Source organism: Tardiphaga robiniae, assembly GCF_001618955.1.
In the GTDB taxonomy this organism is placed as follows: domain Bacteria; phylum Pseudomonadota; class Alphaproteobacteria; order Rhizobiales; family Xanthobacteraceae; genus Tardiphaga; species Tardiphaga robiniae_A.
Genome location: NZ_LVYV01000010.1, coordinates 1 through 56,827, shown reverse-complemented (window position 1 = coordinate 56,827; position 56,827 = coordinate 1). Strand labels below are relative to the sequence as shown.

Here is a 56,827-nt window from a genome sequence, read left to right as displayed (position 1 = left end):
AGTCGCCATTCCGATCTTCGGCGATGTCGGCGAGAACGGCGATCCGGAAGCTGTGCTCGGCCTTGCCGAGCTCGCGCAACAGAACAAGGATGCCCGCGGTACGTTGCTGGTCGGCAAGGCGGCGCTTAATCGCGGCCTGCCCTTCGATCACTATGCCTATCCGACAACAGGAATTCCGAGCTACCGCCCGATCGGGCCCGAAGTCGAATCTGCCGTGGTCTATGCGATCGCACGGCAGGAAAGCGCCTTCAATCCGGCCGTCGTGTCGCCGGCCCAGGCCTATGGTCTGATGCAGGTGACGCCGAGCGCGGCGCAATACGTCACCAAGCGACACGGCGGCACCTATGACCTCGCGCGCCTCAAGGGCGATTCGGTCTACAATGCTACGCTGGGCGCCGCCGAACTCGGTGGCCTGCTCGAGGACTATCGCGGGTCCTACATCATGACCTTCGCCGGTTACAACGCGGGACGCGGTAGCGTCCGCAAATGGATCGAACGCTACGGCGATCCGCGTGACCCCAAGGTCGATCCAGTCGACTGGGTCGAGTCGATTCCGTTCTCGGAAACGCGCAACTACGTCCAGCGCATCATGGAGAACCTGCAGGTCTATCGCGCCCGCTTCGGCGGCGGCTCGCGGCTGCAGATCGAGGCCGACCTGCATCGCGGTGCCAGCAGCAGCGTCGAATAGCATCAACCAGGACAGTGCGAATACGTCGGATGGGTAGACCGCAGACGCGTAAGCGTCGAAGCGAAACCCATCCTACGCCTCGGCACAGCGATCGATCACGCAAGCAAAAACCCCCGGCAGTTTCCTGCCGGGGGTCTTTGTTTCAGATAGCGATTGCCGTGAGGCAGTCGATATTAGAACGAGCGCAGGATCTGAACCGAACCGTTGTAGAGGTTCTGGTCGCGCGTGTTCAGGACCGTACCAGCCGGCTTGCCGGACATGCTCGTCACGGTGTAGGTGCCGTTGAGGTTCTGCTCGAGGCGGCTGTAAGTGAATTCAGCCGACAGGGTCAGGTTCTTGACGGGGGTCCAGGCAGTACGGGTACCGATCTGGGCCACAGCGAAGTCGAAGTTGCCCGTGCCGGCGAAGGTGCCAGCGCGAGATGCTGCAGCCGACGAGCTGCTCGTGCCCGGGCCACCCGTGGTGAGGCCCTGGAATGCGGCGAGCATCAGAGCATTGCCGTCACCGTACGAGATGCTGCTGTAGCTGCCGAACAGCGACGTGCGCCATGCCGGGTTCCAGTAGTGCTCGTAGAAGCCAGCGACCGACCAGGCCTCGCTCTGGATGATCTGGCCACCGGTGGTGTAGACGCCATCGAGAACGTAACCGAAGCCGATGGTGTTGCCGTCGACCTTCGCGAAACGACCGCCGCCCGAGGTGTCGGTGGTGCCGCCAGCGATCGCGTACTTCGCTGCGCCCTTGGCGTAGGTTGCTTCGAGCTTCAGAGTGTCGCCAGCGCCGGTGGGCAGGTTCTTGAATTCAACCGCACCGTTGACTGCGAAACCGTACTTGTCGTCAGCGTGACCGGTAGCTTCGTTCGCGCCGTAGAAGCCCGGGGTAGCAGTGTGCATCGCAGCGCCGAAGTGCAGCGTGCCCCAAGCCTGGTCGAGGCGGATGTTGCCGACGACGTCAGGAATGTGGTTGCCCCCGTAGGCGTTGCCCAGGAAGGTGTTCGACGACGTGCCGTAGAACGCACCCGTGAACGTGCTCGCGCCCGGTCCGGTGATGAAGCCGTTGGTATTCCAGAGGCCGGCGTTGCGGTAGGCCGAAGCGTTTTCGAGCGAGATCGTCGCCGACACGCCGTTACCGAACGAAGCGGTGTAGGCGATCTGCGGGATACCGGTCGTGTTGTTCGAACCAGCCATGAAGCCCGACGAGATGTAAGGCTTGTTGAGGGCCCACTGCGGATCGAACTGCGAGACAGCCTTACCGAAGGTGAAGCCGGCGAACTGGATGAAGGCGTAGTCGACTTCGGTGAAGCCGCCAGCGATCGATTCACGGTTCTGCGAGAAGTCGAACTGCATGTTCGCGTAGGTACGCAGGACACCGTATTCGGTGGCAGTGCGGGTATCGGTGGTCAGGTTGATACGCTCGCGGGTGATGAAATAATCCTTGGTCCAAAGATTATTGCCACCAGCGCCACCCTGCCAGAACGGGGTGTCGTAAGCTGCGGCGTTGAACGAGGTGTCCAAACGGATCGCGCCGCCGATCTTGATGCAGGTGTCGGTGCCCGGGATGTAGTAGAAACCCGCGCCATAGAGGGAGCAGATCTTCACGTATTCGACCGCTTTGGCCTTGACGGGAAGATCGGCTGCCTGAGCTCCGCCAACGGCGAGCAGAGCTGCCGTCGAGCCGAGAATAAGGCCCTTAATCGTCTTCATGTAAACCTCCAAGTTGCTTTAGGGAAGGTTCTGCAACGGGGTGGAGGCCACCCTGAAGACAAGTCCCCTTAATCCCTGACAACCCGCAAACGCTCCGAATCTCAAAACCCGTCGCACAAAACGTGCCGACGAGGTTCAGGACGAACCACCTTACGGGACGACCTCGGGATGCCCCCCTCCGTCGCACCGAGACCATCTCCTAAGGTTTCTCGCTTCGCAACAATGGAACGCCTCAAAGCGGCCTCCATTCGGCCGTTTCCTAGGCTGTGTTGCCTAAATCACACGGACTCGTGAATGCGCATTCTTGGCAAGCAATTGTTTCAACATAAGAATTTCTAGCGCCGCATTTCAGGGCACCGACCCGTCCCGTAACGAGCAGAAACACATTCACACTCGCATTCGATGTATCTGACCGGCTTTCCTGCTCCATCAGCCGAATCGTCTCGTATCTGCCGGAGCGATAAATTCCGGCAAGTGCGGAACGGCGGATGGCAATCGATAAACGGCCTCGGGGCCCATTTTCTCCGCGGCAGATGCACCACAAGCGGCTCGGCACCTGGAGATTATAAAGTCACATCCACATCGGATGCGTCCGATTTTTGCGAACATACGCTGCAGACTGCGATCTGGCGCTTGCGGCTCGCGACGGTGTCGGGCATATGCAGCAATGATGGAGCTGTGGCCGAGTGGCTGAAGGCACCGCTTTGCTAAAGCGGCATACCTCTCAAGGGTATCGAGGGTTCGAATCCCTCCGGCTCCGCCATCTCCCCTCTAAAGCATTGCTACATCTACATTTTTTCTGACGATTCCTTCCTGCGCCCACTTCAACGCACACCCCGTCGTCATCAGCTACTTTGTGAAGCTCGCGGCGTATCAGCGAAGCTGCGCTCCAAGGTATTGAAGTGAGAATCCAACATGACGGTAAAGAAGCGCTGCTTCGTGGTCTCCCAGATCGGAGACGATGACAGCCAGGAACGAATTCACGCTGATTGGTTTCTTCAAAGGCATCGTGGAGCCCGCCTTTGACGCTCGAAGTGATTTCATCGTTGATCGCGCCGACAAGATTGCACACCCAGGCCTTATCGACGCTCAGGTAATCGAACGACTTCTATCGGCAGAGATCGTTGTCGCCGATCTCACAGGCTCAATCCGAACGTCTTTTATGAAATCGCATCAGACACATGGTGCAGAAGCCAATTATTCACATGCACGAGGTGGGGCAGAGAATTCCATTCGACGTGAGCCTTTATCGCTCGATTGCGTTCTCTAGAACTCACCCGCGTGACTTAGTTGCTGCGCGAGAGAAGCTGCAGCATGCAGTGGACGTCGTTCTGTCCCCAAATTATCAAGTCGAGAATCCGGTGACAAACGCTCGCGGACGGTTGCGATTGGAGCATGCAGCCACGCCCGAACAAAAGGTGGTCATCGATCAACTGCGAGCAATCGAAGATCGGCTAGCGGGGTTGGAGAGTCCATCTCGCCCCCAAGCGCGTGGCCGGTCGCTCCCCAGTTCGAGTCCGTATATCAACGACAACTACATTTCACCGTATATGGTTGGTGAGATCGTCGAGCACGCTAAATTCGGAATAGGCGAGATTGTTGAGATCGAAGGATCAAAACTGACAATTCAGTTTTCGGCTTCCTTTGGACTAAAGCGCGTGGTGGACGCATTCGTGTATTACCCTGCAAAATAACTCACTACCTTGTTACGCGGGTTACGACGCCATAGATCGGCGCAAGTAACAAAGAAAAACCCGCCGGGTCGCTCCGGCGGGTCTCTACCTGCTAGCGGTACTCAAACTCTCCGCTTAAGCGAATGATGCCCGGCAATCCTTAAAGAAGGATTCCCGATGCCCTCTCCGCCATCACCTTCCACGACAGCCATGCACACCCTCCCCGGACGACGCTTATGGTCGCGGCCGAGTCGTCACGTCCTGGATGACGGACCTACCAGGTCTGATTCCGCGAATTGTCTCCGACGCCATAGCCGTAGCCGGGATAGGACTGCGATACCCCGCCGGGCGCCCCAACATAGCTGCCCCCGCCAACATAGCTGCCATAGGCATCACGCGGAGATGTGCGCCTCACCTGCCGGTTCTTGCGTGCCGCACTGATATCGGTGGATGTGACAGCAGCGGACGCGCTGATCCATTGCGGATATGCGGGCGCCGATGCAGCAACTGCAGGCTGGGCCGCGCCGATGGCAATACCCACCAGCGTCGCAAGGCCGCTGGCGCGGATGATGGATGGGAGCGTGAGTTTCTTCGTCGACATGGCATTATCCTTTTTGTTGCGCGGCCTCCCGGCCTCGCTGTGCAAGCGACGAGACAGACATTGGGGCGCACATGCCAGTTACAACCGCGACGCTCGTAACAAGGCCGTGACGTGGCTACGGTACATTTGAACGTATGCGAGGGAGTGCGCGATATGAAATGGGCTGCCGTGATGGCCGTCGCAATGGCGATCTCATCTGCCGCATCTGGGCAAACCCTCAAGCTGATGGATCTTGTCGATCCGGCGATGCTCAAGGATATTTACGGAGCCTGGGAGCTCCAGGACGCCAAGGGCAGGAAACGCTGCCGCGTCGTTTTGAAGAGCGAAAGCACCATCGGCGGTTCACAGATCGACGTGGCCAAGGACTGCGCCAGGACTTTCCCCGTCATGGACGAGATCGCAGCGTGGCGGCTCTATGAGGGGTGGACGATCGGCTTTGCCGACGCGACCCGCAAACTGCGCATCCGGTTCTCGACGCCGGACAACCGCTATGTGGCGGAGCCGGAGACCGACGGCATCTTCACCATCGTCAAGAAGTAGCGGCTCATCACCCTGCCCCGGCGGGCATCGCGCCTGCCGAACCACCGCGAAAACACGCAGTCGGATTAGTGAACCGTCGACAACCAGGCGCGGGCATCGCGCTGCGCGGCGGCGATCTCGACATCCGACATCATCTCGGCGACTTCGCGGCGCATCGGGATGGCATCGACCCGGCCCTTGAGGGCCGCGAGGTTGAACCACTTGTGCGCGGCGACGAGGTCAACGATCCCCGAACGGCCCGACGCCCAATACAGACCGCGCTCGAACAGCACGTCCTGGATGGCGGTCTCTGCGATCGGCATCGCAGCTTCAAAATCGATCTGCCCCTGAAACATCGGTCATTCCTTTTTTTAGTTTTGCCGCCCCCAACCGAGCGCGGCTCCTGTCCGTTATTTGATGCAATCCCAACCGCCGTTTGCCGGCTTGTTGGGATCAATATGACCGATCAAATTTGAAGAGCAGTTTAAGTATCGCGATGAACGAAATCTGAAGAGCCGAAGCCTGAATCGGCCCGTACGCGGCCAAAAAACCAGCATTTATGCGGGTTTTCTGCATTTTCGCGGAATTCGGTTTACCCTGCTGTTTGGGGATGCCGTAACCATCTCGGTAGCGTTGGCGACCAGGGATATTAAAAGAGCCTGCTCCGCGCATGCGACGACGCCAATGCGAGATGCGTCACAGCGAGCAGATCAAAAGCTATTCGGGATCAGGAAATTCAAAGCGCCGGGGATGAACCGCACCGGCAAAAACGAGGGCGTCGGCAACACGTCAGGATCATATCTCATGTGGCCGGAGCCACCGATGAAACTGCGGACCAATGATCCGCACCGAATAAAGAACGCCAATCACGGAATGACCGGCTTCTTTGCCGGACCGGTTCGCGGGAAGAGCAAGCCCTGCCCGGAGTGACGGTCCAGCCGTTTGACCTGATGTCTCGCCGACACCCTCTTTCGTCGACCAGAGCTGCGATCAATATCCGCTTCGAGAAGCAAATCGTCGTCGTGGCTCTCGTGACGTCGCCGGCGTTGCCACCGGCGTCGATCGTGGCAGAAGAAGTTACTTCTTCTTGGCGACCTTCTTGGTCTTCTTCGCGGTCTTCTTCACAGCGCTCTTCGCTGCCTTCTTGACGGTCTTCTTGACTGCCTTCTTCGTAGCTTTCTTGGCCATGTTGCCCTCCAATAAAGAGATGACTTGATCGCTGCGTGCACTCGGGAATCGAAATGCACTTCATCCCGAATACACCAACGATTTCAAAAGAACAGTCTCTCGCTTAAGGAAGTGTTGATGAGCGCAACGCGCCACTTCCCCCACGGGCTCAGTCACAACTTGAAATCCGGCATACGGAGCGGCGCGAGAAACGCCCGGAAACGCGGCGTCCACAAATGTCAAGATTGCAGAAAGTGCTTATTTTTTCCGTGCGCCCGCAATTCGTACTATCAAACAACTACACAAACTTCTGCCGTCTCCAAGCGTGAGTCGGGTACTGAAAGCAGGTGCCGCGGACTCTGAGTCGGGATTTTTGGCAATGAAAATATTTTTCAAGAAAACGCGATCGCGACTTATCAGTGCTGGCTACAACCGCACTTTTTGTCGGCTGACGGCCCGCCGATTCGCGATCTGATTCCGCGCGCGCGACCGTTCATCGCGTAGATTACGACGCGCCAGCGAGGTCCGCCAAAACGAAAACGGCGCCGCTCGAGGCGGCGCCGCGGTCATCGCAAGGCGATCGTCAGATACCGAGCTTGCTCTTGAGGAGGTCGTTGACGACCTGCGGATTAGCCTTGCCGCCCGAGGACTTCATCACCTGCCCGACGAACCAACCCATCAGAGCCGGCTTGGCCTGCGCCTGCGCGACCTTGTCGGGATTGGCTGCGATGATGTCGTCGACCACCTTCTCGATGGCGCCGGTGTCCGTCACCTGCTTCATGCCGCGCTCTTCGACGAGCGCGCGCGGATCACCGCCTTCCGTCCAGACGATCTCGAACAGGTCCTTGGCGATCTTGCCGGAGATCAGCCCCTCCCCGATCAGATCGACAATGGCGGCCATCTGCGCCGCCGACACCGGTGATGAAGAGATGTCCTGGCCTTCCTTGTTGAGGCGCCCGAACAGTTCATTGATCACCCAGTTGGCGGCGAGCTTGCCGTCGCGTGCTTTGTCGGCAAGTCCCGCAAGCGTCGTCTCGAAGAACTCGGCACTCTCGCGCTCGACCACCAGCACGGCGGCGTCATAGGCCGACAGGCCGAACGCGCTGATGAACCGCGCCTTCTTCTCGTCCGGCAGTTCCGGCAGCCCGGCCTTCAGCTCAGAAACGTACTCCTCGCTGAATTCCAGCGGCAACAGGTCGGGATCCGGGAAATAGCGGTAGTCATGCGCCTCTTCCTTGGAGCGCATCGACCGGGTCTCGCCCTTGTTGGGATCGTAGAGCCGCGTCTCCTGATCGATCACCCCGCCATCCTCGAGGATTCCGATCTGGCGCCGGGCTTCATAATCGATGGCCTGGCCGATGAAGCGGATCGAGTTGACGTTCTTGATCTCGCAGCGGGTTCCATAGGGATCGCCCGGCTTGCGGACCGAGACGTTGCAATCGGCGCGCAGGTTGCCCTTCTCCATGTCGCCATCGCAGGTGCCGAGATAGCGCAGGATGGTGCGCAGCTTCGACACATAGGCCTGGGCCTGCTCGGCCGAGCGCATATCGGGCTTGGAGACGATCTCCATCAGCGCCACGCCGGACCGGTTGAGATCGACGAAAGTCTGCGTCGGGCTCTGGTCATGCACCAGCTTGCCGGCATCCTGTTCGAGATGCAGGCGCTCGATGCCGACGGTGATGGTCTCGCCATCGGACAGTTCAACCGTGACCTCCCCCTCACCCACGATCGGCGACTTGTACTGGCTGATCTGGTAGCCCTGCGGCAGGTCCGGATAGAAGTAATTCTTGCGGTCGAAGGTCGAGCGCCGGTTGATCTGTGCCTTCAGACCGAGCCCGGTACGGACCGCCTGCTTCACGCATTCCTCGTTGATGACCGGCAGCATGCCCGGCATGGCCGCATCGACCAGCGAGACATGGCTGTTCGGCGAACCACCGAACTCCGTGGACGAGCCGGAGAACAGCTTGGCGTGGGAATTGACCTGGGCGTGGATTTCCAGACCGATGACCATTTCCCAGTCGCCGGTGGCGCCCTTGATGAGCTTCGAAGGTTTGACAGGTGCGTTCATGGAGCGGTTTCTACCGCGACCGCGGGCGCGGGAAAACCCCCTGCGGCATGTTCAAGCCATGCCTAAGCCCGATCACAGAGCGCGGGCGCCGCCGCGCCTACATGCCCGCGGCAAAGGCCCGGAAGGTCGGATTGGCGCGAAGCGCGTCGCGGCCGGCGGCGATAACCTCATCGACCTGCGCCTGCGGCAGCGAGAAACGCGTCGGGACCGTCTCAAGAACAGCCGCGCGAGTCGGCTCGAGCTGATCGAATCCTAACCGTCCAATGGAGATTTTGAGGTCGCGGCAATTCCAGCCAGGGCGCGCGCCATAGCGCGCCCGCTCCGCTGCCGACAGGCCGCAGCGCCAGCGCACCAGCGAGTTCTGCCACTCCGTCATGGTGCGATCGAAGGCGGTGTAGCTGGCGCCGACGCTGGCATCCATGGTGGTATCGACGGCAGCCTTGATTAGATCGACGCCACTCGGTCCTTCCACTGTCTGTACCCAGTTGCCGGAAATGCCGGCCTTGGCATCGACCACCAGAAACAGCGCGCGCCGCAGTTTCACCGCCTGCTGCGGCGAAATCGGCCCATAGGGCGTCTCCGATGACTCGCGCGCGATGGTGAGGCCGGAAACGCCGTAATTGTCGACCAGCCCGCCATCGAGCAGCTTAATGTAGGGCACCGCGCCGTCGCGGTAGCGGACGATCGCCTTCGCATACGAACTCAACATCGGCGAAGCGGTACGATCGGCGGCGACACGCTTGATCCAGGGTGGCAACGGATCGTTGCAAGTGCCGGGGAATGCCTGAACCACCGCCGGCGCAAACGCAATCGGCACCGCAGCCGACGCGGCTACGGCGTTGGAGATCGGATAGGTGGTGAGGTCGCTGCAGATCGCGCTGAACGCCGTCGCATCAAAGATAAACGGAACCCGGTTGTAGATATCCGAGGCATTGATCCAGACCCGCGGCCGGCCTGCGCGGAGCTGGCTGAACGTCGCCCCCTCAAACAGATTGGCATCGAGCCATTTGGTGAAGCCAACGGAGTCATTGACCCCACCAGAGAAGGCACGGCCGATGGTGCCGAGCGACAGGCTGGTTTGAAGCCCCTCCTCCGCGTTACGGATCAGGAAGCGCTCGCGAAAATCCGACAACGCCGCACGCTTTTTCAACCCGTAATAGGCTGCCAGCACCGAGCCGCCGGACACACCGGACACGAAATCAACGTGATCGAGCACTGAACTCGCTGCGCCGCGAACCGGGATCCGCTCCATTTCCGAGAGCACGCCAAAAGAGAATGCCGCCGCCCGCGTGCCGCCTCCAGAAAATGCGAGACCGACGAGAACATCGTCCGTGACCGTGGAGCTATCGAAACCGGCGTTGAGTCTTGCCAGCCCGCTATCGGTCGCCGGCGTATTGACCGGAACATTGTGAACCGACGCACAGCCAATCAGCAGGGTGCAGATCGTGACGACAACACCGATAGAGCGTACCCAAGTCATAAGTCTACCGTTCGCACACTTTCAGTCGAAACCTGTCCCCGGATCTGACCGAAGGGTGGAGCCGATCCCCGCAACGCCGCGCATTCTGAAAGCTCAAACAAACCATAATCCAAATCATTACGCATTTATGCAAAGCGGCGCGGATGGAAGCATCCGCGCCCGTATCATGGTTAATACAAGGCAAGCCGCCTGCGTCAGGTAGCGCGATCCGGTTGGGCAGCGGATGTCAGACGGAGCTATCGAGAGAGCCGCAGGTAGGACGCCGGCGAGAATCGCGTGGACATGCCGATCAGGAGCAATGCGCCGGCCGCCATCACCATCCAGGCTTGCGACAGGTCGGAAAATTGATCGCGCAGAATGCCCGCCAGCAGAGCATGACGCTGGCGATGATGTAGCCCAGCCTAATTCGGCTGACTGCCCGGTGCGGCATCGAATACCAGCGTGAACCAGCTGCCCTGCCCGCGAATGCTCTCGGCATTGAACTTCACGTTCGGCGCATTCTCTTTGAGCGTCTGCAGGATCAGCGCGCCGAGCTTGCGCGGCGACGGCCACTCCTGGCCTTCGCCAAGGCCGATGCCGTCATCGGCGACAACCACCGTGACGTGGCCGCCTTCCAGCTTGCAGATCAGTTTGATCTGACCGCCGGCACGGCCGATGAAGGCGTATTTCAGCGCGTTGGTGAGCATCTCGTTGACCAACAGTCCCGCCGGCATCGCGATATTGATCGACATCGGGCAATAGCCGACCTGCACATCGAGCGTGATATCCGCCGTCGCGCTGGCAGCCATCACCGCATTGGCGATATCGGCGAGATACTGTCCGAGATCGATATCGGCTGCGGCGTTCTCGTCGGACAGCGTCCGGTACAAAACCGTCAGCGCATCGATCCGGCTGGCGAGCCGCGCGAGCGCCACCGCCTCGCCTTCTGCCGCCGAGCGGGCTTCGAGCCGCACCAGCGCCGTGATGAGCTGCAGGTTGTTCTTCACCCGGTGCTGCAGCTCGCGCATCAGCATGTCGCGGTCGCGGATCTGGTTTTCGAACTGCTCGATCTGCGCGCGCTCGCGGCCGCCGACATCGACAAGGGCAGCTATCCGGAAATTTTCAACGCCGTCGTCGCTTTCGATCACCGAGGCATAGGCTTGCACGATCACCAGCCGTTCCAGCGGTAGCGACGGCCGGAACACGCCGATGAAATCCTCGCCGTCGCGGATTGCCTCGCCGAGTGTCTGGCTCTGATTATCTTCGTTGAGAAAGCCGTCGAGGCAGGTCCAGCTCTGGCCTTCGACATCGGCCGGCGCCATTGCCATCAGTTGCTCGAAGGCCCTGTTGATGTAGACAACCTGCTGTTCGCTGCCCAATCCGCGCGAGATGGCGAGAGCAACGGGAACATGATCCAGCAGATGCTTGTAGCGATCGTTCTCGATCGCCTTTGCAAGCTTCGGGGAACCCAGAATCTGGTCGACCTGTTGGGAAGGCGGAAGCCCGTCGTCGGTGCTCATGCACGGTCCATGCTCATGGAAAAACCATGACCAAGTGCACCGCAAAACGCAATGTCAAACGCGCAACAGGTGTGATTGAAGTAGCCCGCATGAGCGTAGCGACATGCGGGACCGTCGAGCCTGCGGAAACACTGGCCCCCGGATGTCGCTTCGCTCATCCGGGCTACCGACGCTAGCCGGATGATGTCAGGCCCACCACTTGGGCGGCGTGAAACGTCCCGATGCCTGCTCGATGGTTTCGCCGAGCGAGAACAACGTCTCCTCGTCGAATGGGCGACCGATCAGCTGCAATCCGAGCGGCAATCCCTGCACATCCTTGCCGGCGGGAACCGCGATACCCGGCAGGCCGGCCATGTTGACCGTCACCGTGAAGATGTCGTTGAGATACATCTCGATCGGATCGGCGCCGCCCTTCTCACCGATGCCGAACGCGGCCGACGGTGTCGCCGGCGTCAGGATGGCGTGGATACCCCCAGCGAAACACTCCTCGAAGTCGCGCTTGATCAGCGTGCGGACTTTTTGCGCGCGCAGATAATAGGCGTCGTAATAGCCGGCCGAGAGGACATAGGTTCCGATCATCACACGGCGGCGGACTTCCGCACCAAAACCTTCGGCGCGGGTATTCTCATACATGTCACTGATGCTGCGGCCGGGCACGCGCAGGCCGTAGCGCACGCCATCATAGCGCGCGAGGTTCGACGACGCTTCCGCCGGCGCCACGATGTAATAGGCCGGCAGCGCGTATTTGGTGTGCGGCAGGGAGACATCGACGAGTTCGGCACCGGCGGCCTTGAGCTGCGCAGCGCCTTCCGACCAAAGCTTTTCGATCTCGGCCGGCATGCCGTCGATGCGATATTCCTTGGGGATGCCGATCTTCATGCCCTTCACGGACTTGCCGATCGCCGCCTCATAGTCGGGCACCGCGCGATCGACCGAGGTAGAGTCCTTCGGATCGTAACCGGCCATCGAGCGCATCAGGATCGCGGTATCGCGCACGGTGCGCGCGATCGGCCCGGCCTGATCGAGCGACGACGCGAAAGCGACGGTGCCCCAGCGCGAGCAGCGGCCATAGGTCGGCTTCATGCCGACGATGCCGGCGAACGCCGCGGGCTGGCGGATCGAACCGCCGGTGTCGGTCGCGGTCGCGCCGAGACAGAGCCCTGCGGCAACGGCCGAAGCCGAACCACCGGACGAGCCGCCGGGCACCAGATTGACGTCGGAGCCCTCGCGCCGCCACGGATTGACCACCGGGCCGAAGAACGAGGTCTCGTTCGCCGAGCCCATGGCGAATTCGTCGTTGTTGAGCTTGCCGAGCATCACGGCCCCGTCACGCCACAGTTGTGCGGTCACGGTCGACTCATAAGGCGGCACGAAATTGCCGAGAATCTTCGAACATGCGGTTGTGCGCACGCCCTTGGTGGCGAACAGATCCTTGATGCCGAGCGGAACGCCGCCAAGCCAGCCGCCCTCGCCCTTGGCGAGCTTCGCGTCGGCCGCCTGCGCCATGACGCGCGCCTGATCCGGTGTCTCCAGCACATAGGCGTTCAGCACGCGTGCGGCTTCCATCGCCTTGAGATGCGCGTCAGTCAGTTCGACTGACGTGAAGGATTTGGTCGCAAGGCCGTCACGCGCCTCGGCGAGTGTCAGCGACGTCAGATCTGTCATCTATTTATTGACCGGGCTGCAAAAGAAGGGAGAGAGCGTCTTGTCGTTTTCAGGTGCATCTTTTTTGAAAGAGCTGCGGCGGAGCTTGTCGTCAGCCTCCTGTGCGGCCTGAACCTTGTCGAGGATGGCATCCATGGCCGCGTCGACGTCCTTGACCTTCCCCTGACGCTCCATCTCGTCGAGGTAGTCCATATAGAGCTGATAGGACTTTTCATCGTCGCAAAGCAGGCACATGGCGGTTTCCGTCCGAACGGTTCTTGCTCGATTACTCGACGACTTTCGGCACCAGGAAGAAATGATCTTCGGACTCCGGCGCATTTGCCGTCACCGCGTCGACGATCTCGCCGTCAGTGACGACATCGGCGCGCTTCTTCATTTCCATCGGCATCACCGAGGTCATCGGCTCGACGCCGTCGACATTCACTTCCTGCAACTGCTCGACAAAGGCCAGCATCGCGTTCAGCTCGCCCTGCAGATGGGGAACTTCAGCGTCTGTGACCGCGATCCGCGCGAGATGCGCGATACGGCGAACGGTGGCAGCATCGACGGACATTATATAGGGCCTCAAGGCGAAATCTGCCCGCCGTATAGCAGACGGAGGTTTCGCGCCGCAACCGGCGACGCCTCCGCCTTGTTTGACGCCCTAGCCCCGCAACTCAGCCATCCGCGCCAATGCGGCCGCCGCCAGTGACCGGGTCAGCTCTGCCGCAGGCCGTTCGCTGCCCATTCCGACCGACTGGCCGGCCCAGAGATTGGTAAAATCGGTCCTTCCGAGCTTCTCGGCGGCGGCTTTCAGCGGCCCCAGCGCGGTCGCCGAATGCGGGAATGCCGGCGCATCGGGCGAGACCGGCCCGACCTCGCGCATCACGCGATTGATGACGCCCCGGGCTGGACGCCCGGTCATGACATTGGTGATGACGGTGGAGGCATCCGACGCCCCGGCCAGGGCCGCACGACCCGGCCCGCTCACCTTGGATTCCGGCGTACGCAGATAGGCGGTGCCGATCTGCACACCGGCCGCGCCGAGCGCAAAGGCTGCCGCAATGCCGCGCCCATCGGCGATACCGCCCGCCGCGATCACCGGCACCTTCACCGCATCCACCACCTGCGGCAGCAGCGCGAACAGGCCGGGCTGCGTGGCGATATCCTCGGTCAGGAACATGCCGCGATGACCGCCGGCCTCCGCCCCCTGCGCAATGACCGCGTCGACGCCGCGCTCTTCGAGCCAGACGGCTTCCTTGACGATGGTCGCCGAGGCGATGACCCGACAGCCGGCTGCCTTGATGCGCTTCAACAGCGCCGGGTCCGGCAGGCCGAAGTGAAAGCTGACCACTTCGGGCTTCAGCTCTTCCACCAGCGCGCACATCGCCTCGTCGAACGGCGCGCGGTTGGCCGCATTGATGTCTGCATTCGGATCGAGCCCGAGTTCGGTGTAATAGGACGACAGCCGCTTGCGCCAGTTGGCCTCGCGTGCCGGATCAGCGTCTACCGTTGTGTGGCAGAAGTAATTCATGTTGACCGGCGCGGAGACGCGCTGGCGCACGATATTGATCTGCTCACGGGCTTTCTCCGGCGAGATCATTGCGCACGGCAACGAGGCGAGCGCGCCGCCCTCCGCTGCGCCGATCATGATGTCGGCATCCTGCACGCCAGCCATCGGCGCCTGCACGATGGGAAATTCGATGCCGAAAAGGTCGATCAGTCGGCGGTCAGGCCACATGGGGGATCTCCGGATTCTTGCGACAATCTTGCGGCAATGCCCCTGAATCCAGCGGCAAAGCAGTGACGATCTTGAGACAAACTTGAGGAAATGGCACGCGCATCATTGCCGAGCCATGTTCAGGCTAACACGGCCGCACCCGCGCGAGCTATGCGGTTGCGCGGGGTATGAGCATCCACTTGCGCAGCGCAACGCCAGCCCAGATCGCCTCCACCAGCCCGAACGGCCAGGCGCCCTGCAGAAATCCGTAAAGCGATCCAAGCCCGCAGGCGCCGGCGAAGGCCAGCGTGAACCACGGACTGCGCGCCTCCAGCGCGTAGCAGACTAGCATGGCGCTGACGGCGAACAATCCAAACAGGCTGAGAGCGTCCATAGATCGGGCTCGTGACGTAAGACGCAGAAACGCGGGAACGATGCTACTACCTTGTACCTTGCCGCAAATCACCACCGATGTGAAACGCGACCGATGACCGCTGCCATTCCCGAGCTGACCACGCCGCGCTTGATCCTGCGCCCGCTCGTCCTCGACGATGCCGATGCGGTCCAGCGGCTTTTCCCGCAAATCGAGGTGGTGCGCTTTCTCGCCAGCCGCGTGCCATGGCCCTACCCGGCTGATGGCGCCTTCACTTTCCTGCGCGATGTCGTGCTGCCAGGCATGGAGCGTGGCACCGAATGGCACTGGTCGATCCGCCTGAAGACCGCACCGGAGCAACTGATCGGCATGATCAATGTCAGGGACAGCAGTGACGAAAACCGCGGCTTCTGGCTCGATCCCGCCTGGCACGGACAAGGCCTGATGACCGAGGCCAGCGACGCCGTGACCGATTACTGGTTCGATACCCTGCAGCGGCCTGTGTTGCGCGTCATCAAGGCCATCGCCAACACCGCATCGCGCCGGCTTTCGGAAACGTCCGGCATGCGCGTGATCGCCACCGAGGATCGCGATTACGTCTCCGGCCGTTGGCCCTCGGAAATCTGGGAAATGACCGCCGAGGAATGGCGCAGCCGCCGTCATCCCCGATAATTGCGGCGCAACGTTTGACCTGATGGCCGCGCGTGTTATGCGGAGTCATGCCCGCTGTGATCCTCCCCCTGGTTGAAGCCGCCGCACATCTGCCCGCCCGTGGCGCGCTGATCGGTCTCGATCTCGGCACCAAGACCATCGGCGTCGCGGTGTCCGATCCCGACCGCCGTCTCGCCACCGGCATTGAGACTGTTGAGCGCACTGCCTTCAAGGCGGATGCCGCGCGCCTGATCAAGCTGGCCGGCGAGCGCAACATCTGTGGCTTCGTGCTTGGCCTGCCCATCAACATGGACGGCAGCGAAGGCCCGCGGGCACAATCGACCCGTGCCTTCGCGCGCAACTTCTCGAAACTGACTGAATTGCCAATCGCCTTCTGGGACGAGCGGCTCTCCACATCGGCGGTCGAGCGCGAACTAATTGCCAACGATGTCAGCCGCGCCAAACGCGCCAAGGTCATCGACGAACATGCCGCGATCTTCATTCTTCAGGGCGCGCTAGATCGCCTCGCCGCCTTGCTGCGCACGCCGGATATTCGCTGACCCCATGCTGACGGTATTTACCGCTCTCGTCCCGGTCTTCCTGCTCATCGTGCTCGGCTACGCGCTGCGGCGCCTGCTGCTGAAACAGAACATCGAATGGGTCGGGCTGGAACAGCTCGTCTATTACGTGCTGTTCCCCGCCCTGCTCATCGACACGCTGGCGCGCGCCAATCTGGCGTCGGTGCCCATCGCAGGTGTCGGCGGTGCCTTGTTGCTCTCCGTCATCCTGATGTCCGCACTGTGTCTGGCGCTGCGCCCGTTGCTGGCACGGACCATCGGCCTCGATGGGCCGGCATTTACGTCGCTGTTTCAGGGCGCCACGCGTTGGCAGACCTTCGTGGCACTATCGGTCGCTGGCAATCTGTGGGGCGACCTCGGCATCACGCTGGCCTCCGTCGCCATGGTGGCGATGATCCCACTGCTGAATATTCTGGCGGTCTGGGTGCTGGCGCATTACGCCTCACCGCAACGGATGGCCTGGCCGGCGCTGCTGCTGACCATCGCCAGGAACCCGCTGATCTGGGCCTGCGTGATCGGCCTCGCGATCAACCTGGCCGGATTGCCCGTTCCAAAACCGGCACACGAATTCCTCGATGCGCTCGGACGCTGCTCGCTGGCGATGGGTCTGCTCATTGTCGGCGCCGGTCTTCAACTCGAAGGCCTGCACAAGCCCGGCATGGCTGCAGCACTGACAGTCGTCTTGAAACTCGCCGTGATGCCGCTGATCGCCATGGGCCTCGGTATCGCCTTCGGCCTGTCCGGCACCAACCTCGCGGTGGTCGTCTGCTGCGCGTCGGTGCCGTCGGCATCGAACGGCTATATTCTGGCGCGGCAGATGGGCGGCGACGCGCCCCTCCTGGCGCAGATCCTGACCATTCAGACCACGCTGGCGGTCCTGACCATGCCCGTCTTCATTGCGCTGGCGGAATAGCTACGGCGATATCACACCGTTCGCGATGAGCAGCGTCTGAACAGTCGCCGCCAGATTGTTGAGGCCATGCAGAAAGATCGTCAGCCATGTCGAGTGGCTGCGATAGCGCATATAGCCGAACAGCAGCCCGATAGTGAAAATCTCGACGAAGAAGAACCAATCGTATTGCAGATGCATTGCCGTCCAGACCAGCGATGATGCCACGATGGCGCCAAACGGCCGCAAAAACGATTCCGACCAGCCGCGATAGAGGAAGCCTCGCGCGAAGAATTCTTCAGTCATCGGCGCGCCGACGCAGAACGCGATCACGAGCAGCCATAGCGCGCCGTCGGCACGGGCCGACTTCAGCACTTCCAGCATGAAAGTCGGTGCGGAGTCGCGCCCCATGCCTTTTGCGACCAGCTCCCAGGCGCCGACCAGCACGATCAGCGCCACCGTGCCAATGACATAGTTTTTCCAGGACGTGCCGCGTAGCCCCAGATAGTCCGCAAAGGATTGCCGCGCCATGCGCGTCGCCAGCCACAGCGCCAGACACACTGCCGGAAGCCCCATGAGAACGGACGCGGCGATAGTCGTACCGCTGCTCATCGCCTTGATCAGCAGCGTCGCATCGAGCGGCGCATCCTTGATCAGCAGGTAATAGGCGACGACGGTCAACTGACCGACGAACATCGCTGCAAAAGCGAACAGCCCCCAGAGGCACGTGCCCCAGAATTTCCAGACCCGCGGCGGCTTTGTCGCGGGTGGCAGATCCGAGGGTGTAACGGGAGCGATCGGCGTCTCCAGTGCACTCACTGCGGCAACGCCCGCTCGAGCAGTCCCCGGCCCTGAGCTTCGGTCAATTCAGCGGTGCCGTAGATCGCGTTGCGCGCACCATCGAGGCGTGTCCGCGCAAACAGTTCAGCATGGGGCGGATGCACCATGTTCAGCGCGGCGCAGGCCGCCAGCAACGCCAGCGATTCCACCGCCTGCCGCGCAACACGCTCGCTGTCGGGCCGCAGCAAGGTGCGGATGATGAAGGCCGCAGTGTCGGCCGCGCCGGGCATTCCGCGCGTCTCCAGCATCAGGTCCTGCAGCACCGCGGTCGAAGCGTCACCTTCGCGCGACAGCGCCCGCAGCACATCGAGACACATCACATTGCCGGAGCCTTCCCAGATCGCATTGACCGGCGCCTCACGATAATGCCGCGCCAGAATGCCTTCCTCGACATAGCCGTTGCCGCCCATGCATTCCATGGCCTCATAGAGGAAGCCCGGCGCCGATTTGCAGACCCAGTATTTCACCACCGGCGTCAGGAAACGCATATAGGCCGCCTCGGATGGATCTTCCGGCGCCAGATCGAACGCACGACACAGCCGCATTACCAGCGCCGTGGAGGCCTCGACATGCAGGGCCATGTCCGCGAGCACGCTTTGCATCATCGGCTGATCGGCAAGATGTTTCTGGAATACGCTGCGATGCCTTGCGTGATGCAGCGCATGGACCAAACCCGAGCGCATCAATCCGGCCGATGCTGTGGCGCAATCCTGCCGCGTCAGCTGCACCATCTGGATGATGGTGCGGATGCCCTTGCCTTCATCACCGACGCGCAGCGCATAGGCGTCGTTGAATTCGACTTCCGACGACGCATTGGAGCGATTGCCGAGTTTGTCTTTCAGACGCTGGAAATTCAGCGAGTTAAGCGAGCCATCGGGCCGGAACCGCGGCATGAAGAAACAGCTCAACCCGTCCTCGGCCTGCGCCAGCACCAGGAATGCGTCGCACATCGGCGCCGACATGAACCATTTGTGGCCGCTGATCCGATACGCATCGCCGTCGCGCACCGCGCGCGTCATGTTGCTGCGCACATCCGTGCCGCCCTGCCGCTCGGTCATCCCCATGCCCAGCGTCATGCCGCGCTTGGCCGACCATGGCGCAAAGCTCGGATCGTAATCGCGGCTGGCAATGACCGGCATTACCTGCGCCAGCACATCCGGCTGCATCGCCAGCGCGCCGACGGCAGCGCGTGTCATGGTGATCGGACAGAGATGTCCGGTCTCGACCTGTGCGGCCATGTAGAATTTTGCGGCGCGCGCCACTTCGGACGCGCCGCGTGCGGACTTGCCGTCACGCGTCCATGTCGAATTGTGGATTCCCGCCGCAATGCTCTGTGCCATCAGCTCGTGATAGGCCGGATGAAACTCGACCTCATCACGCCGGTTGCCGCGCGCATCGAAAGTCCGCAGCTTCGGCGTATTCTCGTTGGCCAGCCGCGCGCGCTGCGCCATCTCGGCGGATCCCCAGAGCTGACCGAATTCGGCGTGGTCGACATAGGCGAACGAGCCCTCATTCATCGCAACCGCTTCCACGAGCGGCCGGTCCAGCTCGAACAGATTGACGTCCTCGAAGGGGGGCGACTGGTTGAGCACCGCATGAATGGCAGAGGTGGCGTCGGTCATGAATCAGTTCCGGCTGAAGGCGATATTGCGAATCATTTTACGCCGGATCGGCTGCGATTTCACGGGGCTATCTTGCCTGCCGCGCAATCGGGAAATCGTAGGCGCCCACGCCCGTGCCCGGCAGCGAGAAGTGCCACCATTCCTTGGAATAATTCACAAAGCCCTGCTTGCCCATTGCCACCGTCAGGAGATCCCGCCAGCGCCGCTGCGCGGGTGAAATCGCGCGCGATCCGGTATGCGCCTTCGCATCGGAGCAATCGTAACCCGTGCCCATATCGACGCTGCCCTCGGGCGCGCGGTGCGCTTCCGGCGCGATGCAGCTTGCATAGGCCTTGTTCGGATCGAATGCCGGCGACGCAGGCGCACGCAGATCGACCAGCGTCAGATCGAGCGCCGCGCCGGTGGAATGGCCCGAGCGCTCCGCGATATAGCCGAGCCTGAACAGATCAGCCTTACTGAAGGACGGATTGTAACGCTTCTGCGCAGGTGTCTCGTTGCCATCGCGCGCCCACGCCACCAGGTCGCGCGACGCCCGCGCCGGCCGATAGCAATCCAGCATTTTCAGCGACAGTTTTTGCGCCATCAATTCGCGCTGCACCTTCTGCAGAGCGAGGCCGACCGGGCGCTTCACCACGCATTCCGCGCTATCATAGCCGCTGAGCTTGCGGCCAACGAAATTGTTGACGCCGGCATAGCGGATGTCCTGCCGGATCGAGGGATCGATATCGCGCAGGAACACGAAATCGTCAGGCAGGTTTTGCGCCTGCGCAGGCTGAGCGCCCAACGCCAGCCAGAGCCCCGCCGAGACCACCCTCAACAGTCGATTTGGAGAACGTCTCATCAGCGGGCTCGCGATCCAAACAGGCGACTTTACGGCGATTTATACCCATCATCTTTACCCTGCCACCGGACTGACCGGGGGATAACCGAAAAGCCGGCGAATCGCGCTTGCTCCGCTTTTCAACTCTGCCTATAGCTTTCGTTTTAATGACCCAAGCCACGAAATCCTCTTTCGTCCTCGGACACCGGCATTTGCTGGGCATCGAGGGCCTTTCCGCCGCGGATATCACCGGCCTCCTCGACCTGTCCGAGGAATATGTCGAGCTGAACCGCCAGGTCGACAAAAAGCGTTCCTCGCTGCGCGGTCGTACCCAGATCAATCTGTTTTTTGAGAATTCGACGCGCACCCAGTCGTCGTTCGAGCTGGCCGGCAAGCGGCTCGGCGCCGACGTCATGAACATGTCGGTGTCATCGTCCTCGATCAAAAAGGGCGAGACGCTGATCGACACCGCGATGACGCTGAATGCGATGCATCCGGACATTCTCGTGATGCGCCATCATGCCTCCGGCGCGGTCGAACTGCTGGCGCGCAAGGTCGACGGCTCCGTCATCAATGCCGGCGACGGCGCCCATGAACATCCGACGCAAGCCCTGCTCGACGCATTGACCATCCGTCGCAACAAGGGCCGCCTCGAAGGTCTCGTGATCGCGATCTGCGGCGACGTGCTGCATTCGCGGGTCGCCCGCTCCAACATCCTGCTGCTCAACACCATGGGCGCACGCGTGCGCGTGGTTGGGCCCTCCACGCTGCTGCCACCGGGTATCGAGCGCATGGGTGTCGAGGTCGCGCGCGACATGCGCGAAGGCCTCAACGGCGCCGACATCGTGATGATGCTGCGGCTGCAGCGCGAGCGCATGAACGGCTCCTTCGTCCCGTCCTCTGCCGAATATTTCCAGTATTTCGGCCTCGACCAGAAGAAGCTCGCTTACGCCAAGCCCGATGCGCTGGTGATGCATCCCGGCCCGATGAACCGCGGCGTCGAGATCGACTCCCTCGTCGCGGACGGCGCGCAGTCGCTGATCCGCGAACAGGTCGAGATGGGCGTAGCGGTCCGCATGGCCGTGCTCGAAGCGCTCGCGCGCAACCTCCCGAACGCGTGACGCCATGCTGACAGATCGCCGCCCAATCCTCCTCGCCAATGCGCACCTGATCGATCCGTCATGTGACCTCGACGGTATCGGGGATGTGCTAATCGCCGACGGCATGATCCGCGACGCCCGCCGCGGCATTGGCGCGGCTGGCGTGCCCGAAGGCACCGACATCATCAATTGCGCCGGCAAGGTCGTGGCGCCCGGCCTCGTCGACATGCGCGCTTTCGTCGGCGAACCCGGCGCCAGCCACCGCGAGACTTTCGCCTCTGCCAGCCGTGCAGCCGCAGCCGGCGGCATCACCACCATCATCTGCCAGCCGGATACCTCGCCGACCATCGACAACTCAGCTACGGTCGATTTCGTGCTGCGGCGCGCCCGCGACACCGCCATCGTCAACATCCATCCGATGGCCGCCCTGACCAAGGGCCTCGAAGGCCATGAGATGACCGAGATCGGGCTGCTGAAAGCGGCCGGCGCGGTCGCCTTCACCGATGCCGACAAGAGCATCACCAACGCGCAGATCATGCGCCGCGCGCTGACCTATGCGCGCGATTTCGACGCGCTGATCGTGCATTACACCGAGGATCCCGACCTCGTCGGCGAAGGCGTGATGAATGAAGGCGAGCGCGCGTCACGGCTCGGCCTGATGGGAATTCCCAATGCTGCCGAAGCCATCATGCTGGAGCGCGACATGCGCCTCGTCGCCCTCACCGGCGGGCGCTACCATGCGGCATCGCTGACCTGCATCGAATCCATCGAGATCCTGAAGCGCGCCCGCGACACCGGCTTGCGTGTCAGCGCCTCGGCGTCGATCAATCACCTGACGCTGAACGAAAACGATATCGGGCCCTATCGCTCCTATCTCAAATTGTCGCCGCCGCTCCGCACCGAAGAGAACCGCCGCGCGCTGGTCGAGGCCGTCGCGTCAGGACTGATCGACGTCATCATGTCCGATCACAATCCGCAGGACGTCGAGACCAAGCGCCTGCCATTTGCCGAAGCCGCGCCGGGTGCCATCGGCCTCGAAACAATGCTGTCGGCGGGACTGCGGCTGATCCACAATGGCGAGCTCACCTTCACCCAGTTGATCCGTGCGATGTCGACACGCCCGGCCGAACTGCTCGGCCTGCCAGGCGGCACGCTGCGCCCCGGCGCTGTCGCCGACATCATTGTCATTGACGCCGATGTACCGTGGGTGCTGGATCCCGCGGACCTGAAATCGCAATGCAAGAATACTCCATTCGACGAAGCCCGCTTCACGGGGCGCGTCGCACGCACTATTGTCGGCGGACGCACCGTTTACGAGCACGTCTGACGCGATAGGCGTGTCTTAGGGCACCGAAAGCGCGGAGCGCGTCTGAGCGCACGAAAGTGCGAAGCGCGTCTTAGAATAGAGGTCCAATGATCGTTCTCTACATATTCGCCGCCGCGCTCGGCTATTTCCTCGGGTCCGTCCCGTTCGGGCTGGTGCTGACCAAGCTCGCCGGCACGCAGGACATCCGCACCATCGGCTCGGGCAATATCGGCGCCACCAATGTGCTGCGCACCGGCCGCAAGGGCCTTGCCGCGGCGACACTGCTGCTCGATGCCCTCAAGGGCACCGTCGCCGTGATCATCGCCGGCAGTGTCGGCGGTCCCGTCCCGGCCATGATCGCCGGTCTCTTCGCTTTCCTGGGCCACCTGTTCCCGGTCTGGCTCGGCTTCAAGGGCGGCAAGGGCGTCGCCGTCTATATCGGCATCATGCTCGGCCTGTACTGGCCGGCCGCCGTGGTGTTCTGCCTCGCCTGGCTCGCCTGCGCCTTCTCCTCGCGCTACTCGTCATTCTCGGCCCTGACCGCCAGTGCCATCACGCCGATCTTCCTGTGGTGGGCAAAGGCGCCGCAGCTCGCCGTGCTGGCGACCGTGCTGAGCCTGCTGCTGTGGTTCATGCACCGCGAAAACATCAAGCGATTGCTGAATGGCACCGAAGGCAAGATCGGCGCGAAAAATTGAGTCAGGCTGCTTGGGCCTCGTGATCGTGAACAGTTGACGTCCTTCGCCACTGTGCTGCCTGCATGGCATGATCTCGATCCTGGATCGCCGCATTCGATGCCTATAACTGCGTACAAATGCCGCTTCGTCAGCTCCGAGCGAAGAAGTATTTGCTGTTGACTTAGAGCGCACTCTAACCTGTAGCAAGGTCAGCGTCGTGACGAGAAGACAGAACATGAAAATCGGAGAACTCGCAAAGCGCGCCGGCTTGTCAGCACACACGATCCGCTATTACGAGCGGATCGGGCTGCTTCCTGGCGCACCGCGCAATGCCTCCCGTCAACGCGAATATGACGCTTCCATCTTGGTGTGGATTGCCTTTCTCGGACGCCTCAGGACGACCGGGATGCCGATCCGCGACATGCTGCGATACGCTCAGCTGCGCGAGCGAGGTTCGCAAACCACGGAAGACCGCCGGCTCATCCTCGAGCAGCATCGGACCAATGTCCGTGCTCGTCTGGCCGAACTTCATGACTGCCTTGCCGTCCTCGACACCAAAATCGCCGGCTATTCCGGCCTGAACACGGTGGAGAAGGACAATGACGCTGCTAGGGATCACCAGACACGGCACATCCGCGAAACGCTCGCGCGCCCCCTTAAAGGTTGAGATCAACCCGCAGGAGAACGCGGACGCCCCCGCCAGCGAAGACAGTCCGCCGGACAAAATTGCCTCCCGCCGCAACTTTCTCACAGCGCTCGGCGCAGCGGGGGCTTCATTGGCCGTTCCCGTGCAAGAAGCCGATGCAGGAACAACAGCAATGGGCAATGAGCGATTCGCACGCGGCTTCGACATACTGCGCAAGGTCGGCGGCGAGAATTTCGACGGCCCCGTCAACAGCCTGGCGGAAGTATCTGCGGATCTCGCGCGCTTCACTGTGGAGTATCCGTATGGCGACGTGCTGTCTCGGCCCGGGCTCGCGCTTCCACTGCGACAACTTTGTACGGTGGCAATGCTGCTCGCCGATGGGAGTGCCCAGCCGCAACTGAAGTATCATATGGCGGGCTATCTCAATGTCGGCGGCGAGCCGCGCGTCCTCGTCGAACTAATGTTCGTCTCCGTCGCCTTGCTCGGTTTTCCTCCGACCATCAATGCGGTCGGGCTGTTGCGCAGCATTTTCGCCGAACGAAAGCTCGCTTTCGTGCCGGTCGAGCCCGCCACGGACGATGGAACCGAACGTGCGCAGAACGGCAGCGAAGCCGCAAGCCGCCTCACCGGCGGTGACATGCAGGCATATTTCGGCGAGTTTGAAAAAGCGTCGCCCGATCTGGCGCAGCTCTCGGTCGAATTCGCTTTCGGCGAAGCACTTTCCCGACAGGGGCTGGATTTCAAGGCCAAGGCGCTTGTGATCATTGCGATGTTAGCGGCAGGCGGCAATCATGCCGCTGCCCTCCGCCGGCACATCCAAGGCGCGCTAGCCCAAGGCATAACGCGAGACGAAGTGGTCGAACTTTTGATGCAGGTTAGCGTCTATCGTGGCTTTCCGTGCGCCTTGAATGCCTTTGCGGTTGCCAAGGAAGCCTTTGGCGACACCGCCGCAAGCCAGCCGATATCGTTCCGCCCGGCTAATGCCGAAACCCGGCAGATGCGATTGGAGCGCGGACGCGCGGCGCTCGGAAAGACCTCGGGCGCATCCGGAGATGCCGTAGTCCGAAGCTTTGACGATATCGCCCCTGACCTCGGGCGAATGATTGTCGAACACTCCTATGGCGAGATCTTTTCGCGTAGGGGGATAGACGCCAGGACGCGAGAACTAACCGCCTGCGCCGCCCTCGCCGCCGTTGGATCGAAGACCGCCGAGACACCGCTTCGCGTGCACATCAATGCCGCCCTGAATGTGGGAGCCAGCCGAGACGAAATTCTGGAGACATTGCTCAACCTAGCCCCCTATAGCGGCTATCCTGCCGTCCAACAGGCGGTCCGGATCGCGGCTGAGGAATTCGGCAAACGAGGCTAGCCGCGACCAACCCGGCGTCAGTGTCAGTTTAAAACACCCGCGCACCCTGCTTCGCGTCGAGATCGAACTCCCAGATCTCGACGCCGCGGCTGATCAGGTGGCCGTTGTTCTTGATATAGTGCGAGATCAGACTCACCTTCGAATGCGGGTGAAGATGTTTGAGCACGAACAGAATCTTCCGATAGTCGCGCGGCGCCGCACCGAACAGCAGCATGGCTTCGTTCATGCCACGGATCTTGGCGCTCGGCCGATTGCCGGACACTGTCCAGGTGTAGGACTTGCATTCGACCAGGATGCGCGGGCTGGCGCTGCCGAGATCGAAGCGCTTGTTCTTCTGCAGCCGGTGGCCGACGGGTACGACGAAATTGCGCGCAAGCTGCACGCCCTCGGAATGAAAGAAGATCTGCGCCGCCTCCTCGAACTCACGCCCAACGGCGGCGTTGCTCGATGCGCCGATCCGCTGGAAGTTGTTCACGTCCCAAAGCATTGCCATCACTGAACACAAGCCATCAGGGCTCACCCCTACTCTCGCACCTTAGGTGCGAATGTCAATTGAATGCATCCTTAAGTTGATAGATGCTCTCCACCGGGGGAGCATGGTTTGGACAGCATCTCACAGGGCAGCACACAGCTCACGGACGCCCAGCGGCTCGACTGGCTGCGGCTGATCCGCAGCGACAATGTGGGGCCACGCACGTTTCGGTCGCTGATCAATCACTTCGGCAGCGCACGCGCCGCGCTGGAGCGGCTGCCCGATCTGGCGCGCCGCGGCGGCGCTGCCCGCGCCGGCCGGATCTGCAGCGCCGACGATGCCCAGCGTGAACTCGACCTCGGACGCAAGATCGGCACCACGCTTGTCGCGCCCGGTGAGCCCGGCTACCCGCCGCGATTGGCGGGGATCGACGATGCACCGCCGCTGCTTGGCATCCGCGGCAAAGTGGACGCGCTAATGCGGCCGATGATCGCCATCGTCGGCTCGCGCAATGCGTCCGGCGCAGGACTGAAATTCGCGGATAGACTGGCGCGCGATCTCGGCGACGCCGGCTTCGTCATCGTCTCGGGCCTCGCACGCGGCATCGATCAGGCTGCGCATCGCACCAGCCTGAATGGAGGCACCGTCGCGGTACTCGCCGGTGGCCATGACAAGATCTATCCGCCCGAGCATGAGGACCTGCTGGTCGCCCTGCTGGACAACGGCAGCGCGATTTCGGAGATGCCGCTCGGCCATGTCCCGCGCGCCCGCGATTTTCCCCGCCGCAACCGTCTGATCTCGGGCGCCGCACTCGGCGTCGTCGTTATCGAAGCGGCGCATCGCTCGGGCTCGCTGATCACGGCGCGGATGGCCGCCGAACAGGGCCGCGAAGTGTTTGCCGTGCCGGGCTCACCACTCGATCCGCGCGCCGCCGGCACCAACGACCTCATCAAGCAAGGCGCGGCGCTGGTGACCGAAGCCTCCGATGTGATCAATGCGGTCGCGCCGATCATGGAGCGGCCGATCGAGCTCCCGAGCCGTGAGCCCGATGACGTCTCGTCATTCGACGAACCGGATAGCAGCGACCGCGCGCGCGTGATTTCCCTGCTCGGCCCGAGCCCCGTCGGCATCGACGATCTCATTCGTCTTGCCGGCGCGTCGGCGTCCACGGTGCGTATCGTGCTGCTGGAGCTCGAGCTCGCCGGACGGTTGGAGCGCCACGGCGGCGGGCTGGTGTCGATGATCTAGCTTCAGTCCTGCGCGTTGCGCCCGTCGAAATTCTGTCGCGCCGTGTTGATGTCAGGCAGATGCTGTTGCGCCCACTGGCCGAGCTTCATCACCGGATCGCTCAAGCCACGGCCAAGCGCCGTGAGTTCATAGTCCACGCGCGGCGGCACCGTCGGAAACACGGTGCGCGTCACCAGCCCGTCGCGTTCGAGCCCGCGCAATGTGAGTGTCAGCATCCGCTGCGAGATGCCGCCGACCATCCGTTTCAACTCGTTGAAGCGCCGTGGGCCGTCGCCGAGCAGCATGATCACCAGTACGCTCCACTTGTCGCCGACCCGCGCCAACACCGAGGCGACGCCGCGGCAGTCACTCTCCTGATGCGGAATCGCCGGCAAAGCAGGCACCTTTTTGTGCTCGGGTTTCAAAATTGTGCCTTCTTGCGCAGTTTTTGACAGTCACTCATCTAGCGTCAGTTACAAACCTATACCAGGGATGACCCAGATGAAACTGCTCCATATCGATTCCAGCGTGCTCGGCCTCCACTCCGTCAGCCGGCAGGTATCCGCCGCCATCGCCGACCGGCTGGCGAAGGCCAATCCCGGCCTCAAGACCACCTATCGCGATCTCACCGCCACGCCGCTGGCGCATCTGTCCGGCTCCCATCTCGCCGTCGCGCAGGGCGCAGCGCCCGACGCCGCACTTCAGCCCGATCTCGCCGCCGGTAGTGCCGTGCTGGAGGAGTTTCTTGCTGCCGATATCGTGGTGATCGGCGCACCGATGTACAACTTCACCATTCCGAGTCAGCTCAAGGCGTGGATTGATCGCATCCTCGTCGCCGGCAAGACATTCAAATATGGCGACAAGGGCGCGGAAGGCCTCGCGGGCAGCAAGCGCGTCATCGTCGCCATTTCACGCGGCGGCTTCTACGGCGCGGACATGCCGACGGCTGCCGGCGAACATCTCGAAACCTATCTGCGCTGGGTATTCGGCTTCATCGGCGTCACCAATCTCGAATTCATCGCCGCCGACGGCATCATGATGGGACCGGAGCTACGCGAGAAAGCCGTTGCCAGTGCCTTGCAGGCAGCGACGGATCTGCACGCGGCGTAGGTTTCCAAACCAGGAACTGTCATTCCCCGAAATGAGTTTCAGCAGAGCGAGATCCCGGGTTCACGTCGTTCCGCTTCGCGGTCCGCCGTGCCCCGGGATAACGGCGTATTAGGAGCGATAGGCCGGTGCACCTGCCGGGGCGGACGTCACACCGCCATCGACGAAAATCTCTGCGCCCTGGATGTTCGATGCATCATCCGACGCGAGAAACAGCACGGTCTTCGCAACTTCTTCCGGCTTGGCGAAACGCCCGAGCGGAATGGTCTGCGACAGGCGCTTCTCGAATGCGTTGAAAGCTTCCGGCGTCGGCGCAACACGGTCCCAGATTGGCGTCGCGGTCGCGCCGGGCGAGACGACATTGACGCGGATATTGCGCGGCGACAGCTCGGACGCCATTACACGCGCCATGGCGCGCACGCCAGCCTTGCTCGCCGCATAGGCTGCGTAGCCGGGATTGCCGAGCACCGAGATCACCGAGCCGTTGAGAATGATCGACGCGCCGTCATTGAGATGCGCAACGGCTGCCTGCACGGTAAAGAATACCGCGGTGATGTTGGTCTTCAAGACGGACTCAAACACATCGAGCGCGGTGCCACCCACTGGCGTATGCGCGCTGATGCCTGCATTCGCGAACACGATGTCGAGCTTGCCGAATTTCTCGACAGCTTTGGCCACGGCATTCTCGGTGGCAGCGATGTCAGTCGCGTCAGCCACGATGCCGATCGCATTCGGGCCGAGTTCGGCCACCGCCGTGTCGAGCCTCGCCTTGTCACGGCCGGTGATGGCCACCTTGGCGCCCTCAGCGACGAAGAGCTTCGCCGTGGTCAGTCCGATACCGCTATTGCCGCCCGTGATGAGCGCCGTCTTGTTCGCCAAACGCATGGTGATCTCCTGATGATCAAGTGGTTGCTTTTTAAAACCACATTGCCATTTAGGGCGGATGGTTTCATAATGCAACCACATGTCCGCTAATCACTGCATTTCTTTTTTCCACCGCTGGAAAGTCGCATGGCCAAACGAACCAGTCTGAAAGACTCGACCTGTCCGGTCGCACGATCCATGGAAGTGATCGGCGACTGCTGGACGATGATGATCATCCGCGACGCCATGCTGGGCGCGCGCCGCTTCGGCGAATTCCAGAAGAGTCTCGGACTGGCGAAGAACATTCTCGCCGTCAGGCTGAAAGCCCTCGTGGAGGACGGCATCCTGAAACTGGAGCCGGCAGCCGATGGCAGCGCCTATCAGGACTATGTCCTGACCGAGAAAGGCCAGGCGGTCCATCCAATCATGGTGGCGCTGCGCCAATGGGGAGAGGACTACGCTTTCAAACCCGGCGAACCGACGACCATCATGGTCGATCGCAAGACCGGCAAGCAGATCAAGAGGCTGGAACTGCATGCGGCCGACGGCAGGCTGCTCGGCTATGGCGACACCACGATTGTGTCCTCAACGGCCTGACGGCTTGCGCAGTCCTCGCAGCCGCAGGATCTCCTCGGTTTCCAGATGCGCCATGTCGAGCAGATAAGCGAGCATGTCGTGGCGATGCCGGCGCGCCATCCGCGACAGATCGCGGACCGCACTCTTTATATAAAGAGCCGCCTCTTCCGGCCCGCCATCGCCCTGCGCTTGAACGTCCGGAATGGGCGGTGTCATAGGCATTCCCTACCCGGGCAGTCCGGGCGAAATCAGCACCAACGAAGCATCAAATCATACCCTTAATGGTTGTATTTTACAACCCTTGGTAAACGATTGGGAACCCGCTGCCGCCGCCATCAACAACTCACGATTTGACACGGGACCCCTTCGCACCCATGTTCGCCGCGAAACGGCTGGCGCGACTCTCGCAGACCCAAGCCGGATTCCCCCTGTAAGTTATTGGAATCACATGAATCTCGTCATTGTCGAGTCGCCTTCAAAGGCCAAGACGATCAACAAGTATCTGGGCAAGGACTATGAGGTCCTGGCGTCGTTCGGCCATGTCCGCGACCTTCCCGCCAAGAACGGATCGGTCGATCCCGACGCCAATTTCCAGATGATCTGGGAGATCGACCCCAAGGCCGCCAGCCGACTGAACGACATCGCCAAGGCCGTCAAAGGCGCCGACAAGCTCATCCTCGCGACCGACCCTGATCGCGAAGGTGAGGCCATCTCCTGGCATGTGCTCGAAGTCCTCAAGCAGAAGCGCGCGCTGAAGGATCAGAAGATCGAGCGCGTGGTGTTCAACGCGATCACCAAGCAGGCTGTCACCGACGCGATGAAGAATCCGCGCGAGATCGATGGCGCACTGGTCGACGCCTATATGGCGCGCCGCGCCCTCGATTATCTGGTGGGCTTTACGCTTTCTCCCGTGCTGTGGCGCAAGCTGCCCGGCGCCCGCTCCGCGGGCCGCGTGCAATCGGTCGCGCTGCGCCTGGTCTGCGACCGCGAGCAGGAAATCGAGAAATTCATCCCGCGCGAATACTGGTCGCTGGTGACCACGCTGGCGACGCCGCGCGGCGAAAGCTTCGACGCGCGCCTGGTCGGCGCCGACGGCAAGAAGATCCAGCGTCTCGATATCGGCACCGGCACGGAAGCCGAAGACTTCAAGAAGGCCATCGAGGCCGCCAACTTCACCGTCTCCACCGTCGATGCGAAACCGGCACGCCGCAATCCGCAAGCGCCGTTCACGACCTCCACGCTGCAGCAGGAAGCCAGCCGCAAGCTCGGCTTCGCGCCGGCGCACACCATGCGCATCGCACAGCGTCTGTATGAAGGCATCGACATCGGCGGCGAAACCACCGGTCTCATCACCTATATGCGAACCGACGGCGTGCAGATCGATGGCTCGGCCATTACTCAGGCGCGCGAAGTGATCGGCGAGGACTACGGCAAGCAATATGTGCCGGACGCCGCGCGGCAATATACGAGCAAGGCCAAGAACGCGCAGGAAGCGCACGAAGCGATCCGTCCGACCGATATGTCGCGTCGCCCGGCGAGCCTGCGCGGCCGTCTCGATAGCGATCAGTCGCGGCTTTATGAATTGATCTGGATGCGCACCATCGCCAGCCAGATGGAATCCGCCGAGATGGAGCGCACCACCGTCGATATCGCCGCCAAGGCGGGATCGCGCCTGCTCGAACTGCGCGCCACCGGTCAGGTCGTGAAATTCGACGGCTTCCTCGCGGTCTATCAGGAAGGTAAGGACGACGACGCCGAGGATGAAGATTCACGCCGCCTGCCCGCCATGAGCGAAGGCGAAGCGCTGAAGAAAGAGAACCTCGCGGTTACCCAGCATTTCACCGAACCGCCACCGCGCTTCTCGGAAGCATCGCTGGTCAAGCGCATGGAAGAGCTCGGCATCGGCCGTCCCTCGACCTATGCATCGATCCTGCAGGTGCTGAAGGATCGCGGTTACGTTCGTCTCGAAAAGAAGCGCCTCTATGGCGAGGACAAAGGCCGCGTCGTCGTCGCCTTCCTCGAGAACTTCTTCGCCAAATATGTGGAATACGATTTCACCGCGGCGCTGGAAGAGAACCTCGACAGGATCTCCAACAACGAGATCTCCTGGCAGCAGGTGCTCAAGGATTTCTGGACCGACTTCATCGGCGCCGTGAACGAGATCAAGGATCTGCGCGTGGCGCAGGTGCTCGACGCGCTCGACGAGATGCTCGGCCCGCATATCTATGCCCCGCGTGAAGATGGCGGCGATCCCCGTCAGTGTCCAACCTGCGGCACCGGTCGTCTCAATCTGAAGGCCGGCAAGTTCGGTGCCTTCGTCGGCTGCACGAACTATCCGGAATGCCGCTACACGCGTCCGTTGGCTGCCGATAGCGGCGCCAATGCCGATCGTGTGCTCGGCCCCGATCCGGTGTCGGGTCTGGAAGTCACAGTGAAGGCTGGACGTTTTGGACCTTACATCCAGCTTGGCGAAGCCAAGGATTACGAAGAAGGCGAGAAGCCGAAGCGTGCCGGCATTCCGAAGAACACGTCGCCCAGCGATGTCGAACTCGATCTGGCACTCAAGCTCCTGTCGCTGCCGCGCGAGATCGGCAAGCACCCGGAAACCGGCGAGCCGATCACCGCGGGCCTCGGTCGTTTCGGGCCGTTCGTGAAACACGAGAAGACCTATGCCAGCCTGGAAGCCGGCGACGAGGTGTTCGACATCGGCCTCAATCGCGCGGTCACGCTGATCGCCGAGAAGATCGCCAAGGGCCCGAGCGGTCGCCGCTTCGGCGCCGATCCCGGCAAGCCGCTCGGCGACCATCCGACCCTCGGCGGCGTTGCCGTGAAGGGCGGGCGTTATGGCGCCTATGTCACCGCGGGCGGCGTCAATGCGACGATCCCGAGCGACAAGACGCAGGAGACCATCACGCTCGAAGAGGCGATCGCGCTGATCGACGAGCGCGTGGCCAAGGGCGGCATCAAGCCGAAGCGCGGCGCCAAGAAGGCACCGGCGAAGAAGGCTGTCGCCAAGAAGGCCGACGCAGCCGAGAAGAAGCCGGCGGCCAAGAAGGCTGTTGCGAAGAAAGCCGCAGCCAAGCCCAAGGCTGAGGGCGCTGCTGCCAGCAAGGCGCGCGCACCGGTCAAGGCGAAAAAGACGGTCGCCAAGAAGGCTGTGAAAACGGTCGCGAAGAAGAGCGCTGGCTAGAGCCTTTTCGGTTCTGATGATATCAGAACCGAGGCTCTATCTTTTTTGTTTGACGCGTTTTCTTGACGCGAACCGGAAACCACTTCGCTCGAAAACGCTATAGAACGGATAATTGTGAGCAAGAAACGCGACAGCAGCTTTCCAACCAGGGATGCCATCGTCGCGTTTGTTCGCGCGTATCCCGGCAAGATCGGCACCCGCGAGATCGCGCGTGAATTCGGACTGAAGAACGCCGCCCGTGTCGAACTCAAGCGCATGCTGCGCGAACTCGCCGACGAAGGCGCCATCGCCAAGAAAGGCCGCAGCGTGCGCGAGCCCGCAGCGCTGCCGCCGACAGTGCTGGTCGACATCACCTCGCGTGATGCCGATGGCGAGTTGATCGCCACGCCCGTCGAATGGGACGAGGCAGACGGCGTCGTACCAAAAATTCGCATTCACACGCCGCGCCGTCCCCTGCCCGGCACCGCGGCAGGTGTCGGTGACCGCGCATTGTTGCGCATCGAGAAGATCGAGAACGATGGCGAGTTAGCCAGCTATCAGGGCCGCATCGTGCGTGTGCTCGAAGGTGCCCGCACGCGCCTGCTCGGCATCTATCGCGCGCTGCCGAATGGCGGCGGACGATTGATCCCGGTCGACAAGAAGCAGGCCGGGCGCGAACTCAACATCGCTGCGTCAGACGCCAACGGCGCCGAGGACGGCGATCTCGTCAGTGTCGATCTCATTCGCACGCGCGGCTACGGCCTCGGCTCCGGCAAGGTGAAGGAACGGCTCGGTTCGCTCTCCTCCGAGAAAGCGGTCAGCCTGATCGCGATCCATTCCCACGATATCCCGCAGGCGTTCTCCCGCGATGCGCTGAAGGAAGCGGAAGCCGCGCAGCCTGCGACATTGCAGGGGCGTGAAGACTGGCGCGACGTGCCGCTGGTCACCATCGATCCGTCGGATGCGAAAGATCACGACGACGCCGTTTACGCGGAGATCGATTCCGATCCGAACAATGCAGGCGGATACATTGTCAGCGTCGCCATCGCCGATGTCGCCTTCTATGTGCGTCCCGGCTCTGCGCTGGATCGCGACGCACTGATCCGCGGCAACTCCGTCTATTTCCCCGACCGCGTCGTACCGATGCTGCCGGAGCGCATCTCCAATGACCTGTGTTCGCTGGTGCCGGGCGAGCCGCGCGGCGCCCTTGCCGTACGCATGGTGATATCAGTCGATGGCCGCAAGAAGTCACATACGTTCCATCGCATCCTGATGCGCTCGGCGGCCAAGCTGAATTACGCACAGGCGCAAGCCGCCATCGATGGCCATCCCGACGATACTACCGGCCCCCTGCTCGAACCGATCCTGAAGCCGCTCTATGCGGCCTATGCGCAGGTAAAGCTCGCGCGCGACGAACGCGATCCGCTCGACCTCGATATCCCCGAGCGCAAGATTCTGCTCAAGAAGGACGGTACCGTCGATCGCGTCATCGTACCGGAGCGACTCGACGCCCATAAGCTCATCGAAGAGTTCATGATCCTGGCCAACGTCGCCGCAGCTGAAACGCTTGAAAAGAAGGGTCTGCCGCTTATCTATCGGGTACATGATGAGCCCTCGGTGGAGAAGGTTCACAACCTGCAGGAATTCCTCAAGACCCTCGACATGCCGTTCGCCAAAGCGGGCGCACTGCGGCCATCGGTATTCAACCGGGTGCTGTCGCAGGTCAAAGGTCAGGATTCCGAACCGCTGGTGAATGAAGTGGTTTTGCGCTCGCAAGCCCAGGCGGAATATGCCGCCGAGAATTACGGACATTTCGGTCTGAACCTGCGCCGCTACGCGCATTTTACCTCACCTATCAGGCGATACGCAGATCTGATCGTGCATCGCGCACTGATCCGCGCGCTCGGCCTCGGCGAAGGCGCGCTACCTGAGACCGAAACCGTGGAAACGCTGAGCGAAATCTCGGCGCAGATTTCGGCCACCGAACGCCGGGCCATGAAGGCCGAGCGCGAGACGTCCGACCGGCTGATTGCGCACTTCTTGGCCGACAAGATCGGCATGAGCTTCCAGGGCCGGATTTCCGGTGTCACCAGGGCTGGACTCTTTGTCCGATTGACCGAGACCGGCGCCGATGGCCTGATCCCGATCCGCACGTTGGGCACCGAATACTTCAACTATGACGAAGCTCGCCACGCCCTCGTCGGTACACGCAGTGGTGCCATGCACCGGTTGGGCGACGTCGTCGATGTCCGTCTGGTCGAAGCAGCACCCGTCGCAGGTGCCTTGCGGTTCGAAATGCTCTCCGAGGGCAGTACCGCCCCACGGAACCGCCGACGCGAACATGCCCGCAGCAATGACGCTGCAGACCGGCCGCGTCATCCGGGTGCCAAGCCTTCTGGTGCGACGACGTTCAAATCGTCGAAGAAGCAGAAGGCGCCCAAGAAGGCCAAGCCCGGTCGCAATGCGCGGCAGGCGGCCAAAGCTGACAAGGCTCGCTCCGGTGGTAACCCCGGCAAGCCGAAAAAGGGGTAACGTCATGATGACATTGACCACACCGAAGATCTGGAGCGCGACGCTGGATTCCTCCGCCAAACGCAATGTGTGGACCGCGATGAAGCGCGGCTTCACCTGCCGTTGCCCGAACTGCGGCGAAGGCAAGATGTTTCGCGCCTTCCTGAAAACCGCAGATCACTGCGACAAGTGCGGACAGGATTTCTCTGCACACCGCGCCGATGATCTTCCCGCCTATCTCGTGATCGTCATCGTCGGTCACATCGTCGTGCCAATCGCATTGTGGATCGAGACCAACTATTCGCCATCGGTCGCGCTGCAACTTGCGATCTACCTGCCGATCACGCTGATTGCATCGTTGTTGCTGCTGCAGCCGGTCAAGGGCGCCGTGGTGGGATTGCAGTGGGCATTCCGCATGCACGGATTTGGCGACGGCCCGGCTGACTGATACGTTCTCCGTCCCCTTGAACAGCACGTAATAAGAAGAATTTCAGGAGACGGAATGAGCGACGCAGTCGAGATCGGCAAGGAAGCCGACCACCATCCCTATAAGCGTCCGCGCGACGCTGCGACCCTGATGCTGGTCGATCGCTCCGGCCCGATTCCGAAAGTGCTTGTCGGCAAGCGTCACGACAAGGTCGTGTTCATGCCCGGCAAGTTCGTCTTCCCCGGCGGCAGTGTCGACACGACCGACAACAAGATTCCGGTGGCTGCACCTTTGCCGCCGGAGCTTGAAGCCAACCTGATGAAAGGCAGCCCGAAGACGCCGCCGTCGCGCGCGCGTTCGCTCGCTGTCGCAGCTATCCGCGAAGCCTGCGAAGAAACCGGCCTCTGCCTCGGCCGCAAGGTCGATGGCGCGACCAGGAAGCTCCCCGGCGTATGGGAAGCTTTTAGCGATGCAGGTCTCCTGCCCGATCCCTCGGGCCTGTTTCTGATTGCGCGCGCCATCACACCACCCGGCCGTATCAAGCGCTTCGATACGCGTTTCTTCACAGCTGACGCATCGTCGATCGCGCATCGCGTCGAGGGCGTCGTGCATGCCGATGCCGAACTGGTGGAACTGGTCTGGGTCGAACTCGGCTCCGCTCATCTCGCCGACGCGCACGCAATGACGAAGAACGTGCTTAATCAATTGCAGCAGCGTCTCGCCACCGGCCCGTTGCGTCACGACGCGCCACTGCCGTTCTTCCATTGGTACAGCGGTAAGATGCAACTCGACATGCTGCCGGGCGATGCCTGAGAAAATCAGATAATCCGATCACGATTGTTCGGCTTATTTTAGCTGTTTCCTTAGCGGGATAGTTGGTGCAACGCAGTAATAGCTACCACTTTCTCGCTCACAGGAATTCCCAGTTATGGGACAGATGAACTGGACGTCGGAGGCCGAGCCTTCGACATTTACGCGCGCGTCATTGGAATATCGTCGCAAGGCGTCGGCACTCAGCCAGCGCGCCAGCGTGGAAGCTGACCCGCGCAAAGTTCGCGCATTGCTACAACTCGCCATCTCGTGGATTCAGGTTGCTGAAAACGAAGAGCTGATGGCGAGCGAGTATCGTGCCAGCGCACACATGCACAGTTTCTGACACGAGAAGACGCCGCATCCGCGGCGCCTTCCTGCTCTGCCAAGCCCATCATCAGATCTGAGCGAGGCCACCGTCGACGAACAATTCTGCACCGGCGACGAAGCTGGAGTCGTCTGATGCCAGGAACAGCACCGCCTTGGCGATTTCGTCGGCGCTGCCGAGGCGTGCCAGCGGCACGAGACCCGCGAGGTACTTCTGCGTCTCGCCATCGGCATAGGCATCCAGACCGGGCGTCGCGATCGGTCCGGGGCTCACGACATTGACCCGGATCTTGCGATCCTTCAGATCCGCCGTCAGCGAGCGCGCAAAGGAGCGCACAGCCGCCTTGGTCGCGCTGTAGACCGTCGAGGCCTGGAAGCCCTTGATGCCGACCACCGAGCCCGTCAGGACCACCGACGCACCATCACTCAATAGCGGCAGCGCTTCCTGCACCGTGAACAGCAGGCCCTTCACATTGATATCGAACATCCGGTCGTAGTCGTCCTCGCGAATGCCGCCAAACGGCGTCGCCTCGAAGATGCCGGCATTGGCGAACAGCACGTCGATCTTGCCCTTGGCCGCCTTCACCGTGCCGAACAGATGCGCGAGATCGGCGAGCTTGGCAGCGTCCGCCTGCACGCCGACGGCCTTCGGTCCGAGCTGCTTCACGGCGGAGTCGAGTTCGGCCTGGCGGCGACCGGTGATGAAGACACTAGCGCCCTCGTCGACGAAACGCTGGGCGGCGGCCAGGCCAATGCCGGCGCTGCCACCGGTGACGACTGCGATCTTACCTTCGAGTTTGCGGGTCATGATGCTCTCCATGTGATGTGGGGGGGCGGCGCCATCGCCGTCCGACCCGGAGAACATGTTCTATCCACAATAGAGTGGGTATGGGCTTGATCGGATATTATTTATCCGTATTTTGAATGAATGACCGATACCGTTGCGCTCTTCCAAGCCTTCATCCGGGTCGTCGAAGCCGGCTCGTTCAGCCGCGTCGCCGAGGAGCAGAATTCCAGCCAGCCGACAGTCAGCCGGCAGATCGCGACGCTGGAAGATCATCTCGGCACCCGCCTGTTCACCCGCACCACCCGCAAGCTGACGCTGACGGACGACGGCCGCGGCTTCTATGAGCGCGCCAAACTGGCGCTGGAAGCCGTTGCCGAGGCTGAGGGCGCCGTGGGACGCCGCCGGGCCAGACCATCAGGCACGTTGCAACTGGCCCTCCCGGTGGTGTTCGGACGGCTGCGGGTGATCCCGTATCTCAAGGGTTTTCTGGCGCGCTACCCCGACGTCAGTGTCGACCTTGTGATGAGTGACGGCTTCAGCGACCTCGTGGAGGACGGCATCGATCTCGCGATCCGCTCCGGCGTCGTGACCGACCCGAACCTGATCGCCAGGAAGATCGGCGTGACACGCCGCATCCTGGTGGCGTCGCCGTCCTATCTGCGCGGCAAGACGCTGCCTACGCATCCGAACGATCTCATCGGGCATGATTGCATCCCCTATACGCGCTTCACCGGCGGCGTGACCTGGCGCTTCGAAAGTCCGGACGGCCCGATCGCTATCGAAGCCACGGGACCGGTGCGCACCCAGAGTTCGGAAGGCATTCGCGAAGCCGTGATGTCCGGCCTCGGTATCGGGTTTGTGCCGATCTGGCATTTCAGGGATGAGATCGAGACCGGTCGTCTCATAGTGTTGCTCGAAGCCTTCGAACCGAAACCGGTGCCGATCAGCGCGGTCTATCCCTCGCGCCGCTTCGTGCCGCAGAAGACCCGCGCCATGATCGACTACCTGGAAACGCAATTCGCGATGGACCCAACGCTGAATCCGAAGCGGGTGTGAGCTCCGTCCTCATGGTGAGGAGGCGCTACTTCAGCGCCGTCTCAAACCATGAGCGCCGGCCTCCATCCTTCGAGACGCGGCGAAGACGCCGCTCCTCAGGATGAGGTTCTGCAGATAATCCACAAATCGCAATAATCTTCTCGTGAGCAGCATCTACCTGCGCGCGTCGGCGTCCCTATCTGTTCCCGACCAGCATCACGGGGAATTCCAGATGGCGAAGCGTCAGTTGAAGCTCGGGGCCTTCATGCGCCCGATCAGCATCCATACCGGCGCATGGCGCTATCCCGGCGCTCAGCCTGACGCCAACTTCAACTTTCCCTTCCTCAAACAGATGATCCGCAAGCTCGAGGCCGGCAAGTTCGACGCCTTCTTCATGGCCGATCATCTCGCAGTGCTGAACATGCCGGTCGAGGCGCTGAAGCGCAGCCACACGGTGACATCGTTCGAGCCGTTCACGCTGCTGTCCGCGCTCGCCGCCGTCACCGAAAACATCGGCCTCGTCGCCACCGGCTCCACCACCTTTGACGCGCCCTATCACGTCGCCCGCCGCTTCGCCTCGCTGGATCACATCTCGGGCGGACGCGCCGGCTGGAATATCGTCACCACATCGAATCCCGATGCCGCGCTCAACTTCGGTCTCGACGATCACATGGAGCATGCCGAGCGCTACAAGCGCGCGCGTGAATTCTATGACGTGGTCACCGGCCTGTGGGATTCCTTCGCTGATGACGCCTTCGTTCGCGACGTCGAGAGCGGCATCTTCATGGACCCTGAGAAGATGCATGTGCTCGATCATAAGGGCCCACATCTCTCGGTACGCGGCCCACTGAACATTGCCAGGCCCGTGCAGGGCTGGCCGGTGATCGTGCAGGCCGGCGCATCCGAAGACGGTAAGCAGCTTGCCGCCGAAACCGCAGAAGCGGTGTTCACCGGCGGCGGGGCGATCAGCGATGCGCAGAAGCTCTATGCGGACATCAAGGGCCGCATGGAGAAGCTCGGCCGCAACCGCGATCATCTCAAGATCCTGCCCGGCGCCTTCGTGGTGGTCGGCGACAGCGTCGAGGAAGCCAAAGAGAAACGCGCTTTGCTCGACAGCAAGGTGCATTACGCCAATGCCATCGCCTCGCTTTCGATCAATCTCGGCACCGATGCTTCCGGCTTCGATCCCGATGGTCCCCTGCCCGAGATCCCGGAGACCAATGCCAGCAAGAGCGGCCGCGAGCGCGTGATCGCCCTCGCGAAACGCGAGAACCTGACCGTGCGCCAGCTTGCCCAACGGCTCGGCGGCTATGGCGGCTCGGCTTTCGTCGGCACGCCCCAGACCATCGCCGACCAGATGCAGGAGTGGCTGGAAACCGAAGCCTCGGACGGCTTCAACATCATGTTCCCCTACCTGCCGGAGGGGCTGAACGAGTTCGTCGGCAGGGTCATCCCGGAACTGCAGCGGCGGGGTATTTTCCGCACCGAGTATGAAGGCAAGACGCTCAGAGAGAATCTGGGGCTCCCACGGCCCGAAAACCGGTTCTTTCCCTCTGCAACTTGACTCCGCTGCGAGGGATCGCATCAGCTACTGCTCCCGCCTGTTGTACTGCGATCCCTATCTCGGAAAATTCCATGAGTGCGCATGCCATCCATCTCCTCACGCCGCACGAGGCATGGACCAGGCGCGATGGCCTGATCGACCTTCTCGTCGACTCGGTCGAAGGCGGCGCTTCGGTCAATTTTGTCTGGCCTATGATGCGCGCGAAAGCCGAGGCGTGGTGGGACGGCACACTCGCCAGCCACGCGCGCGGCGAGCGGTTGATCTTTACGGCAGAGGCCGGGGATCGCATCGACGGGACCGTGCAATTGATCCCGGCGCCACAGGAGAATCAGGCCTTCCGCGCGGACATTGCCAAGATGCTGGTGCACCGCCGTGCGCGATGTCAGGGACTGGGCGCCGCGCTGCTGTTGGCGGCGGAACATGAAGCGCAGCGGATCGGCCATACGCTGCTGACACTGGATACCGCCACAGGCGGCGCCGGTGAACGGCTCTACGCCAGGCTCGGCTGGACCAAATTCGGCGAAGTTCCCGGCTACGCCACCAACCCGGACAATAGCACCCGGGATGGGGCCAGCTTTTTCTACAAGACGCTCTGATGTCGATTGACCGGAGATTCAGGCCAGCCGTAGCCTGAAAACCGGCTCTTTCCGGGATACCAGCCTGAATTGGAGTGGTTTTTCCACCCAGAAAACCTTGACTTTGGGGCGTTCGGGGCTAGGTTGCGCCCCAACACGGCCAGTTCTCTGGCTGTCACCCGATTCCCGACATTCAGAGGTTCTGCCATGGCCAAAGCGGTCACCATCAAGGTCAAGCTCGTTTCCACCGCGGACACCGGCTTCTACTACACCGCCAAGAAGAATTCGCGCACCATGACCGACAAGATGGTCAAGAAGAAGTACGACCCGGTCGCGCGCAAGCACGTTGAATTCAAGGAAGCCAAGATCAAGTAAGCGCTGAACACAGCTGCTGACGGATTTTGAACGGGGCCCTTTCGGGTCCCGTTTTCTTTTAACCTCTCCTCGCTCTTTTGCGGGGGGAGTTTAAGTAAGAAGCCCAGCTCAATCGTTTCAATTTTAGCGATCCGCGCAGCGCCACGTTTACCCTGCCACAACTATGGCGGGCATGAAGCCTGCGATTGAAACGGTATTCACGTCATTTCGTGCGACAAGTCGGTATCATTCGACGCAATTGATTTGCATCGGGAGCAACCCTTGTCTTTCCGCGATTCAGACACGACGGCTGGCCAATTCACGTCTGCGGTGTCTCTGGCAGGCGTCTTCGTCCGCTACGCATTCTATTTTTTCGGAATGATTGTGTTCGGGCTCATCGCCTTCGGGGTGATCTGGCTCTGGGGCAATCGCGTCCAGGTGGTCCAGGACAAGCCAGCTTTCAGGATCACTGACGGCAGCTTCACACGGTTACCCGTCAGCTCCGACATCATCACCAGCGGACTGCTTGGCCGTGTTGAGGTCATGCAATACGGGGCACTGGATCATCGCGGGATCGATCTCACCGTGGCGATCGCATTCCCGCCCCCGGGCGGCCTCCAGACGCGACCGACTTTCGAACCGCGCGAAACAAAGCTTTTGCGCAACATGCGCTTCCAGACGCTCTCCACGCACTTCGATCTGGAAACCCGCTACGGCCCTGTCCATGCCGTCGAAACGCGCGTCGAGACCGATGGCCGCTGGAAACAGTGCCTCGCCTTCAGCTCGCGCTTCGATACCAGGGCCGTGTTCCTCTCCGGCTGGACCTGCGACGCCACCGGCACCAAGCCCGGCGCGGATGCCCTCGCCTGCGCGCTCGACAAACTCGTGATCGATAAGGAATTGCCGACGAAAGAAGCCGACGCCTATCTGCGCGCACGCATGACGCGGCCCGCTTACTGCGCGGCCCGGCAGGTCACACAGACCTTCGATACGGGATCACGCCCAATCTCGCCGCCGTCGCGATGGTCGCAACCGTCGGCGCGAACGCGTCTTTGATCGTGGCTTAAGCGGCCGCCGCAACCACGCGGTTGCGGCCGTCGTGCTTGGCGCGATACAGCGCCACGTCGGCGCGCTTGAGCACGGCGGCGACGGGCTCGCCCTTCTTCTCCAGCGTCGACAACCCGATCGAGATCGTGACCTCGATGCGCTTGTTGCCCTTGTCGATGGAGAACGGTTCGCCGGCGATCGAACGACGCAGACGCTCGGCCACCATGCTGGCGACGTGCATATCTGTCTCGGGCATGACGATGACGAATTCCTCGCCGCCGTAGCGACAGGCCAGATCGATGCCACGGATCGACTTGCGAATGCGCACGGCGAATTCGCGCAGCACGTCGTCACCGCAATCATGGCCATGATTGTCATTGATCGACTTGAAGAAGTCGATGTCGAGCATCATCAGCGCGAGCGGCTTGCCGCGGGTGGCCGCCTGCTCTGCCAGCGTTTCCAGATGGCTTTCCATGTAGCGGCGGTTGTGCAGTCCGGTCAGACCGTCGGTGATCGCGGCTTCGATGGAGTGCTGAACGTTGTCGCGCAGATGATCGGTGTAACGGCGACGGCGCACCTGCGTGCGGGCGCGGGCCAGCAGCTCATTCTTGTCCACCGGGCGCATCAGGTAGTCGTTGACGCCGATCTCAAGACCGCGCAGCAGCCGCGGATTGTTGTCGGCATCGGCAATCGCGAGAATCGGAATCTGCCGCGTGCGCTCCAGCGAACGCGCCTGGCTGCACAGCCGCAATCCGTCGTAATTCTCCAGGCTCAGCGAGACAATGAGCAGATCGTAATTGCCCTCGGCGGCATGAAACAGCGCCTCGGTTGGATTGGGTTCGACATCGACGGTGTGTTCGGCCGACAGGACGGGCGCCAGCCGCTCATACGATGACGGACGATCGTCGACCAGCAGGATGCGGCCGCCCACCCCCAGATCAGACACGGCGCTGCGCTCAGGTGCCTGCACGCCGATTTCCAGCGAGGTGATGGCGCGCATGCGCAGCTCATCGGTCATCATCTTCAGACGTGTCAGCGAGCGTACGCGCGCCACCAGCACGGCATCGGCAACAGGTTTGGTGAGGAAGTCATCGGCGCCGGCTTCCAGACCGCGCACGCGATCCGACGGCGAATCCAGCGCGGTGACCATGACCACCGGAATGAAATGCGTCTTCGGATTGGCTTTCAGGCGACGACAGACCTCGAAGCCGTCCATGTCGGGCATCATCACGTCGAGCAGGATCAGGTCGCATTCGGAACGCGCGCAGATTTCCAGCGCCTGTGCGCCGTTGGACGCGGTGATGACGTCGAAGTATTCCGCCGAGAGACGGGCTTCCAGAAGCTTCACGTTGGCGGGGATGTCATCGACGACAAGAATACGCGCTGACATAGGGAACTCCCTAACCGATGAACCGACGCACGGTTTCGATAAATTTTCCGACCGAAATGGGCTTTGACAAATAGGCTTCGCAGCCGCCTTCGCGGATACGTTCTTCGTCGCCCTTCATGGCGAAGGCTGTGACGGCGACGACGGGGATCATGCTGATCGCAGGATCCTTCTTGATCCATCCGGTTACTTCGAGACCGGAGACCTGCGGTAGCTGAATATCCATGAGGATGAGATCGGGGCGGAGCGAGCGGACAAGATCGAGCGCTTCATAGCCATTGCTCGTGCCGACAGTCTGATAGCCATGGGCTTCCAGCAGGTCACGGAAGAGCTTCATGTTGAGCTCGTTGTCCTCCACGATCAGGACGGTTTTTGCCATCCCGCCCTCCAATCCAGAACCCGAGCGTTCTTGTTTCGCGGAGCATGATTGCCCTGCGTCACCGGCCAATGTGATGTTCGAAGCGAACTTCCAAATTCACTTCGGCCACCGCGCCGAAGTGCCCATGTACCGTGCGCATCCCACCAACTGGAATCGCCCCGGTGACTCGGGCATGATGATTTAAAATAGAGACGATAAGTTACGGAAAGGCAAACACGCGTGATGAAAAAGCCCCAGCGCCACCCCAGCGAAGTCGCTGAAATCGTTGCGATTCAGGCGCTTTCCTTCGTTGCCGGCGACCCCGAGCGGCTGGGCCTGTTCCTGTCCGAGAGCGGAATCGGTCCGGAGACTCTCCGCTCGGCTGCAAAGGATCCACAGTTCCTCGTCAGCGTGCTCGATTTCGTGCTGCGCGACGACGAGACCGTGAAAGCGTTTTCGGCGTCGTCGCAACTGGATCCCACCACCATCGCCGCCGCGCGGCAGGCGCTCGATCCGCGCGGGCAGGAATTTACGTGAGCCCCTCTCCGGCAGAGCTGAGCGGACCGCGCTGCTTCTGCCGGGATTGCCTTGTCGATCTGGATGCACGCGTCAAGCGCTGCACGTCATGCGGGTCGCCGCGCCTCGTGCGACACCACGCGCTGCCGTCCCTGACGCTGGCGCATATCGACTGCGATGCGTTCTACGCGACCGTCGAGAAGCGCGACAATCCCGACATCGTCGATCGGCCCGTCATCATCGGCGGCGGCAAGCGTGGCGTGGTGTCCGCCGCCTGCTACATCGCGCGCACCTATGGCGTGCGCTCGGCGATGCCGATGTTCAAGGCGCTCGATCTCTGCCCCGACGCCGTCGTGGTGCGGCCTGACATGGCGAAATATGTCCGCGTCGGCCGCGAGGTCCGCCACGCCATGCAGGCGCTGACGCCGCTGGTCGAGCCGCTATCGATCGACGAAGCCTTTCTCGATCTCTCAGGCACGCAGCGCGTCCACGGCATGATCCCGGCCAAGGTGCTGGCGAAATTCGCCGCCGATATCGAGCGAACTGTCGGCATCACTGTCTCGGTCGGTCTGTCGGTGAACAAGTTTCTCGCCAAGATTGCCAGCGATCTCGACAAGCCCCGCGGCTTCGCCACGCTCGATCAGGAAGACGCTGTGGCCATGCTGGCCGACAGGCCCGTCAGCTTCATCTTCGGCGTCGGCCCCGCGACCGCGGAGAAACTCTCGCAGCGCGGCTTTCGCAAGATCAGCGATCTGCAGCGCGCCGACGAGACCGACCTGATGAAACAGTTCGGCGGCGAAGGCCGCAGGCTGTGGCGCCTGGCACGCGGCATCGACGATCGCCTCGTCGTCGCCGATCGCGGCGCCAAAACGATTTCGAACGAGACGACGTTCAATGAGGACATCCGCGACTACGCCACGCTGGAAAAGATCCTGTGGCGATTGTCGGAGAAGGTTTCATCGCGTCTCAAGAGCAGCGAATTGTCCGGCACAACGGTGACGCTGAAACTCAAGACCGCAGATTTCCGCCAGCGCACCCGCTCGCAGTCGATCCAGTCGCCGACGCAGATGGCCGCGCGCATCTTCGATATCAGTCGCGAGATGCTGGCGAAGGAAATCGACGGCACGGCCTTTCGCCTGATCGGCACCGGCGTCAGCGCGCTCAAGCCCGGCAACGAGGCCGGCGACGACAACATGCTCGACCGCCGCTCGTCGCATGCCGAACGGGCGATCGACGACCTCAGGAAGAAGTTCGGCAGCGCCGCCGTGATCCGCGGCATTGCCTATGACGGGCCGGAGAAGCCAAGGACGTAGTTCCCATAGGGATTGCGAATTTGTGATTGTGTCCGGGCTTCCCACGCTGTGGTGGCCGTGAGATGGTCGAATATGGATCTTCGTCGGCTGCTGAAACTCTTTCTGGCGATCTTCGTGACCATCGGCCTCTCGGTGGCGCCAGTGGTGACTCCGGCGGCTGCCAACGGGCCGTCGGCCACGATGACCGACATGTCGGCGATGTCTGGAGACATGCCCTGCTGCCCATCCGAACAGAAGAGTAAGGATTGCCAGGACTGTCCACTTCTCGCGATTTGCGTGTTGAAGACCGCCCAGGCGGGCCCCTCCGTAACACCACCCATGACGGTTCGCCACGCCGTCCGAACGTACCACTCGGTGCTGAATGACGCGCTTACCGATGGCGTCAACCGTCCCCCTCCAGACCACCCTCCTCGCACTTCGATCTGAGCGGCGCTGAGCGCCGTCGCTGCCGCGTGCCTCCTGGCGCGCGGATGACGCATGCCGTTCGCGGCACATCAGATTCAATCGAGGATACCAAACCATGAAGACGTCTAACTCCCCGCGCGCCTTCCGGGCTGCGTTGATCGCTGTCGCTTTGGGCAGCGCAAGCACGGCTGCACTGGCTGACATCAAGGACTACACGTTCGAGCTCGTCGATCAGTCCGTTCAGGCCGGCCCCGACAAGATCATCACCGTCCGCTTGATGAACACCAAGACCGGCAAGCCCGTGCCGGATGCCGTTATTTTTGCAACCCGTCTCGACATGGCTCCTGACGGTATGCAGGAGATGGCCACCAAGGTCACGCCAGTATCGGGGGCCGAGCCCGGCACCTACAAGTTCAAGGCCACCTTCGGAATGGCCGGTCGCTGGCAGCTTTCTCTCGGCGCCAAGGTGCAGGGAGAAACCGGCTCCGTCGAGAACAAGCTCGTCATCACGGCGCAGAAATGAACCGCGTCGTTCTAGCTGGCACGGCCGCCGCGTTCATCGCGGCGGCCGGAGGCGGATTCATCATCGCGCAGCGACCAACCGCGCGCGCCTTCGCCTTAGTCACCCCCGCCGACGCACAGCAAGCCGGCGCGCCAATCTACTATCAAGATCCGGACGGAAAGCCGGCTTACTCGCTGACGCCGAAGAAAACGGCGTCAGGTCGTGACTACCGCGCCGTGCCCGCCGGAGCCGACGTCAGCTTCGAAGACCTCACAGAGACCATGCCGATGTCAGAGCCAACGTCGGCTGGCACCGACACGAGCCGCAAGATCAAGTATTACCGCAATCCGATGGGGCTGCCGGACACGTCGCCGACGCCGAAGAAGGACTCCATGGGGATGGATTACATCCCGGTCTTCGACGGCGACGATTCCGACGATGGATCAGTCAAGCTCTCTCCGGGCAAGATACAGCGCACGGGCGTGAAGTCCGAGCCAGCCACCAAGCGCGTGATCCGGACGACGATCCGCGCACCCGGCACGATCCAGCTCGACGAGCGGCGCATCTCCGTGATCTCGATGCGCGCGGAAAGCTGGGTGCAGAAGGTTGCCGATGTCACCACCGGCACGAAGGTCCGCAGCGGGCAGCCCTTGATGGACATCTACAGCCCCGCAATCTCGTCCGCCGCAGCGGAATACGTCGCCACTATCACGTCGAAGACGACGGGCGGCGATGGACTGTATGGGCGAGGGTCCCGTCAACGGATCATGAATCTCGAGGTTCCGGAAACGGTGATTGCCGAAATCGAAAAGAGCCGCATCGTCCCGATCTCCATTGCATGGGCCGCACCGCGGGATGGCATCGTTCTTGAGCGCAACGCCATCGAAGGGATGCGGGCGCAACCCGGCGACATCCTCTTTCGTATCGCCGACACGTCGCTCGTCTGGGCGATGGTCGATGTCGCGGAGCGCGATCTTGGAGCGATCGCCGTCGGACAGCCGGTGAACGTCCGGACGCGTAGCCTTTCCGGCAGGCCGTTTGCAGGCAAGATCAACGTGATCTACCCGCAGGTCAATCGCGAGACCCGGACGACACGCGTCCGTATCGAACTCACAAACGCCGATCTCGCTCTGCTACCGGACATGTATATCGACGCTTCGATCGAGACCGGGAGTCCGGATCCGGTCGTGTCCGTCCCGGAGAGCGCTGTGATCGACACCGGCACCCGGCAATCGGTGTTCATTGACAAAGGACAGGGCCGCCTCGAACCGCGCGGCGTCGAACTCGGCCGTCGCGGCGGCGGCTATGTCGAAATCCGCGAGGGAGTCGCGGACGGCGAACCTGTCGTCATTTCGGCCAATTTCCTGATCGATGCAGAAAGCAATCTGAAGGCCGCGCTGAAGGGCTTTTCCGACGCGAGGAGCCCACAATGATCGCCCGCATCATCGCATGGTCGGCGCGCAATCTGCTGCTGGTGTTGTTCGGCACAGGGTTCGCCGCAGCCGCTGGCATCTACGCGCTGGCGCATCTGCCGCTCGACGCCATCCCGGATCTCTCCGACACGCAGGTTATCGTCTATACCGAGTACCCCGGCCAGGCGCCGCAGGTGATCGAGGATCAGGTCACCTATCCGTTGACGACGGCAATGCTCACGGTGCCGAAGTCGAAAGTGGTGCGCGGGTTCTCGTTCTTCGGCGTGTCGTTCGTCTATGTCATCTTCGAAGACGGGACCGACATCTACTGGGCCCGGTCGCGCGTTCTCGAATTCCTGAACGGAGCCACGTCCCGCCTGCCCGCCGGCGTTACGCCGACGATGGGGCCCGACGCCACCGGCGTCGGCTGGGTCTACCAATACGCGATCATGTCCAGGGAACTGAACCTTGCCGACACACGGGCGATCCAGGACTGGAATCTGAAGTTTGCGCTCGCCAAAGCCGAAGGCGTCGCCGAAGTCGCCAGCGTCGGTGGCTTCGTCAAGCAATATAACGTCGTTCTCGATCCACTTCGGATGCGCGACCTCGGCATCACCATGCAGAAGATGCGGGACGCTATCCGCGCCAGCAACGCCGATGTCGGCGGTCGCACGGTGGAGCTGTCCGAATTCGAATATGTCATCCGCGGCAAGGGCTATCTGAAGTCGATCAACGACCTCGGCAATGTCGTGCTCAAGACGAACAACGGCACGCCGGTCCTGCTGCGCGACGTCGCGCGCGTCGAACTGGGCCCCGACGAGCGGCGCGGCATTACCGAACTGAACGGCGAAGGCGAAGTCGCCAGCGGCATCGTGTTACAACGCTTCGGCGTCAATGCGCTCGACGTGATCGAGAACGTCAAGAAGCGCTTCAAGGAGATCGCCAGCAGTCTGCCGAAGTCCGTCGAGATCGTTCCGGTTTACGACCGCTCGAATCTGATCAACGCCGCCATCGCCACGCTCAAGCACACATTGCTGGAGGAAAGCGTTGTCGTCGCGCTCGTCTGCATCGTCTTCCTGCTGCACGTCCGTAGTGCCCTGGTTGCGATCCTGATGCTGCCGGTCGGCGTGCTGATGGCGTTCGGCGCCATGAAGCTGCTCGGTCTTGGCTCCAACATCATGAGTCTCGGCGGCATCGCGATCGCCATCGGCGCCATGGTCGATGCCGCTATCGTCATGATCGAGAACGCCCACAAACATCTCGAACGCGCGGATCCCGGCAAATCACGTGTCGAAGTCCTGATCGAGGCAGCCTCCGAGGTAGGCCCGGCACTGTTCTTCAGCCTGTTGATCATCACCGTGTCGTTCATGCCGATCTTCACGCTGGAATCCCAGGAAGGGCGTCTGTTCAGCCCTCTGGCGTTCACCAAGACGTTTGCGATGGCAGCCGCCGCCATCCTGTCGGTGACGCTGGTCCCGGCCCTGATGATCATCTTCGTTCGCGGCCGGATCGTTCCGGAACACAAGAATCCGATCAACCGCTTTCTGATCTGGGTCTACCGGCCTGTCATCACCGTTGTGATGCGCGCGAAGACGCTGGTCGTCCTGCTCGCAGTCGCCGTTCTCGCGGCGAGCGTCTGGCCGGCCCGTCAGCTCGGGACCGAGTTCATGCCCAGCCTCAACGAGGGCACGCTCATGTATATGCCGACGACGCTGCCGGGCATCTCTGTCACCAAGGCCGGAGAACTCCTGCAGACACAGGACAGGATCATTCGGTCGTTTCCGGAGGTGGCTTCGGTCTACGGCAAGGCGGGGCGCGCTGCCACGGCTACTGATCCGGCGCCCTCCGAAATGTTCGAGACAATCATTAACCTCAAGCCGAAGGAAGAGTGGCGATCCGGTCTCACGGTCGATGGACTGATTGCCGAGATGGACAAGGCGCTGCAGTTTCCGGGCGTGTCGAATGCCTGGACGATGCCGATCAAGGCCCGCATCGACATGCTGTCGACAGGCATCCGCACGCCCATCGGCGTAAAGGTGATCGGCACCGACCTCGTCGAGATCGACCGGCTTGCCAAGCAGATCGAGCAGGTTCTGAAAACCGTTCCAGGGACGTCGTCCGCCTATGCCGAGCGCGGCATCGGCGGCTACTACCTCGATGTGACACCGGATCGAGAGGCATTGGCGCGCTACGGCATCATGATCCAAGACGTCCAGGACGTGATCGGAACCGCTCTCGGCGGCCAGACGGTAACGACGACCGTGGAAGGCCGGCAACGCTTCACCGTCAACATGCGGTACCCCCGCGACCTCAGAGACAGCCCGCAGGCCATCGCCAGCGACGTGCTGGTGCCGATGCCCGGAGGTGGCGCAGTCCCGCTCGGCGAAGTGGCCAGGATTGCGCTGGCGAGAGGACCGACATCGATCCGGACCGAGAACGGACAGTTGGCCACCTACATCTATGTCGACATCCGTGACCGCGACCTCGGCGGCTACGTGGCCGACGCGCAGCGCGCCGTCCAGGCGAGCATTCAATTTCCGCCCGGCTACTACGTGACGTGGAGCGGCCAGTACGAATATCTCGAACGTGCGACGGCGCGCCTGAAGATCGTCGTGCCGGTGACGCTGTTGATCATCTTCCTGCTGCTGTACCTGAACTTCCGGTCGATCACCGAAACGATGATCGTCATGCTGTCGCTGCCGTTCGCGCTGGTCGGCGGCCTTTGGCTGATGTGGTGGCTCGGTTTCAATCTGTCGGTTGCAGTCGTCGTCGGTTTCATTGCGCTGGCCGGCGTTGCCGCCGAGACCGGCGTGGTGATGCTGATCTATTTGAATCAGGCATTGACCGCGATCCAGGCGCGACGGGACATTGAAGGACGGCCTCTGACACGCAACGACCTGTACGACGCCATCATGGAGGGAGCGGTCGAACGCGTCCGTCCCAAGATGATGACGGTGGTCGCCATCATGGCGGGCCTGCTGCCGATCATGTGGAGTACCGGCACGGGCTCGGAGATCATGCAGCGGATCGCGGTGCCGATGATCGGCGGCATGATCTCGTCGACGCTGCTGACGTTGATTGTGATCCCGGCGATCTATGCAATTGTTAAGGGCTATCGGCTGCCTCAGGCCGGCTTGATCTCGGCAAAAGGGATAGCTCCCTTGGCCAGATAGCCGGAGCCTGTTGCGTTTCACGCATGCCGACTAGGGCATCATCGCGCGCTGGACAACTGACGCGCTCCTCCAGCCTAAACGCAATTGCGTTTAGGCGACCATGAGGGCGGAGCTTAGAGCGACGTATTCAGACTCAGCCGAACACGTCCTGCAACTCGCCGTCCTTGATCACAGCCACACCATCCAGTGTGATTGTGGTCTTGAAGATCGGCAGATCGAAATGCCCCGCGGTGTAGCGGCCGGCGAATTCGTTGGCGCCGGTGGAGAACAGGAAATTGCCGGCCACGGCGCGGATCTCCGTGCCGTTGGTGTCGCGTTGATCATACATCTGCAGCGCCTCGTAACGCGCATTGGGGTTCATGCCCCAGCCGACATGCGACACGGCGTAAGCTTCACGATCGCCCCAGGCGGCGAGATAGCGCTTCATCATCTCGGCATCGGCGCCCTCGCCCGTGAGTTCGGTGAGATAGTCGTCCTTGAACAGCATCTTCACCGGCGAGGTCAGATAGCGCTTGAAGGTCAGGTTGATATCGCCTGCATCCATCACCACCGTGCCGTTGATGGTCTTGCTCTTCGGAAAGCTCACCACGATGCCGCCCGGCCAATGTGCCAGCGTGCCCGGCTTGTCTGTCCAGCCCCAGACGCCGACGGTGGCCGCGCCTTCCATGTTGACGTCGAGATCAGTGCCCGCCTTCGACGTCACCTTCATGTGCTTCGTGCCGCGCAGCATCTTCGCCGCCGCGCGCACGCGCTTCTCGAGTGCCGAGTCAGGCACCATGCGCTCGAGCGCTTCCGGATGCTCGTTGGAGATCACGAGAATGCGCGCGCCGGCCTTCAGGATCTCCGGCGTTTCCTTGGCATGCATCAGGCCTTCGATGGTGCAGTCCACCACGAAGCCGGCCTGCTGCAGCGCTGATACAACCGGCCCGAGCTGCTGGATCGCTTCTGACGCGCCGGTGGAGCGGATCGGCACGACCTGCTTGTTACGCGGCGTCGGCACCACGACATGGAACGGCCGCGCGCCCATGCGGAGCAATGCCAATTCGGCAATGTGCACATTCAGCGCGCGCGATTGCGTCTCGGAGAGGATGGCGGCAGTGTCACCGGGCTTGACCGCGCAGCGTTCGAAGATCTCGCAGAATGCGTCGATCCATTTCGCCTCGATGCGATCCGCCAGCATGCCGTTTCTCCGTGTTTTAAAGCGATTATGGTTGGATGATAGGCGCGGTCATGTTATATGAAAAGGAATATTTTTAATCTTGAAGGACAATCCGGCGCTGTATTTTGGGCAGTCGCGGGTGTCGCGGAGCGGCGAATTCCATGGCGTTTGACAAGACGGCGCAGGACAAGGTCGCGGATGACAAGCTCGTGGACAAGGCGCAGGCGGTCAACCCCGCGACGTTTCGTCAGGCGCTGGGCCAGTTTCCGACCGGCGTCACCGTGGTCACCGCAACGACAGGCGATCATCCTGTCGGCATGACCGCGAACTCCTTCTCGTCGGTCTCGCTCGATCCGCCGCTGGTGCTGTGGAGCGTCGCGAAATCTTCGCCCAGCCACGATCCCTTCGTCGAGGCTGATGCCTTCGCCATTCACTTTCTCGGCGCCGATCATGGCGAGCTCGCGATGCGTTTCGGCCGTCGCGGCTCCGACAAGTTTGCTGATATCGCCCATGCGCCGGGCATCAGCGGCGCACCGCTGATCGAGGGCCTCGCACCGATCTTCGAATGCAAGACCTGGGCGCGCTATCCCGGCGGCGACCACACGATCCTGGTCGGTGAAGTCGTGCACTTCGTCGAGCGCAATCACGACCCCCTCGTCTTCCACTCCGGACAACTCCGCCGCATCGACAAGGCACAGCCACGTGCGCCGGCCCTGGCCAGCAACAGTTTTGCGCGCAGCTACCTGTCCTATCTGCTGGCGCGTGCCAGCTTCAACGTCTCCAGCTCGTTTCACGCGCGGTTGAAAGAATGGGACCTCACGGTGCCGGAATGGCGCGTATTGGCCTGCCTCGCCGATGTCGAGGGCCTGTCGGTCGGCGAACTCGCCGCGATGGCTTTGATGAAGCAGCCGGGCCTGACGAAAGTGCTCGACCGCATGGAGCGCGACGATCTGCTCAAGCGCAAGAGCACCTCGAACGATCGGCGCCGCGTCACGCTCTACCTGACCGCAAAAGGCCGCGCGCGCGTCAAGCCGGTGCAGAAGGCAGCCCTCGAACATGAGGCAGAGTTGCTGAAGCGCTTCAGCGACGACGAACGCGCAACCATCAAATATGCGCTGGATCTCCTGATCGACAGCGGCATGTCGGACGATACAACTTCACAATAACGATCGCGATCAAGCGCTGCTCTCTCCACGTCATGGCCGGGCTTGTCCCGGCCATCCACGCCTTCCTTGTGGCCAAGACGTGGATGCCCGGCACAAGGCCGGGCATGACGGAGAGAGTGTCATTGTTTGTAAGTGAGCGACGCCGTTACTTGATCGGCGCGACGACCTTGCCCTTCAGCTCGGAAACGTCGAGCTTCTTCGGCAACATTCCGGATTCGACATAGGTGTCGAGCATCTTCTGGATCGCGTCGAAGTTCGGCGCGGCGCCCGGATCGCGCGCAAAATCGTTGTCCTTGAGCAGATATGTTTCGAGCACCGGGATCGGCGCTTTCATCACTTCGTTGACGACCTTCAGCGTTTCGTCGCGATTGGCGAGCGCCTTCTGCATGCCCAGCGTCAGATCGCGTACATACATCCTGGCCAGTTCCGGATTCTTCTCGATGAAGTCCGCACGGCAGGCTTCGAGGATGTGCACGATGCCATCCTGCTGCTGCGACAGCGAGAACAGCTTGCGGGTGCCGCCCTTGGCTTCCATGCGCGCGGCAAATGGCTGGTTCATCACGGCGGAATCGACACGGCCCGAACGCAGCGCTTCTTCCGAGAGCGCGAAGCCGACTTCAACCAGCTTGACGTCCTTGGCCGGATCGAGGCCAGCCTGCTTCAAGAGGATCGCCATCGGGCCATAGATACCGGAGCCCAGCGTGTTGATCGACATCGTCTTCCCCTTGAGGTCGGCGATGGTCTTGATCGGCGAGTCGTCCTTTACCGCCCAATAAACCGAAAAGCTGCCCGGCTTTTCGAACACGTGCTGCGCAACGATCGAAGCCTTGAGGTTGCCGCTCTGCACGCCTTGCGCCAGTGCCAGCACCGATTGCGTCGCGCAATCCAGCGCGCCGGCCGCGAGTGCCTGCGTCATCGGCGCGGTGCCCTGAAACTGCACCCACTCGATATTGTATTTCTTGCCGAGATCCGCGAATTCCTGCGGACGCTTCATCATCCAGTATTTGGATTCCTCGGCCGGGATGGTCCAGCCAACCTTGATGGTTTGTTGGGCAAATGCCGAGCCACTGCTCAGCAACGCTCCGAGTGCCAGAGCCGCCACAACGCCACGCTTCGATGCGATCCGCTTCATCCTGAATTCCTCTGTTTTCAGCGATCCGGCCGCAGTCAGAAACGAATGCAATTCTCTTGCCGAAGCGCTCCCCACGCACAATTGTTTCATGCTTCAAATGATCGCGCAATATGCCTCGCTATGGGCTATATTGAAGCAGACTGGTTGGACTGCCAGCCCGGGAATTGATTCACCATGAGCAATGACTCCTTCTTCTCCGATCTCCTCGCATCCATCTCGGAACGCGGACGCACTCTGTTGCGGCTCGGTCCCGCATCTGTCGATCCCAAACAGAACGCATCGGATTTGATCGAACTCTGTACGGAGCTATTGTCCGGACGCGGCGAAGCGTCCGGCACGGTCCTCGCGCGCGGCGTGCTCGATCGCTACAAGAGTCTCGACGAGGCCGGTCGCCTCACCTTCTTTGAGAACCTCGCACAGAATTACGGTCCCGATCGTGACAAGCTTGAAAAGGCCATCGAGGCATGGCGTGCCAAGCCGACCGGCGACGTCTCGGGCGAATTGCATTTCGCATCCGAGCCGCAGCGGCAGGAACTGTTTCGCCGGCTGAACCGCGCGCCGAATGCGACCAGCGAACTCGTGAAGATGCGTGAAGATCTTCTCGATCTGAAGAATGGTAACAAAGACCTCAACGCCGTCGATCGCGACGTCGTTCATCTCTTGGCATCCTGGTTCAACAGGGGATTTCTGGTGCTGCGCAAGATCGACTGGTCCACGCCCGCCAACGTGCTCGAAAAAGTCATCAAATATGAAGCGGTGCATGAGATCCACGACTGGGATGATCTGCGCCGCCGCATCGATCCCGTGGATCGCCGCTGCTATGCATTCTTCCACCCTGCCCTTGTCGATGAACCGCTGATTTTCGTCGAGGTCGCGCTCACCGAAACCATTCCGGGCGCCATCGCGCCGCTGCTCGCCGTCGATCGCCAGCCGGTGCCGATCGAGCGCGCACGCACCGCCGTGTTCTATTCGATCTCCAACTGCCAGCGCGGCCTCGGCGGCATTTCCTTCGGCAACTTCCTGATCAAGCAGGTGGTCGAGGAACTGCGCCGCGAATTGCCGAAGCTCGATACGTTCGTGACGCTGTCGCCGGTGCCGGGTTTCATGAAGTGGCTCAAGAAGGCCGATGACCTCAACCTGTCCAATGAGGATCAGGCGCTGGTCGACATGCTCGCCGATCCGCTATGGGTCAACGACACGGCGCTGACGGCGCAGCTCAAGCCCGTGATGGAGCAGCTTGCCGCGCACTACTTCCTGAAGGCCAAGAGCCCGCGCGGCGGCCCGATCGATTCCGTCGCCCGTTTCCATCTCGGCAACGGCGCACGGCTCGAGCGCATCGACTGGCTCGGCGACACTTCAGCCAAAGGCCTGCGCGAGTCCGCCAGCCTGATGGTGAACTATCTGTACCGCCTCGACGATATCGAGAAGAACCACGAAGCCTATGCCGATCATTACGAGATCGCGGCATCGAGCGCGGTGAAGAAGCTGCTGAAGAGTGAAAGCGGCGGTGGCCTGCGTTTGCTGGACAGCATGCGGCTGTCGAGAGCGGAGTGAGCGGCGCTCCAACGCCAGTAGCTGTCGTCCCCGCCTAGTGCGCCTTCGGCGCACGCGGGGCGGGGACCCATAGCCTCCGAGTTAGAAATCGGAACGCCATGGATGCGACAGAGCTATTATTTTATCGATCGTGGTTATGGATCCGCTGAGTTCTCAAACGAAGTGCAACACCAGACTAGGGTGTTGCGATGGACCGAACCTACGCCCAGCTGTCGCTGGATGACCGCTACAGGATTGCCCAGCTTTACGCCGAAGGGCGCTCGATCCG

Annotated in this window: 54 protein-coding genes, 1 tRNA gene and 1 pseudogene (1 of these 56 cut by a window edge); 33 read left to right on the top strand and 23 right to left on the bottom strand. The window is 61.8% G+C overall.

Features of this window, described 5'->3' with window-relative positions:
* On the top strand, positions 1–688 hold the final stretch of the coding sequence (locus A4A58_RS12565) for a lytic transglycosylase domain-containing protein (protein WP_068732458.1). Its footprint begins 1,532 nt before the window's first position; 688 of the gene's 2,220 nt are visible here — the last part of the coding sequence; the start codon falls outside the window, past its left edge; it ends in the stop codon at positions 686–688.
* Between the two features lie 173 nt (positions 689–861).
* Here A4A58_RS12565 and A4A58_RS12560 read toward each other — a convergent pair whose 3' ends face one another.
* Positions 862–2,388: a porin gene (locus tag A4A58_RS12560; RefSeq protein ID WP_068732456.1), complete on the bottom strand. Its 1,527-nt coding sequence runs from the start codon at positions 2,386–2,388 to the stop codon at positions 862–864.
* Between the two features lie 672 nt (positions 2,389–3,060).
* On the opposite strand from A4A58_RS12560, the gene A4A58_RS12555 reads away from it, so the two are divergent.
* Both A4A58_RS12555 and A4A58_RS12550 read left to right on the top strand, forming a co-directional pair.
* Positions 3,061–3,151 (top strand) — tRNA-Ser (locus tag A4A58_RS12555).
* Between the two features lie 418 nt (positions 3,152–3,569).
* Entirely contained in the window at positions 3,570–4,082 is a 513-nt protein-coding gene (locus A4A58_RS12550) for a hypothetical protein (protein WP_068732454.1), read from the top strand.
* A gap of 253 nt (positions 4,083–4,335) precedes the next feature.
* On the opposite strand, the gene A4A58_RS12545 is transcribed toward A4A58_RS12550, so the two are convergent.
* Complete coding sequence (locus tag A4A58_RS12545; protein ID WP_068732452.1) at positions 4,336–4,662, bottom strand: hypothetical protein; 327 nt, start codon at positions 4,660–4,662, stop codon at positions 4,336–4,338.
* Positions 4,663–4,815: 153 nt separating this feature from the next.
* Between A4A58_RS12545 and A4A58_RS12540 the strand changes: the two genes are divergently transcribed.
* Positions 4,816–5,202: an AprI/Inh family metalloprotease inhibitor gene (locus A4A58_RS12540; protein ID WP_068732450.1), complete on the top strand. Its 387-nt coding sequence runs from the start codon at positions 4,816–4,818 to the stop codon at positions 5,200–5,202.
* A gap of 65 nt (positions 5,203–5,267) precedes the next feature.
* Here the strand turns inward: A4A58_RS12540 and A4A58_RS12535 are convergent, their stop codons facing one another.
* From A4A58_RS12535 to A4A58_RS12490, 9 genes are all read right to left on the bottom strand, one after another.
* A complete protein-coding gene (locus A4A58_RS12535) occupies positions 5,268–5,537 on the bottom strand; it encodes a hypothetical protein (RefSeq protein ID WP_068732448.1) in 270 nt (89 codons plus the stop codon).
* A 1,394-nt stretch (positions 5,538–6,931) separates the two neighbouring features.
* The gene (gatB, locus tag A4A58_RS12525) at positions 6,932–8,416 is read right to left on the bottom strand and encodes an Asp-tRNA(Asn)/Glu-tRNA(Gln) amidotransferase subunit GatB (protein WP_068732444.1); all 1,485 of its coding nucleotides are present in this window, start codon (positions 8,414–8,416) and stop codon (positions 6,932–6,934) included.
* 97 nt (positions 8,417–8,513) lie between these two features.
* On the bottom strand, positions 8,514–9,896 hold the full coding sequence (locus A4A58_RS12520) for a patatin-like phospholipase family protein (protein ID WP_068732442.1): 1,383 nt from the start codon (positions 9,894–9,896) through the stop codon (positions 8,514–8,516).
* Positions 9,897–10,297: 401 nt separating this feature from the next.
* Positions 10,298–11,395: a sensor histidine kinase gene (locus tag A4A58_RS12515; RefSeq protein WP_068732440.1), complete on the bottom strand. Its 1,098-nt coding sequence runs from the start codon at positions 11,393–11,395 to the stop codon at positions 10,298–10,300.
* A gap of 186 nt (positions 11,396–11,581) precedes the next feature.
* Positions 11,582–13,060 carry an Asp-tRNA(Asn)/Glu-tRNA(Gln) amidotransferase subunit GatA gene (gene gatA, locus A4A58_RS12510; protein ID WP_068732438.1) on the bottom strand — a complete coding sequence of 493 codons (1,479 nt, stop codon included), beginning with the start codon at positions 13,058–13,060 and terminating at the stop codon, positions 11,582–11,584.
* A complete protein-coding gene (locus A4A58_RS12505; protein WP_068732436.1) occupies positions 13,061–13,294 on the bottom strand; it encodes a hypothetical protein in 234 nt (77 codons plus the stop codon).
* 31 nt (positions 13,295–13,325) lie between these two features.
* A complete protein-coding gene (gatC, locus tag A4A58_RS12500) occupies positions 13,326–13,613 on the bottom strand; it encodes an Asp-tRNA(Asn)/Glu-tRNA(Gln) amidotransferase subunit GatC (protein WP_068732434.1) in 288 nt (95 codons plus the stop codon).
* Positions 13,614–13,703: 90 nt separating this feature from the next.
* Positions 13,704–14,780: an NAD(P)H-dependent flavin oxidoreductase gene (locus A4A58_RS12495; protein ID WP_068732432.1), complete on the bottom strand. Its 1,077-nt coding sequence runs from the start codon at positions 14,778–14,780 to the stop codon at positions 13,704–13,706.
* A 148-nt stretch (positions 14,781–14,928) separates the two neighbouring features.
* Positions 14,929–15,153 (bottom strand): hypothetical protein, encoded by a 225-nt coding sequence (locus tag A4A58_RS12490; RefSeq protein ID WP_068732430.1) that lies wholly within the window; start codon positions 15,151–15,153, stop codon positions 14,929–14,931.
* A 93-nt stretch (positions 15,154–15,246) separates the two neighbouring features.
* On the opposite strand from A4A58_RS12490, the gene A4A58_RS12485 reads away from it, so the two are divergent.
* Genes A4A58_RS12485 through A4A58_RS12475 form a run of 3 tightly spaced genes read left to right on the top strand, consistent with a single transcriptional unit; the run spans position 15,247 to position 17,274 of the window.
* Entirely contained in the window at positions 15,247–15,804 is a 558-nt protein-coding gene (locus tag A4A58_RS12485; protein ID WP_068732428.1) for a GNAT family N-acetyltransferase, read from the top strand.
* A gap of 47 nt (positions 15,805–15,851) precedes the next feature.
* On the top strand, positions 15,852–16,343 hold the full coding sequence (gene ruvX / locus A4A58_RS12480) for a Holliday junction resolvase RuvX (RefSeq protein ID WP_068732426.1): 492 nt from the start codon (positions 15,852–15,854) through the stop codon (positions 16,341–16,343).
* Between the two features lie 4 nt (positions 16,344–16,347).
* A complete protein-coding gene (locus A4A58_RS12475) occupies positions 16,348–17,274 on the top strand; it encodes an AEC family transporter (RefSeq protein ID WP_068732424.1) in 927 nt (308 codons plus the stop codon).
* Here the strand turns inward: A4A58_RS12475 and A4A58_RS12470 are convergent, their stop codons facing one another.
* From A4A58_RS12470 to A4A58_RS12460, 3 genes are all read right to left on the bottom strand, one after another.
* Positions 17,275–18,069, bottom strand: a complete 795-nt coding sequence (locus A4A58_RS12470; RefSeq protein ID WP_244499750.1) for a CPBP family intramembrane glutamic endopeptidase — start codon at positions 18,067–18,069, stop codon at positions 17,275–17,277.
* Positions 18,066–19,712 carry an isovaleryl-CoA dehydrogenase gene (locus tag A4A58_RS12465; RefSeq protein ID WP_068732422.1) on the bottom strand — a complete coding sequence of 549 codons (1,647 nt, stop codon included), beginning with the start codon at positions 19,710–19,712 and terminating at the stop codon, positions 18,066–18,068. Before A4A58_RS12465 ends, A4A58_RS12470 begins: the two co-directional genes overlap by 4 nt.
* Before the next feature lie 67 nt (positions 19,713–19,779).
* Positions 19,780–20,553, bottom strand: a complete 774-nt coding sequence (locus A4A58_RS12460; RefSeq protein ID WP_068732420.1) for a M15 family metallopeptidase — start codon at positions 20,551–20,553, stop codon at positions 19,780–19,782.
* A 146-nt stretch (positions 20,554–20,699) separates the two neighbouring features.
* On the opposite strand from A4A58_RS12460, the gene A4A58_RS12455 reads away from it, so the two are divergent.
* The 6 genes and pseudogenes from A4A58_RS12455 to A4A58_RS12435 all read left to right on the top strand — a co-directional run bounded on the left by A4A58_RS12455 (position 20,700) and on the right by A4A58_RS12435 (position 25,630).
* On the top strand, positions 20,700–21,653 hold the full coding sequence (locus A4A58_RS12455; protein WP_068732418.1) for an aspartate carbamoyltransferase catalytic subunit: 954 nt from the start codon (positions 20,700–20,702) through the stop codon (positions 21,651–21,653).
* A gap of 4 nt (positions 21,654–21,657) precedes the next feature.
* Positions 21,658–22,959 (top strand): dihydroorotase, encoded by a 1,302-nt coding sequence (locus A4A58_RS12450; RefSeq protein ID WP_068732416.1) that lies wholly within the window; start codon positions 21,658–21,660, stop codon positions 22,957–22,959.
* 86 nt (positions 22,960–23,045) lie between these two features.
* A complete protein-coding gene (gene plsY / locus A4A58_RS12445) occupies positions 23,046–23,636 on the top strand; it encodes a glycerol-3-phosphate 1-O-acyltransferase PlsY (protein WP_068732414.1) in 591 nt (196 codons plus the stop codon).
* A 214-nt stretch (positions 23,637–23,850) separates the two neighbouring features.
* Entirely contained in the window at positions 23,851–24,282 is a 432-nt protein-coding gene (locus A4A58_RS12440; RefSeq protein WP_068732412.1) for a MerR family transcriptional regulator, read from the top strand.
* A pseudogene (locus tag A4A58_RS31825) lies at positions 24,215–24,400 on the top strand (twin-arginine translocation signal domain-containing protein); the annotation flags it as partial. The gene A4A58_RS12440 and the pseudogene A4A58_RS31825, both read left to right, overlap by 68 nt.
* A 33-nt stretch (positions 24,401–24,433) precedes the next feature.
* A complete protein-coding gene (locus tag A4A58_RS12435; protein WP_068732411.1) occupies positions 24,434–25,630 on the top strand; it encodes a carboxymuconolactone decarboxylase family protein in 1,197 nt (398 codons plus the stop codon).
* A gap of 28 nt (positions 25,631–25,658) precedes the next feature.
* Here the strand turns inward: A4A58_RS12435 and A4A58_RS12430 are convergent, their stop codons facing one another.
* Positions 25,659–26,123 (bottom strand): hypothetical protein, encoded by a 465-nt coding sequence (locus A4A58_RS12430; RefSeq protein WP_081421847.1) that lies wholly within the window; start codon positions 26,121–26,123, stop codon positions 25,659–25,661.
* 108 nt (positions 26,124–26,231) lie between these two features.
* Between A4A58_RS12430 and dprA the strand changes: the two genes are divergently transcribed.
* Positions 26,232–27,350, top strand: a complete 1,119-nt coding sequence (gene dprA / locus A4A58_RS12425; RefSeq protein WP_068732409.1) for a DNA-processing protein DprA — start codon at positions 26,232–26,234, stop codon at positions 27,348–27,350.
* A gap of 2 nt (positions 27,351–27,352) precedes the next feature.
* Here the strand turns inward: dprA and A4A58_RS12420 are convergent, their stop codons facing one another.
* Positions 27,353–27,754, bottom strand: coding sequence for a winged helix-turn-helix transcriptional regulator (locus tag A4A58_RS12420; protein ID WP_068732407.1), 402 nt, complete (start codon positions 27,752–27,754; stop codon positions 27,353–27,355).
* 76 nt (positions 27,755–27,830) lie between these two features.
* Between A4A58_RS12420 and A4A58_RS12415 the strand changes: the two genes are divergently transcribed.
* Entirely contained in the window at positions 27,831–28,439 is a 609-nt protein-coding gene (locus A4A58_RS12415; protein ID WP_068732557.1) for an FMN-dependent NADH-azoreductase, read from the top strand.
* 108 nt (positions 28,440–28,547) lie between these two features.
* Here the strand turns inward: A4A58_RS12415 and A4A58_RS12410 are convergent, their stop codons facing one another.
* Positions 28,548–29,321, bottom strand: a complete 774-nt coding sequence (locus tag A4A58_RS12410) for a glucose 1-dehydrogenase (RefSeq protein ID WP_068732406.1) — start codon at positions 29,319–29,321, stop codon at positions 28,548–28,550.
* A 126-nt stretch (positions 29,322–29,447) separates the two neighbouring features.
* On the opposite strand from A4A58_RS12410, the gene A4A58_RS12405 reads away from it, so the two are divergent.
* On the top strand, positions 29,448–29,897 hold the full coding sequence (locus tag A4A58_RS12405; protein ID WP_068732405.1) for a winged helix-turn-helix transcriptional regulator: 450 nt from the start codon (positions 29,448–29,450) through the stop codon (positions 29,895–29,897).
* On the opposite strand, the gene A4A58_RS12400 is transcribed toward A4A58_RS12405, so the two are convergent.
* On the bottom strand, positions 29,886–30,092 hold the full coding sequence (locus A4A58_RS12400) for a hypothetical protein (protein WP_244499748.1): 207 nt from the start codon (positions 30,090–30,092) through the stop codon (positions 29,886–29,888). The genes A4A58_RS12405 and A4A58_RS12400 overlap by 12 nt on opposite strands.
* Positions 30,093–30,324: 232 nt before the next feature.
* On the opposite strand from A4A58_RS12400, the gene topA reads away from it, so the two are divergent.
* The 5 genes from topA (at position 30,325) to A4A58_RS12375 (ending at position 37,139) form a co-directional block, all read left to right on the top strand.
* Complete coding sequence (topA, locus tag A4A58_RS12395; RefSeq protein ID WP_068732401.1) at positions 30,325–33,066, top strand: type I DNA topoisomerase; 2,742 nt, start codon at positions 30,325–30,327, stop codon at positions 33,064–33,066.
* 114 nt (positions 33,067–33,180) lie between these two features.
* On the top strand, positions 33,181–35,577 hold the full coding sequence (gene rnr / locus A4A58_RS12390) for a ribonuclease R (RefSeq protein ID WP_068732399.1): 2,397 nt from the start codon (positions 33,181–33,183) through the stop codon (positions 35,575–35,577).
* A 4-nt stretch (positions 35,578–35,581) separates the two neighbouring features.
* Complete coding sequence (locus A4A58_RS12385; RefSeq protein WP_068732397.1) at positions 35,582–36,004, top strand: DUF983 domain-containing protein; 423 nt, start codon at positions 35,582–35,584, stop codon at positions 36,002–36,004.
* Between the two features lie 54 nt (positions 36,005–36,058).
* Positions 36,059–36,796: an NUDIX hydrolase gene (locus tag A4A58_RS12380; protein ID WP_068732395.1), complete on the top strand. Its 738-nt coding sequence runs from the start codon at positions 36,059–36,061 to the stop codon at positions 36,794–36,796.
* Between the two features lie 115 nt (positions 36,797–36,911).
* Complete coding sequence (locus A4A58_RS12375; protein WP_068732393.1) at positions 36,912–37,139, top strand: hypothetical protein; 228 nt, start codon at positions 36,912–36,914, stop codon at positions 37,137–37,139.
* A 51-nt stretch (positions 37,140–37,190) separates the two neighbouring features.
* Here the strand turns inward: A4A58_RS12375 and A4A58_RS12370 are convergent, their stop codons facing one another.
* Complete coding sequence (locus tag A4A58_RS12370) at positions 37,191–37,928, bottom strand: glucose 1-dehydrogenase (protein ID WP_068732556.1); 738 nt, start codon at positions 37,926–37,928, stop codon at positions 37,191–37,193.
* Between the two features lie 120 nt (positions 37,929–38,048).
* Between A4A58_RS12370 and A4A58_RS12365 the strand changes: the two genes are divergently transcribed.
* The 5 genes from A4A58_RS12365 (at position 38,049) to A4A58_RS12345 (ending at position 42,491) form a co-directional block, all read left to right on the top strand.
* Positions 38,049–38,963, top strand: coding sequence for a LysR family transcriptional regulator (locus tag A4A58_RS12365; RefSeq protein WP_068732391.1), 915 nt, complete (start codon positions 38,049–38,051; stop codon positions 38,961–38,963).
* A gap of 211 nt (positions 38,964–39,174) precedes the next feature.
* Entirely contained in the window at positions 39,175–40,506 is a 1,332-nt protein-coding gene (locus tag A4A58_RS12360) for an LLM class flavin-dependent oxidoreductase (protein ID WP_068732389.1), read from the top strand.
* 71 nt (positions 40,507–40,577) lie between these two features.
* Positions 40,578–41,102: a GNAT family N-acetyltransferase gene (locus tag A4A58_RS12355; RefSeq protein WP_068732387.1), complete on the top strand. Its 525-nt coding sequence runs from the start codon at positions 40,578–40,580 to the stop codon at positions 41,100–41,102.
* Positions 41,103–41,288: 186 nt separating this feature from the next.
* Entirely contained in the window at positions 41,289–41,456 is a 168-nt protein-coding gene (gene rpmG, locus A4A58_RS12350; protein WP_068732385.1) for a 50S ribosomal protein L33, read from the top strand.
* A gap of 357 nt (positions 41,457–41,813) precedes the next feature.
* The gene (locus tag A4A58_RS12345; RefSeq protein WP_204378177.1) at positions 41,814–42,491 is read left to right on the top strand and encodes a hypothetical protein; all 678 of its coding nucleotides are present in this window, start codon (positions 41,814–41,816) and stop codon (positions 42,489–42,491) included.
* A gap of 7 nt (positions 42,492–42,498) precedes the next feature.
* On the opposite strand, the gene A4A58_RS12340 is transcribed toward A4A58_RS12345, so the two are convergent.
* Complete coding sequence (locus A4A58_RS12340) at positions 42,499–43,872, bottom strand: PleD family two-component system response regulator (protein ID WP_068732381.1); 1,374 nt, start codon at positions 43,870–43,872, stop codon at positions 42,499–42,501.
* 10 nt (positions 43,873–43,882) lie between these two features.
* Complete coding sequence (locus tag A4A58_RS12335; protein WP_068732379.1) at positions 43,883–44,248, bottom strand: response regulator; 366 nt, start codon at positions 44,246–44,248, stop codon at positions 43,883–43,885.
* Positions 44,249–44,470: 222 nt separating this feature from the next.
* Between A4A58_RS12335 and A4A58_RS12330 the strand changes: the two genes are divergently transcribed.
* The 5 genes from A4A58_RS12330 to A4A58_RS12305 all read left to right on the top strand — a co-directional run bounded on the left by A4A58_RS12330 (position 44,471) and on the right by A4A58_RS12305 (position 51,548).
* Positions 44,471–44,764: a DUF3572 domain-containing protein gene (locus tag A4A58_RS12330; protein WP_068732377.1), complete on the top strand. Its 294-nt coding sequence runs from the start codon at positions 44,471–44,473 to the stop codon at positions 44,762–44,764.
* Positions 44,761–46,056, top strand: a complete 1,296-nt coding sequence (locus tag A4A58_RS12325) for a DNA polymerase IV (protein WP_086937043.1) — start codon at positions 44,761–44,763, stop codon at positions 46,054–46,056. Before A4A58_RS12330 ends, A4A58_RS12325 begins: the two co-directional genes overlap by 4 nt.
* Before the next feature lie 520 nt (positions 46,057–46,576).
* Positions 46,577–46,984: a FixH family protein gene (locus A4A58_RS12315; RefSeq protein WP_068732371.1), complete on the top strand. Its 408-nt coding sequence runs from the start codon at positions 46,577–46,579 to the stop codon at positions 46,982–46,984.
* On the top strand, positions 46,981–48,396 hold the full coding sequence (locus A4A58_RS12310) for an efflux RND transporter periplasmic adaptor subunit (RefSeq protein WP_068732369.1): 1,416 nt from the start codon (positions 46,981–46,983) through the stop codon (positions 48,394–48,396). The genes A4A58_RS12315 and A4A58_RS12310 overlap by 4 nt, the downstream gene beginning before the upstream one ends.
* A complete protein-coding gene (locus A4A58_RS12305; protein ID WP_068732367.1) occupies positions 48,393–51,548 on the top strand; it encodes an efflux RND transporter permease subunit in 3,156 nt (1,051 codons plus the stop codon). The genes A4A58_RS12310 and A4A58_RS12305 overlap by 4 nt, the downstream gene beginning before the upstream one ends.
* Positions 51,549–51,681: 133 nt before the next feature.
* Here the strand turns inward: A4A58_RS12305 and A4A58_RS12300 are convergent, their stop codons facing one another.
* Entirely contained in the window at positions 51,682–52,728 is a 1,047-nt protein-coding gene (locus A4A58_RS12300; RefSeq protein ID WP_068732365.1) for a peptidase M29, read from the bottom strand.
* 140 nt (positions 52,729–52,868) lie between these two features.
* On the opposite strand from A4A58_RS12300, the gene A4A58_RS12295 reads away from it, so the two are divergent.
* Positions 52,869–53,873 carry a flavin reductase gene (locus tag A4A58_RS12295; RefSeq protein ID WP_068732363.1) on the top strand — a complete coding sequence of 335 codons (1,005 nt, stop codon included), beginning with the start codon at positions 52,869–52,871 and terminating at the stop codon, positions 53,871–53,873.
* A gap of 145 nt (positions 53,874–54,018) precedes the next feature.
* On the opposite strand, the gene A4A58_RS12290 is transcribed toward A4A58_RS12295, so the two are convergent.
* Positions 54,019–55,005, bottom strand: a complete 987-nt coding sequence (locus tag A4A58_RS12290) for an ABC transporter substrate-binding protein (protein ID WP_068732554.1) — start codon at positions 55,003–55,005, stop codon at positions 54,019–54,021.
* Positions 55,006–55,179: 174 nt separating this feature from the next.
* On the opposite strand from A4A58_RS12290, the gene A4A58_RS12285 reads away from it, so the two are divergent.
* Positions 55,180–56,559 (top strand): malonyl-CoA decarboxylase, encoded by a 1,380-nt coding sequence (locus A4A58_RS12285; RefSeq protein ID WP_068732361.1) that lies wholly within the window; start codon positions 55,180–55,182, stop codon positions 56,557–56,559.
* Positions 56,560–56,827: the final 268 nt, after the last annotated feature.

Coding starts and splice junctions, on each gene's coding strand:
- A4A58_RS12365 (WP_068732391.1), top strand. CDS start 38,049: ATGACCGATACCGTTGCGCTCTTCCAAGCCTTCATCCGGGTCGTCGAA.
- A4A58_RS12475 (WP_068732424.1), top strand. CDS start 16,348: ATGCTGACGGTATTTACCGCTCTCGTCCCGGTCTTCCTGCTCATCGTG.
- A4A58_RS12315 (WP_068732371.1), top strand. CDS start 46,577: ATGAAGACGTCTAACTCCCCGCGCGCCTTCCGGGCTGCGTTGATCGCT.
- A4A58_RS12380 (WP_068732395.1), top strand. CDS start 36,059: ATGAGCGACGCAGTCGAGATCGGCAAGGAAGCCGACCACCATCCCTAT.
- A4A58_RS12540 (WP_068732450.1), top strand. CDS start 4,816: ATGAAATGGGCTGCCGTGATGGCCGTCGCAATGGCGATCTCATCTGCC.
- A4A58_RS12385 (WP_068732397.1), top strand. CDS start 35,582: ATGATGACATTGACCACACCGAAGATCTGGAGCGCGACGCTGGATTCC.
- A4A58_RS12460 (WP_068732420.1), bottom strand. CDS start 20,553: ATGAGACGTTCTCCAAATCGACTGTTGAGGGTGGTCTCGGCGGGGCTC.
- A4A58_RS12455 (WP_068732418.1), top strand. CDS start 20,700: ATGACCCAAGCCACGAAATCCTCTTTCGTCCTCGGACACCGGCATTTG.
- A4A58_RS12295 (WP_068732363.1), top strand. CDS start 52,869: ATGGCGTTTGACAAGACGGCGCAGGACAAGGTCGCGGATGACAAGCTC.
- A4A58_RS12450 (WP_068732416.1), top strand. CDS start 21,658: ATGCTGACAGATCGCCGCCCAATCCTCCTCGCCAATGCGCACCTGATC.
- A4A58_RS12505 (WP_068732436.1), bottom strand. CDS start 13,294: ATGTGCCTGCTTTGCGACGATGAAAAGTCCTATCAGCTCTATATGGAC.
- A4A58_RS12410 (WP_068732406.1), bottom strand. CDS start 29,321: ATGCGTTTGGCGAACAAGACGGCGCTCATCACGGGCGGCAATAGCGGT.
- A4A58_RS12300 (WP_068732365.1), bottom strand. CDS start 52,728: ATGCTGGCGGATCGCATCGAGGCGAAATGGATCGACGCATTCTGCGAG.
- plsY (WP_068732414.1), top strand. CDS start 23,046: ATGATCGTTCTCTACATATTCGCCGCCGCGCTCGGCTATTTCCTCGGG.
- A4A58_RS12335 (WP_068732379.1), bottom strand. CDS start 44,248: ATGGCAAAAACCGTCCTGATCGTGGAGGACAACGAGCTCAACATGAAG.
- A4A58_RS12360 (WP_068732389.1), top strand. CDS start 39,175: ATGGCGAAGCGTCAGTTGAAGCTCGGGGCCTTCATGCGCCCGATCAGC.
- A4A58_RS12355 (WP_068732387.1), top strand. CDS start 40,578: ATGAGTGCGCATGCCATCCATCTCCTCACGCCGCACGAGGCATGGACC.
- A4A58_RS12345 (WP_204378177.1), top strand. CDS start 41,814: ATGATTGTGTTCGGGCTCATCGCCTTCGGGGTGATCTGGCTCTGGGGC.
- rpmG (WP_068732385.1), top strand. CDS start 41,289: ATGGCCAAAGCGGTCACCATCAAGGTCAAGCTCGTTTCCACCGCGGAC.
- A4A58_RS12490 (WP_068732430.1), bottom strand. CDS start 15,153: ATGGACGCTCTCAGCCTGTTTGGATTGTTCGCCGTCAGCGCCATGCTA.
- A4A58_RS12465 (WP_068732422.1), bottom strand. CDS start 19,712: ATGACCGACGCCACCTCTGCCATTCATGCGGTGCTCAACCAGTCGCCC.
- A4A58_RS12290 (WP_068732554.1), bottom strand. CDS start 55,005: ATGAAGCGGATCGCATCGAAGCGTGGCGTTGTGGCGGCTCTGGCACTC.
- A4A58_RS12550 (WP_068732454.1), top strand. CDS start 3,570: ATGGTGCAGAAGCCAATTATTCACATGCACGAGGTGGGGCAGAGAATT.
- A4A58_RS12430 (WP_081421847.1), bottom strand. CDS start 26,123: ATGGCAATGCTTTGGGACGTGAACAACTTCCAGCGGATCGGCGCATCG.
- A4A58_RS12545 (WP_068732452.1), bottom strand. CDS start 4,662: ATGTCGACGAAGAAACTCACGCTCCCATCCATCATCCGCGCCAGCGGC.
- A4A58_RS12310 (WP_068732369.1), top strand. CDS start 46,981: ATGAACCGCGTCGTTCTAGCTGGCACGGCCGCCGCGTTCATCGCGGCG.
- A4A58_RS12400 (WP_244499748.1), bottom strand. CDS start 30,092: ATGACACCGCCCATTCCGGACGTTCAAGCGCAGGGCGATGGCGGGCCG.
- A4A58_RS12560 (WP_068732456.1), bottom strand. CDS start 2,388: ATGAAGACGATTAAGGGCCTTATTCTCGGCTCGACGGCAGCTCTGCTC.
- topA (WP_068732401.1), top strand. CDS start 30,325: ATGAATCTCGTCATTGTCGAGTCGCCTTCAAAGGCCAAGACGATCAAC.
- A4A58_RS12435 (WP_068732411.1), top strand. CDS start 24,434: ATGGGCAATGAGCGATTCGCACGCGGCTTCGACATACTGCGCAAGGTC.
- A4A58_RS12415 (WP_068732557.1), top strand. CDS start 27,831: ATGAAACTGCTCCATATCGATTCCAGCGTGCTCGGCCTCCACTCCGTC.
- A4A58_RS12375 (WP_068732393.1), top strand. CDS start 36,912: ATGGGACAGATGAACTGGACGTCGGAGGCCGAGCCTTCGACATTTACG.
- A4A58_RS12515 (WP_068732440.1), bottom strand. CDS start 11,395: ATGAGCACCGACGACGGGCTTCCGCCTTCCCAACAGGTCGACCAGATT.
- A4A58_RS12495 (WP_068732432.1), bottom strand. CDS start 14,780: ATGTGGCCTGACCGCCGACTGATCGACCTTTTCGGCATCGAATTTCCC.
- gatC (WP_068732434.1), bottom strand. CDS start 13,613: ATGTCCGTCGATGCTGCCACCGTTCGCCGTATCGCGCATCTCGCGCGG.
- gatA (WP_068732438.1), bottom strand. CDS start 13,060: ATGACAGATCTGACGTCGCTGACACTCGCCGAGGCGCGTGACGGCCTT.
- A4A58_RS12405 (WP_068732405.1), top strand. CDS start 29,448: ATGGCCAAACGAACCAGTCTGAAAGACTCGACCTGTCCGGTCGCACGA.
- A4A58_RS12485 (WP_068732428.1), top strand. CDS start 15,247: ATGACCGCTGCCATTCCCGAGCTGACCACGCCGCGCTTGATCCTGCGC.
- A4A58_RS12285 (WP_068732361.1), top strand. CDS start 55,180: ATGAGCAATGACTCCTTCTTCTCCGATCTCCTCGCATCCATCTCGGAA.
- A4A58_RS12305 (WP_068732367.1), top strand. CDS start 48,393: ATGATCGCCCGCATCATCGCATGGTCGGCGCGCAATCTGCTGCTGGTG.
- A4A58_RS12340 (WP_068732381.1), bottom strand. CDS start 43,872: ATGTCAGCGCGTATTCTTGTCGTCGATGACATCCCCGCCAACGTGAAG.
- A4A58_RS12440 (WP_068732412.1), top strand. CDS start 23,851: ATGAAAATCGGAGAACTCGCAAAGCGCGCCGGCTTGTCAGCACACACG.
- A4A58_RS12370 (WP_068732556.1), bottom strand. CDS start 37,928: ATGACCCGCAAACTCGAAGGTAAGATCGCAGTCGTCACCGGTGGCAGC.
- ruvX (WP_068732426.1), top strand. CDS start 15,852: ATGCCCGCTGTGATCCTCCCCCTGGTTGAAGCCGCCGCACATCTGCCC.
- A4A58_RS12330 (WP_068732377.1), top strand. CDS start 44,471: ATGAAAAAGCCCCAGCGCCACCCCAGCGAAGTCGCTGAAATCGTTGCG.
- A4A58_RS12535 (WP_068732448.1), bottom strand. CDS start 5,537: ATGTTTCAGGGGCAGATCGATTTTGAAGCTGCGATGCCGATCGCAGAG.
- A4A58_RS12520 (WP_068732442.1), bottom strand. CDS start 9,896: ATGACTTGGGTACGCTCTATCGGTGTTGTCGTCACGATCTGCACCCTG.
- gatB (WP_068732444.1), bottom strand. CDS start 8,416: ATGAACGCACCTGTCAAACCTTCGAAGCTCATCAAGGGCGCCACCGGC.